Source organism: Staphylococcus sp. Marseille-Q1834, assembly GCF_916858875.1.
Taxonomy (GTDB): Bacteria; Bacillota; Bacilli; order Staphylococcales; family Staphylococcaceae; genus Staphylococcus; species Staphylococcus pragensis.
Genome location: NZ_CAKASN010000001.1, coordinates 57,672 through 115,342, shown reverse-complemented (window position 1 = coordinate 115,342; position 57,671 = coordinate 57,672). Strand labels below are relative to the sequence as shown.

General features: G+C 33.4%; 66 protein-coding genes and 1 tRNA gene (2 of these 67 cut by a window edge). 51 read left to right on the top strand and 16 right to left on the bottom strand.

The features are described 5' to 3' along the window. The 7 genes from LIX58_RS00700 to LIX58_RS00670 form a co-directional block, all read left to right on the top strand. Window positions 1-332 carry the 3' portion of a helix-turn-helix domain-containing protein gene (locus tag LIX58_RS00700; RefSeq protein ID WP_126565371.1) on the top strand. The gene continues 208 nt to the left of window position 1, outside the view, so 332 of the gene's 540 nt are visible here — the last part of the coding sequence; its start codon lies off the left edge, out of view; the stop codon is at window positions 330-332. Window positions 333-347: 15 nt separating this feature from the next. Continuing rightward, the gene (locus LIX58_RS00695; RefSeq protein WP_226385999.1) at window positions 348-1,442 is read left to right on the top strand and encodes an ABC transporter ATP-binding protein; all 1,095 of its coding nucleotides are present in this window, start codon (window positions 348-350) and stop codon (window positions 1,440-1,442) included. Further along, on the top strand, window positions 1,435-2,238 hold the full coding sequence (locus tag LIX58_RS00690) for an ABC transporter permease (protein ID WP_126565373.1): 804 nt from the start codon (window positions 1,435-1,437) through the stop codon (window positions 2,236-2,238). Before LIX58_RS00695 ends, LIX58_RS00690 begins: the two co-directional genes overlap by 8 nt. A gap of 5 nt (window positions 2,239-2,243) precedes the next feature. Then, window positions 2,244-3,056, top strand: coding sequence for an ABC transporter permease (locus LIX58_RS00685; RefSeq protein WP_154837904.1), 813 nt, complete (start codon window positions 2,244-2,246; stop codon window positions 3,054-3,056). Further along, a complete protein-coding gene (locus LIX58_RS00680; RefSeq protein ID WP_154837902.1) occupies window positions 3,053-4,126 on the top strand; it encodes an ABC transporter substrate-binding protein in 1,074 nt (357 codons plus the stop codon). The genes LIX58_RS00685 and LIX58_RS00680 overlap by 4 nt, the downstream gene beginning before the upstream one ends. Before the next feature lie 72 nt (window positions 4,127-4,198). Then, window positions 4,199-5,380 (top strand): lipoteichoic acid stability factor AuxB, encoded by a 1,182-nt coding sequence (gene auxB, locus LIX58_RS00675; RefSeq protein WP_154837900.1) that lies wholly within the window; start codon window positions 4,199-4,201, stop codon window positions 5,378-5,380. A gap of 124 nt (window positions 5,381-5,504) precedes the next feature. Beyond that, a complete protein-coding gene (locus LIX58_RS00670; protein ID WP_154837898.1) occupies window positions 5,505-5,990 on the top strand; it encodes a DUF4064 domain-containing protein in 486 nt (161 codons plus the stop codon). Between the two features lie 83 nt (window positions 5,991-6,073). Here LIX58_RS00670 and LIX58_RS00665 read toward each other — a convergent pair whose 3' ends face one another. Together LIX58_RS00665 and LIX58_RS00660 are read right to left on the bottom strand one after the other, a co-directional pair. After that, a complete protein-coding gene (locus tag LIX58_RS00665; RefSeq protein ID WP_154837896.1) occupies window positions 6,074-7,420 on the bottom strand; it encodes an Nramp family divalent metal transporter in 1,347 nt (448 codons plus the stop codon). Window positions 7,421-7,558: 138 nt separating this feature from the next. Continuing rightward, window positions 7,559-8,167 (bottom strand): YktB family protein, encoded by a 609-nt coding sequence (locus LIX58_RS00660; protein ID WP_226385998.1) that lies wholly within the window; start codon window positions 8,165-8,167, stop codon window positions 7,559-7,561. Between the two features lie 230 nt (window positions 8,168-8,397). On the opposite strand from LIX58_RS00660, the gene LIX58_RS00655 reads away from it, so the two are divergent. After that, on the top strand, window positions 8,398-9,213 hold the full coding sequence (locus tag LIX58_RS00655) for an inositol monophosphatase family protein (RefSeq protein ID WP_226385997.1): 816 nt from the start codon (window positions 8,398-8,400) through the stop codon (window positions 9,211-9,213). A 63-nt stretch (window positions 9,214-9,276) separates the two neighbouring features. Here LIX58_RS00655 and LIX58_RS00650 read toward each other — a convergent pair whose 3' ends face one another. Then, window positions 9,277-9,468 (bottom strand): DUF5325 family protein, encoded by a 192-nt coding sequence (locus LIX58_RS00650; protein WP_126565381.1) that lies wholly within the window; start codon window positions 9,466-9,468, stop codon window positions 9,277-9,279. A 98-nt stretch (window positions 9,469-9,566) separates the two neighbouring features. On the opposite strand from LIX58_RS00650, the gene typA reads away from it, so the two are divergent. After that, on the top strand, window positions 9,567-11,411 hold the full coding sequence (gene typA, locus LIX58_RS00645; protein ID WP_103365541.1) for a translational GTPase TypA: 1,845 nt from the start codon (window positions 9,567-9,569) through the stop codon (window positions 11,409-11,411). A gap of 83 nt (window positions 11,412-11,494) precedes the next feature. Here typA and LIX58_RS00640 read toward each other — a convergent pair whose 3' ends face one another. Then, window positions 11,495-11,686 (bottom strand): DUF2197 domain-containing protein, encoded by a 192-nt coding sequence (locus LIX58_RS00640; RefSeq protein WP_126565382.1) that lies wholly within the window; start codon window positions 11,684-11,686, stop codon window positions 11,495-11,497. A 1-nt stretch (window position 11,687) separates the two neighbouring features. Next, window positions 11,688-12,173, bottom strand: coding sequence for a hypothetical protein (locus tag LIX58_RS00635; protein WP_154837890.1), 486 nt, complete (start codon window positions 12,171-12,173; stop codon window positions 11,688-11,690). Between the two features lie 142 nt (window positions 12,174-12,315). Between LIX58_RS00635 and LIX58_RS00630 the strand changes: the two genes are divergently transcribed. From LIX58_RS00630 to LIX58_RS00620, 3 genes are all read left to right on the top strand, one after another. Next, entirely contained in the window at window positions 12,316-12,591 is a 276-nt protein-coding gene (locus LIX58_RS00630; protein WP_126565384.1) for a YlaN family protein, read from the top strand. Between the two features lie 284 nt (window positions 12,592-12,875). After that, on the top strand, window positions 12,876-14,108 hold the full coding sequence (ftsW, locus tag LIX58_RS00625) for a cell division peptidoglycan polymerase FtsW (protein WP_154837888.1): 1,233 nt from the start codon (window positions 12,876-12,878) through the stop codon (window positions 14,106-14,108). A gap of 303 nt (window positions 14,109-14,411) precedes the next feature. Further along, window positions 14,412-17,864, top strand: a complete 3,453-nt coding sequence (locus tag LIX58_RS00620; RefSeq protein WP_154837886.1) for a pyruvate carboxylase — start codon at window positions 14,412-14,414, stop codon at window positions 17,862-17,864. A gap of 320 nt (window positions 17,865-18,184) precedes the next feature. On the opposite strand, the gene LIX58_RS00615 is transcribed toward LIX58_RS00620, so the two are convergent. Further along, the gene (locus LIX58_RS00615) at window positions 18,185-19,102 is read right to left on the bottom strand and encodes a COX15/CtaA family protein (RefSeq protein ID WP_126565387.1); all 918 of its coding nucleotides are present in this window, start codon (window positions 19,100-19,102) and stop codon (window positions 18,185-18,187) included. A gap of 243 nt (window positions 19,103-19,345) precedes the next feature. Between LIX58_RS00615 and cyoE the strand changes: the two genes are divergently transcribed. The 4 genes from cyoE to LIX58_RS00595 all read left to right on the top strand — a co-directional run bounded on the left by cyoE (window position 19,346) and on the right by LIX58_RS00595 (window position 22,587). After that, window positions 19,346-20,257, top strand: coding sequence for a heme o synthase (cyoE, locus tag LIX58_RS00610; RefSeq protein WP_126565388.1), 912 nt, complete (start codon window positions 19,346-19,348; stop codon window positions 20,255-20,257). Window positions 20,258-20,286: 29 nt separating this feature from the next. Further along, window positions 20,287-20,748, top strand: a complete 462-nt coding sequence (locus LIX58_RS00605) for a DUF420 domain-containing protein (protein WP_126565389.1) — start codon at window positions 20,287-20,289, stop codon at window positions 20,746-20,748. 290 nt (window positions 20,749-21,038) lie between these two features. Next, window positions 21,039-22,106: a CAP-associated domain-containing protein gene (locus LIX58_RS00600; protein WP_154837885.1), complete on the top strand. Its 1,068-nt coding sequence runs from the start codon at window positions 21,039-21,041 to the stop codon at window positions 22,104-22,106. Between the two features lie 46 nt (window positions 22,107-22,152). Then, window positions 22,153-22,587, top strand: coding sequence for a YlbF family regulator (locus tag LIX58_RS00595; protein WP_226385996.1), 435 nt, complete (start codon window positions 22,153-22,155; stop codon window positions 22,585-22,587). Between the two features lie 67 nt (window positions 22,588-22,654). Here the strand turns inward: LIX58_RS00595 and LIX58_RS00590 are convergent, their stop codons facing one another. Continuing rightward, complete coding sequence (locus LIX58_RS00590; RefSeq protein WP_126565392.1) at window positions 22,655-23,587, bottom strand: glycerophosphodiester phosphodiesterase; 933 nt, start codon at window positions 23,585-23,587, stop codon at window positions 22,655-22,657. A gap of 178 nt (window positions 23,588-23,765) precedes the next feature. On the opposite strand from LIX58_RS00590, the gene LIX58_RS00585 reads away from it, so the two are divergent. Next, entirely contained in the window at window positions 23,766-24,017 is a 252-nt protein-coding gene (locus LIX58_RS00585) for a DUF2129 domain-containing protein (RefSeq protein WP_126565393.1), read from the top strand. A gap of 74 nt (window positions 24,018-24,091) precedes the next feature. Here the strand turns inward: LIX58_RS00585 and LIX58_RS00580 are convergent, their stop codons facing one another. Continuing rightward, the gene (locus LIX58_RS00580; RefSeq protein WP_126565394.1) at window positions 24,092-24,481 is read right to left on the bottom strand and encodes a hypothetical protein; all 390 of its coding nucleotides are present in this window, start codon (window positions 24,479-24,481) and stop codon (window positions 24,092-24,094) included. Between the two features lie 70 nt (window positions 24,482-24,551). Here LIX58_RS00580 and rsmD point away from each other — a divergent pair, with 70 nt between their 5' ends. Together rsmD and coaD are read left to right on the top strand one after the other, a co-directional pair. After that, entirely contained in the window at window positions 24,552-25,103 is a 552-nt protein-coding gene (rsmD, locus tag LIX58_RS00575) for a 16S rRNA (guanine(966)-N(2))-methyltransferase RsmD (RefSeq protein ID WP_126565395.1), read from the top strand. Next, window positions 25,096-25,581, top strand: a complete 486-nt coding sequence (gene coaD, locus LIX58_RS00570) for a pantetheine-phosphate adenylyltransferase (RefSeq protein WP_103329203.1) — start codon at window positions 25,096-25,098, stop codon at window positions 25,579-25,581. Before rsmD ends, coaD begins: the two co-directional genes overlap by 8 nt. Window positions 25,582-25,655: 74 nt before the next feature. Here the strand turns inward: coaD and LIX58_RS00565 are convergent, their stop codons facing one another. Then, on the bottom strand, window positions 25,656-26,792 hold the full coding sequence (locus LIX58_RS00565) for a nucleotidyltransferase (protein ID WP_154837877.1): 1,137 nt from the start codon (window positions 26,790-26,792) through the stop codon (window positions 25,656-25,658). A 126-nt stretch (window positions 26,793-26,918) separates the two neighbouring features. On the opposite strand from LIX58_RS00565, the gene LIX58_RS00560 reads away from it, so the two are divergent. The 5 genes from LIX58_RS00560 to pheT all read left to right on the top strand — a co-directional run bounded on the left by LIX58_RS00560 (window position 26,919) and on the right by pheT (window position 32,450). Then, entirely contained in the window at window positions 26,919-27,473 is a 555-nt protein-coding gene (locus tag LIX58_RS00560) for a YceD family protein (RefSeq protein ID WP_126565397.1), read from the top strand. Window positions 27,474-27,558: 85 nt separating this feature from the next. Then, complete coding sequence (gene rpmF, locus LIX58_RS00555; protein ID WP_002435373.1) at window positions 27,559-27,732, top strand: 50S ribosomal protein L32; 174 nt, start codon at window positions 27,559-27,561, stop codon at window positions 27,730-27,732. 135 nt (window positions 27,733-27,867) lie between these two features. Next, window positions 27,868-28,608, top strand: a complete 741-nt coding sequence (locus LIX58_RS00550; protein ID WP_154837875.1) for a TrmH family RNA methyltransferase — start codon at window positions 27,868-27,870, stop codon at window positions 28,606-28,608. A 381-nt stretch (window positions 28,609-28,989) separates the two neighbouring features. Continuing rightward, on the top strand, window positions 28,990-30,048 hold the full coding sequence (pheS, locus tag LIX58_RS00545; protein ID WP_154837873.1) for a phenylalanine--tRNA ligase subunit alpha: 1,059 nt from the start codon (window positions 28,990-28,992) through the stop codon (window positions 30,046-30,048). Next, window positions 30,048-32,450 (top strand): phenylalanine--tRNA ligase subunit beta, encoded by a 2,403-nt coding sequence (pheT, locus tag LIX58_RS00540; protein ID WP_226385995.1) that lies wholly within the window; start codon window positions 30,048-30,050, stop codon window positions 32,448-32,450. The genes pheS and pheT overlap by 1 nt, the downstream gene beginning before the upstream one ends. Before the next feature lie 457 nt (window positions 32,451-32,907). Here the strand turns inward: pheT and rnhC are convergent, their stop codons facing one another. Then, entirely contained in the window at window positions 32,908-33,843 is a 936-nt protein-coding gene (gene rnhC / locus LIX58_RS00535; protein WP_154837869.1) for a ribonuclease HIII, read from the bottom strand. Between the two features lie 235 nt (window positions 33,844-34,078). On the opposite strand from rnhC, the gene zapA reads away from it, so the two are divergent. The 13 genes from zapA to LIX58_RS00470 all read left to right on the top strand — a co-directional run bounded on the left by zapA (window position 34,079) and on the right by LIX58_RS00470 (window position 47,628). Beyond that, the gene (gene zapA / locus LIX58_RS00530) at window positions 34,079-34,345 is read left to right on the top strand and encodes a cell division protein ZapA (RefSeq protein ID WP_126565402.1); all 267 of its coding nucleotides are present in this window, start codon (window positions 34,079-34,081) and stop codon (window positions 34,343-34,345) included. Further along, window positions 34,346-34,867, top strand: a complete 522-nt coding sequence (locus LIX58_RS00525; RefSeq protein ID WP_154837867.1) for a CvpA family protein — start codon at window positions 34,346-34,348, stop codon at window positions 34,865-34,867. A 77-nt stretch (window positions 34,868-34,944) separates the two neighbouring features. Then, window positions 34,945-36,657, top strand: a complete 1,713-nt coding sequence (gene polX / locus LIX58_RS00520) for a DNA polymerase/3'-5' exonuclease PolX (RefSeq protein ID WP_154837865.1) — start codon at window positions 34,945-34,947, stop codon at window positions 36,655-36,657. 9 nt (window positions 36,658-36,666) lie between these two features. After that, entirely contained in the window at window positions 36,667-39,018 is a 2,352-nt protein-coding gene (locus tag LIX58_RS00515; protein ID WP_154837863.1) for an endonuclease MutS2, read from the top strand. A gap of 197 nt (window positions 39,019-39,215) precedes the next feature. Next, window positions 39,216-39,530, top strand: coding sequence for a thioredoxin (gene trxA / locus LIX58_RS00510; protein ID WP_011276093.1), 315 nt, complete (start codon window positions 39,216-39,218; stop codon window positions 39,528-39,530). A gap of 97 nt (window positions 39,531-39,627) precedes the next feature. Next, entirely contained in the window at window positions 39,628-41,412 is a 1,785-nt protein-coding gene (gene uvrC / locus LIX58_RS00505; protein ID WP_226385994.1) for an excinuclease ABC subunit UvrC, read from the top strand. Window positions 41,413-41,832: 420 nt separating this feature from the next. After that, a complete protein-coding gene (locus LIX58_RS00500) occupies window positions 41,833-42,447 on the top strand; it encodes a succinate dehydrogenase cytochrome b558 subunit (protein ID WP_126565407.1) in 615 nt (204 codons plus the stop codon). Window positions 42,448-42,565: 118 nt separating this feature from the next. Further along, complete coding sequence (gene sdhA, locus LIX58_RS00495; protein ID WP_103329947.1) at window positions 42,566-44,332, top strand: succinate dehydrogenase flavoprotein subunit; 1,767 nt, start codon at window positions 42,566-42,568, stop codon at window positions 44,330-44,332. Continuing rightward, on the top strand, window positions 44,332-45,183 hold the full coding sequence (gene sdhB, locus LIX58_RS00490; protein ID WP_126565409.1) for a succinate dehydrogenase iron-sulfur subunit: 852 nt from the start codon (window positions 44,332-44,334) through the stop codon (window positions 45,181-45,183). The genes sdhA and sdhB overlap by 1 nt, the downstream gene beginning before the upstream one ends. Before the next feature lie 238 nt (window positions 45,184-45,421). Beyond that, a complete protein-coding gene (racE, locus tag LIX58_RS00485; RefSeq protein ID WP_154837859.1) occupies window positions 45,422-46,219 on the top strand; it encodes a glutamate racemase in 798 nt (265 codons plus the stop codon). A gap of 20 nt (window positions 46,220-46,239) precedes the next feature. Next, entirely contained in the window at window positions 46,240-46,818 is a 579-nt protein-coding gene (locus LIX58_RS00480) for an XTP/dITP diphosphatase (RefSeq protein ID WP_154837857.1), read from the top strand. Window positions 46,819-46,820: 2 nt separating this feature from the next. Then, window positions 46,821-47,330 carry a YfcE family phosphodiesterase gene (locus tag LIX58_RS00475; RefSeq protein ID WP_154837855.1) on the top strand — a complete coding sequence of 170 codons (510 nt, stop codon included), beginning with the start codon at window positions 46,821-46,823 and terminating at the stop codon, window positions 47,328-47,330. A gap of 224 nt (window positions 47,331-47,554) precedes the next feature. Next, a tRNA-Arg gene (locus LIX58_RS00470) sits at window positions 47,555-47,628 on the top strand. A gap of 52 nt (window positions 47,629-47,680) precedes the next feature. Here the strand turns inward: LIX58_RS00470 and LIX58_RS00465 are convergent. The 4 genes from LIX58_RS00465 to LIX58_RS00450 form a co-directional block, all read right to left on the bottom strand. Then, complete coding sequence (locus LIX58_RS00465; RefSeq protein ID WP_226385993.1) at window positions 47,681-48,727, bottom strand: tyrosine-type recombinase/integrase; 1,047 nt, start codon at window positions 48,725-48,727, stop codon at window positions 47,681-47,683. Window positions 48,728-48,784: 57 nt separating this feature from the next. Further along, window positions 48,785-49,294, bottom strand: coding sequence for a hypothetical protein (locus LIX58_RS00460; RefSeq protein WP_053028438.1), 510 nt, complete (start codon window positions 49,292-49,294; stop codon window positions 48,785-48,787). Between the two features lie 81 nt (window positions 49,295-49,375). After that, the gene (locus tag LIX58_RS00455) at window positions 49,376-50,047 is read right to left on the bottom strand and encodes an ImmA/IrrE family metallo-endopeptidase (RefSeq protein WP_053028439.1); all 672 of its coding nucleotides are present in this window, start codon (window positions 50,045-50,047) and stop codon (window positions 49,376-49,378) included. Between the two features lie 13 nt (window positions 50,048-50,060). Beyond that, window positions 50,061-50,399 carry a helix-turn-helix domain-containing protein gene (locus LIX58_RS00450; protein ID WP_037570348.1) on the bottom strand — a complete coding sequence of 113 codons (339 nt, stop codon included), beginning with the start codon at window positions 50,397-50,399 and terminating at the stop codon, window positions 50,061-50,063. 251 nt (window positions 50,400-50,650) lie between these two features. Between LIX58_RS00450 and LIX58_RS00445 the strand changes: the two genes are divergently transcribed. From LIX58_RS00445 to LIX58_RS12550, 4 genes are all read left to right on the top strand, one after another. Further along, window positions 50,651-50,845, top strand: coding sequence for a helix-turn-helix domain-containing protein (locus LIX58_RS00445; RefSeq protein ID WP_053018059.1), 195 nt, complete (start codon window positions 50,651-50,653; stop codon window positions 50,843-50,845). Next, on the top strand, window positions 50,845-51,615 hold the full coding sequence (locus LIX58_RS00440; RefSeq protein WP_085058397.1) for a phage antirepressor: 771 nt from the start codon (window positions 50,845-50,847) through the stop codon (window positions 51,613-51,615). The genes LIX58_RS00445 and LIX58_RS00440 overlap by 1 nt, the downstream gene beginning before the upstream one ends. Before the next feature lie 378 nt (window positions 51,616-51,993). Further along, window positions 51,994-52,182 (top strand): helix-turn-helix transcriptional regulator, encoded by a 189-nt coding sequence (locus LIX58_RS00435; protein WP_226385992.1) that lies wholly within the window; start codon window positions 51,994-51,996, stop codon window positions 52,180-52,182. Window positions 52,183-52,197: 15 nt separating this feature from the next. Further along, window positions 52,198-52,323 (top strand): hypothetical protein, encoded by a 126-nt coding sequence (locus LIX58_RS12550; protein WP_264177234.1) that lies wholly within the window; start codon window positions 52,198-52,200, stop codon window positions 52,321-52,323. On the opposite strand, the gene LIX58_RS00430 is transcribed toward LIX58_RS12550, so the two are convergent. Beyond that, window positions 52,320-52,586, bottom strand: a complete 267-nt coding sequence (locus tag LIX58_RS00430; RefSeq protein ID WP_226385991.1) for a hypothetical protein — start codon at window positions 52,584-52,586, stop codon at window positions 52,320-52,322. The two genes, LIX58_RS12550 and LIX58_RS00430, sit on opposite strands and share 4 nt — an antisense overlap. Before the next feature lie 63 nt (window positions 52,587-52,649). Between LIX58_RS00430 and LIX58_RS00425 the strand changes: the two genes are divergently transcribed. The 9 genes from LIX58_RS00425 to LIX58_RS00385 all read left to right on the top strand — a co-directional run bounded on the left by LIX58_RS00425 (window position 52,650) and on the right by LIX58_RS00385 (window position 56,315). Continuing rightward, on the top strand, window positions 52,650-52,856 hold the full coding sequence (locus LIX58_RS00425) for a hypothetical protein (protein ID WP_103366886.1): 207 nt from the start codon (window positions 52,650-52,652) through the stop codon (window positions 52,854-52,856). A gap of 13 nt (window positions 52,857-52,869) precedes the next feature. Further along, window positions 52,870-53,103 (top strand): hypothetical protein, encoded by a 234-nt coding sequence (locus tag LIX58_RS00420; protein WP_103366885.1) that lies wholly within the window; start codon window positions 52,870-52,872, stop codon window positions 53,101-53,103. Window positions 53,104-53,114: 11 nt separating this feature from the next. Then, window positions 53,115-53,285, top strand: a complete 171-nt coding sequence (locus LIX58_RS00415; protein WP_160148977.1) for a hypothetical protein — start codon at window positions 53,115-53,117, stop codon at window positions 53,283-53,285. 87 nt (window positions 53,286-53,372) lie between these two features. Continuing rightward, a complete protein-coding gene (locus LIX58_RS00410) occupies window positions 53,373-53,606 on the top strand; it encodes a hypothetical protein (RefSeq protein ID WP_226385990.1) in 234 nt (77 codons plus the stop codon). Continuing rightward, window positions 53,590-54,075, top strand: a complete 486-nt coding sequence (locus LIX58_RS00405) for a siphovirus Gp157 family protein (RefSeq protein ID WP_226385989.1) — start codon at window positions 53,590-53,592, stop codon at window positions 54,073-54,075. The genes LIX58_RS00410 and LIX58_RS00405 overlap by 17 nt, the downstream gene beginning before the upstream one ends. Next, window positions 54,076-54,852, top strand: coding sequence for an AAA family ATPase (locus LIX58_RS00400; RefSeq protein ID WP_226385988.1), 777 nt, complete (start codon window positions 54,076-54,078; stop codon window positions 54,850-54,852). It begins immediately after the preceding gene. Window positions 54,853-54,878: 26 nt separating this feature from the next. Beyond that, window positions 54,879-55,403 carry a DUF669 domain-containing protein gene (locus LIX58_RS00395; RefSeq protein WP_226385987.1) on the top strand — a complete coding sequence of 175 codons (525 nt, stop codon included), beginning with the start codon at window positions 54,879-54,881 and terminating at the stop codon, window positions 55,401-55,403. An 11-nt stretch (window positions 55,404-55,414) separates the two neighbouring features. Then, window positions 55,415-56,104, top strand: a complete 690-nt coding sequence (locus LIX58_RS00390) for a putative HNHc nuclease (protein ID WP_226385986.1) — start codon at window positions 55,415-55,417, stop codon at window positions 56,102-56,104. After that, complete coding sequence (locus tag LIX58_RS00385; protein ID WP_226385985.1) at window positions 56,085-56,315, top strand: helix-turn-helix transcriptional regulator; 231 nt, start codon at window positions 56,085-56,087, stop codon at window positions 56,313-56,315. Before LIX58_RS00390 ends, LIX58_RS00385 begins: the two co-directional genes overlap by 20 nt. Before the next feature lie 188 nt (window positions 56,316-56,503). Here the strand turns inward: LIX58_RS00385 and LIX58_RS00380 are convergent, their stop codons facing one another. Next, window positions 56,504-56,920, bottom strand: a complete 417-nt coding sequence (locus LIX58_RS00380) for a hypothetical protein (RefSeq protein ID WP_226385984.1) — start codon at window positions 56,918-56,920, stop codon at window positions 56,504-56,506. Window positions 56,921-56,968: 48 nt separating this feature from the next. On the opposite strand from LIX58_RS00380, the gene LIX58_RS00375 reads away from it, so the two are divergent. Continuing rightward, window positions 56,969-57,671 carry the 5' portion of a helix-turn-helix domain-containing protein gene (locus tag LIX58_RS00375; protein WP_226385983.1) on the top strand. The gene runs 29 nt beyond the window's last position, so 703 of the gene's 732 nt are visible here — the first part of the coding sequence; its start codon is at window positions 56,969-56,971; its stop codon lies beyond the right edge, outside the window.

The following is a 57,671-nucleotide window of genomic DNA, read 5'->3' as shown; positions in this document are numbered from 1 at the left end:
TGCTTTACACGAAAAATGATAGAACGATTTACGATGAATATGATAGAGGCTACATATTGAATTGGTTAGTTACAAACTCTAATGAATTTGAGATGGAACCACTGATCTTATCTATTAAACCAGGCGCTTCTTATAAACACTTTGAACCTTCTGAATCAGACACATTTATTTACTGTCTTGAAGGATGTGTCACACTCACTTTAGGAAAAGAACGATATCAAGCAAAAGAAGAAGATGTATTATATTTTAGGGCTAATGAAATTCATCAATTACATAATGAAACGGCAAATGAAGTTAAAATTTTAATTGTTGCTACAGCATCATATTTATAGAGGGGGAATATTGAAGTGGAGCCATTGTTATCATTTAAAAATGTAACGAAAGGTTACGATGATGTAACGATTCTAGATAATATGGATTTAGAAATAGAGTCAGGTCACTTTTATACACTACTTGGTCCATCAGGATGTGGTAAAACTACGATTTTAAAGCTAATTGCAGGTTTTGAACAACCGGATGATGGCGATATTATTTATTTAAATAAATCAATTGGAAACTTGCCTGCGAATAAGCGTAAAGTGAATACAGTGTTCCAGGATTATGCTCTATTTCCTCATTTAAATGTTTTCGATAATATTGCTTTTGGTTTGAAACTAAAAAAGCAATCTAAAAAAGAGATTAATCAAAAAGTTAAAGATGCGTTAAAACTAGTAAAATTATCTGGTTATGAACAACGTAATATCAGTGAAATGAGTGGGGGACAAAAGCAGCGTGTTGCGATTGCCAGAGCAATTGTGAATGAGCCTGAAATACTTCTACTCGATGAGTCATTATCAGCGCTAGATTTAAAATTGCGTACAGAGATGCAGTATGAATTACGTGAATTACAAAAGCGTTTAGGCATTACTTTTATCTTCGTTACACATGATCAAGAAGAAGCGTTAGCGTTAAGCGATTATATCTTTGTTATGAAAGATGGCAAAATCCAACAATTTGGGACACCAACGGATATATATGATGAACCAGTTAACCGTTTTGTTGCTGACTTTATAGGTGAGTCTAATATTGTTGAAGGCACAATGGTAAGAGATTTTGTGGTAAATATTTATGGACAAGACTTTGAATGTGTAGATGCTGGGATTCCAGCTAATAAAAATGTTGAAGTCGTCATCCGTCCCGAAGATATTTCATTAATTGAATCCGATAAAGGCTTATTCAAAGCAACAGTAGATTCAATGCTATTCAGAGGCGTGCATTATGAAATTTGCTGTATAGATAGGAAAGGCTATGAATGGGTTATTCAATCGACGAAAAAAGCTGAAGTGGGTAGTGAAGTGGGCTTATTCTTCAATCCTGAAGCGATACATATTATGGTGCCAGGAGAAACAGAAGAAGAGTTCGACAAACGAATCGAAAGTTATGAGGATATAGATCATGCGTAATCTCAATAAGATACTGATAATTCCCTATCTTTTATGGATGGTGTTCTTTATCATTATCCCTGTGATTTTGCTTGTTTATTTCTCTTTTACTGATGTAAAAGGACACTTCAGCTTTACCAACTATGAGCAAGTATTTTCATTAAAATATTTGAAAATGATGTGGGATTCTATATTTTATGCAGCGCTTATTACTATAGTCACATTGATTATCAGTTACCCAGCAGCTTATTTTATACGTACATCTAAAAATCAAAATCTTTGGTTACTGATACTAATTATACCAACTTGGATTAATCTATTGCTTAAAACATATGCCTTCATCGGTATTCTTAGTCATGAAGGAATGATTAATAAATTTTTAAACTTTTTACATATTCCATCGGCATCTATGTTATTTACGCCAGGTGCGTTTCTATTAGTAGCAAGTTACATTTATATTCCTTTTATGATTTTGCCAATTTTTAATAGTATGAAAGCAATACCTAATAATTTATTGCAAGCATCAAGTGATTTAGGTGCTAATCCTTTCACTACTTTTAGAAAAGTAATTATGCCGTTAACTAAAGAAGGTGTAATGACAGGTATTCAAGTTACATTTATTCCAGCATTATCACTCTTCATGATTACAAGATTGATAGCTGGAAATAAAGTTATTAATATTGGTACCTCAATAGAAGAACAATTCTTAGTTATCCAAAACTATGGCATGGGTTCAACAATTGCAATTGTACTTATCGTTTTTATGGCGTTTATATTAATTATTACTAAATCTAAATCAACAGATGGAAGAGGGTGAATTAAGTGAAGTGGTATGGAAAAATTTATATTGGACTCCTATTAATCGTCTTATACGTTCCGATATTCTTTCTAATGTTTTATTCATTTAATTCAGCTGGAAATATGATTCATTTTGAACATTTCACTTTGGAGCATTATCAAACGCTATTCCAAGATGACCGTCTAATGTCTATTATTTTTAATACGATTGCTGTAGCATTATTAGCTGCTGCTATTTCTACAATTATAGGTACATTTGGTGCGATTGCATTATTTTATTTAAGGAATAAAAAGTTCAAAGTGACATTATTAACGTTAAATAATGTATTAATGGTATCTTCTGATGTAGTCATTGGTGCTTCATTCTTAATAATGTTTACCGCTTTGGGTCATTTGACTGGACTTGGTTTAGGATTTGGTACTGTTCTTGCTTCACATATTGCATTTTGTATACCTATTGTAGTTATTGTTGTTTTACCTCAATTATATGAAATGAACAATAACATATTAAATGCAGCGCGTGATTTAGGAGCAACAGAATCTCAAGTCTTAGGAAGAATACTTATTCCTAATTTAATGCCAGCCATCATTGGTGGTTTCTTTATGGCTTTAACGTATTCATTAGATGATTTTACAGTCAGCTTCTTCGTAACTGGTAACGGGTTCAGCGTGTTATCAGTAGAAGTATACGCGATGGCGCGTAAAGGTATTAGTATGGAAATTAATGCAATATCTACTATTTTATTTGGCGCTATTGTCCTTGGAGTAATAGGCTATTACGCAATTCAACGTGCTGTAAAACGAAGACAAGCCTTTAAGCGAGGTGTACAGCAGTGAAACAATTTTTACAATTAATATTGGGTGCGTTAGTGATTGGTTTAATATGTTTAGGTATCAGCCATTGGTTTAAGTCACAAGATAATACAAACACTGGTGAAGAGATTTATGTTTATAACTGGGGAGAGTATATCGATCCTGATTTAATTAAAAAGTTTGAAAAAGAAACAGGTATCCAAGTGGTGTACGAAACATTTGATTCTAATGAAGCAATGGAAGCTAAAATTAGAAATGGCGGTACGCACTATGACGTTGCTTTTCCAAGCGAATATACGGTACAAAAATTAAAACGTGAAAATTTATTATTGCCTTTAGATCACAAAAAGATACCAAATATAAAAAATCTTGATTCTGATTATATGAACATGGCATATGATCCACATAACCAATATTCATTACCGTATTTCTTTGGTACGGTAGGTATTTTATATAATAAAAAAGCTTATCCGAATGAAAAGTTTGACAGTTGGAACGATCTATATCAACCAAAATATAAGAATGATGTATTGTTAGTGGATGGTGCGCGTGAAATTATGGGCTTAGCTTTAAATAAGCTAGGCTATAGTTTGAATGATAAAAATCCTGCACATATTAAAGAGGCTGAAAAAGACTTAAAAAACCTCACACCACAAGTAAGAGGTGTTGTAGGTGATGAAGTTACAATGATGCTCCAACAAAATGAAGGAAATATTGCAGTCGTATGGAGCGGTGTAGCAGCACCACTTGTTGAAGACGGAGATAAATATAACTACGTCATTCCTAAAGAAGGTTCAAACTTATGGTTTGATAACATGGTTATTCCGAAGACTGCACAAAATAAAGAAGGCGCATATAAATTTATGAATTTCTTATTGGATGCCAAAAATAATAAACAAAATACAGAGTGGGTAGGTTATGCAACTCCTAACAAAGCGGCTCGACAATTATTACCTAAAGAAGTAAGAGACGATCATCGTTTCTATCCTACCCAAAAAGAACAACAACGTTTAGAAGTTTATAAAGATTTAGGTCAAAAAACGTTAGGTGAATATAACGAGAGTTTCTTAAACTTTAAAATGTCGTTAAAATAGACTATAAATAGTAGTTATTTTATAATTAATTAGATATAATAATTTGACAAGTTAATTAAGGAGTTGTAATAAATGTCAGGAGAACGATACACGCAAATAAAACGGCCTGTGAGTCGTCTAACTGAAAAACTTTTAGGTTGGTTTAGTTGGATTTTCTTATTGATATTGACGGTTATTACAATGTTTATTGCACTCGTATCTTTTAGTAATGATACATCCATTCAAAATCTTGAAAACTCAATGAATAATAATGAGCTGATTCAACAAATTTTAGCTAATAATAGTTTAAATACTACACAATTTGTGATTTGGCTTCAAAATGGCGTTTGGGCAATTATTGTATATTTCATAGTCTGTCTATTAATTTCATTTTTAGCATTGATTTCTATGAATATTAGAATACTTTCAGGTTTTCTATTTTTAATTGCATCAATTATTACATTGCCTTTAGTATTATTATTCATAACGTTAATTATCCCGATTTTCTTCTTTATCATTGCGATTATGATGTTTGTTAGGAAAAGTAAAATCGAAACTGTTCCAGCTTATGGTCATGGTCCACAGTATCAACCGCGTTATAGTCCAAGAGATGATTATGAGGACGATAGACGTTATTACGAAGATGAACGTTATGACTATGAAGCACCACAATATGAAGAAGAATATGTGGCGCCTCCTCGTAAAACTAAAAAATCTGAACGTCGCACGCGTCGTAAACAAGCATATTATGACGATAGAGGTTATGATGAGAGAGATGATTATTATGAAGAGGAAAGACCTCATTCATATAGAGATGAACAAGATATAGTGAATGATGCTGAGGAAGATAAATATAGTCAATATCCTAAGCGTGCAGTCACTGAAGAGTATAATTCATCAGAAGAAGAAAATACATCCGGCGTACTCTCTAGACAAGCAAAATACAAACAAAAATCGAGAAAACAACCTCAGTATAATCCAGAGGCTGACTCACATATTCATGATGAAGCACCAGAATCAGTTGAAGCGGTACCTAAGGTAGATAAAAAAGAAGAAAAAGCGCAACGTAAAAAAGAAAAAGCTGAAATTAAAGCTAAGAAAAAAGAAAAACGTAAAGCTTATAATCAACGTATGAAAGAAAAACGTAAAAATCAACCTAGCGCTGTTAATCAACGCCGTATGAATTATGAAGAACGTAAACAAATTTTAAACAAAGACGAACAATATTCTGAAGACAATACATCGATGAATAATCAACATAAAGAAGATGAATAATTTTAAAGGATTGAGATACTTCATTGGTGTCTCAATCTTTTTTATTTAAATATTTATCTTTAGTCGTAAGAGACAAAATTTTTTAGTAAGATTTAAGTAAATTAAATTATTAGGAGGAAATGAAGTGAACCGTAAAGTAGAAGTAATTCTTGCTTGGATAGCGAGTGGTTTAAGTGCTATTTATTTTCTAATGTCTTTGATATCCTTTTTTATTGTTAAAAATGGCAGTAATACTACTGAACAATATAACCAAATGATGCATCAGTTTAGCAATCAGAATGTTAAGGTAACACCTGAAATGGTTAATTTTGCTATGACTTTTTCGATAGCTACCTTATTATTTTCAACTATTTTAGGAATTGTAGGTACACTGATTATTAAAAATAGACCCATATTAGCGGGATGTTTACTTATAACTGCGGCATTAATAGGCATTGTTAATATGAGTTTAATAGCAAGTGTATTATGGTTTATCGTAGCTATTATGTTGTTTGTAAAAAGAAATAACAATCAAAATAGAAGGGAAAACAGAAATAACGCGCATAGGAGTGAATGGCGCCCAGACGAGGAATATCAATCTCGTAAAAAAGATGATCCCTATATTTATTAATTATTTTTAAAATAAAGCTACCTTTTAAAGTTTAGTTAATTTTTCCAACTTTAAAAGGTAGCTTTAATCATGTTTATTTGAAATTAAGCAAAAAACGCTTTAAATGTTTCAAAGATTAAATAAATATTCAATACGCTTAAAATTACGATTAAACTCCAAGAACAAATATTTATCCACGTTTTATTATAGAATGGTCCCATTAATTGCTTATTGCTCGTTGCTAGTTGAAGCGGGATTAATGAAAATGGCAATGCAATACTTAAAAATACTTGTGAGAAAACAAGTAATTGTTCCATTTTTCCTTCATTACCGCGGAAAATAATTAAACAAACGATAACGGGTATAACAGCTAAACCTCGCGTAATTAGACGACGTACCCAATTAGGAATAGAAAGTTTTAAAAAGCCTTCCATTACAATTTGCCCTGATAGTGTACCAGTAATGGTTGAATTTTGGCCAGAAGCCAGTAAAGCGACGGCAAATAATGTACTCATTACACTTCCTAATACTAGTCCTAAAATAGGTTGCGTTTGAAGTGCGTGATATAAATCATAAAAACCACCTAGTTTGTCTGCATTAACCCCATAAAAAAGAGCAGCACCTAACACTAATAATAAACAATTAACAATAAAAGCAATGCTTAATTGAATATTTGAATCGATGGTTGCATATTTAATCGCTTGTGCTTTATCTTCATTACTTTCACGGTTATATTTACGCGATTGAACAATTGATGAATGCAAATACAGATTATGAGGCATAATCGTCGCACCTATAATACCCAATGCAATATATAGAATACTATGATTCGTCACAATTTCTTGATGGGGAATAAAGCCATTAAGAATATCAGTTACTTGTGGTGAAGAGACAAAAACTTCAAATATGAAAATAACGAGTACAGTAAATATTAAGGTACCTACGATTGCTTCAATTTTACGGAAACCAAATTTCATAATGAATAGTAATAAGAAGACGTCTAGTACCGTAATCAATGCACCCACAATTAATGGAATATTAAATAACAAATCTAAGGCAATGGCACTACCAATGACTTCAGCTATATCAGTAGCGATGATAGCAAGTTCAGCTATAATCCAGAATGTAATAGCAATAGGTCTATTTAAATAATGGCGGGTCATTTGCGCTAAATCTTTCCCCGTAGCAATACCTAAACGAACGGTCATACTTTGTAATAGCATAGCCGATAAACTTGAAATAAGGATCACGAAGAGTAAGGTATAACCAAACTGAGCACCACCTTGCATAGATGTAATCCAATTTCCTGGATCCATATAACCAACGGCGACTAATAACCCAGGGCCTAAAAAGGCTAAAAATTTCTGACTGACACTTTTATCACCACTAAAATCAACAGTGTTGTTAATTTCATCTAGACTAAGTTGTGTTTGATTTTTATTGGTGGACATTAATAACACTTCCTGATTTCTTTTTGATTATATTAACCTAATTAAAAAGTTAGGTCAACCTAAAAAATAATGTTAATAAAAAACTTTAAACAATAGACGTATATCTATCGTTTAAAGTTACTAATTTAATGATACAGTTTAATAGAACTTCAAGAATTCATCAAAGGTTTCTTTAATAAATGATAAAAAGTCCTTATCAGTTTTAAGACGTTTATCTGTAGGCTCAAGCACACGTGCCACAAAGAATTCGCCTTTTTTCACATTTTTAACACGGTCGATTGCTTGGTGCAACTCGTCGTCACTTAAATCTTTAATAAGCGGTTTACCCTCTTTCATATGATCTAAATTTACGCGATAATCTTCTGGTAAATTTCTTAATTCATCAAAATGTTTATCAAACACTTTAATACGTTCAGCTTTATCTTTACCTTCATGCATCACACCGTACATTAAGAATAATTGATTTCTGAATAAACCAATTTGGAAATGAGGTAACATTTTATAACCACGTTTATTAGGTGCAAAGGCAACCCAAGTATCTTTAGGTGGATTCACACTTCTACGTGCATGTTTTGCTACGTGTGCATAAAATGTTTCTCCAGTTTGTGAGGTAAAGTATTCAGCGAAATAATCGCCTAATTGATGAAGTTGAGGTCTTACGTGTTTATCCAATGCTTCCATGCGTGCATCTAAACCATCTACGTCAAATACTTCAAAATCTTTAGGGCTAAAGGTATATTGCGTCATATTTAGTACTCCTTTTCAGAAAAATTAACTTAAAGTTATTGTAGCATAGATTGAACTGATTACATTATGAGCCGTCTTAAGAAGCGAAAGCGTTTAAAGTGATTAAAATAAGGTATACAATGTTGTAAAGCTAAATAATAGGTAATGATTCAATGATACGATATAAAGAGGCATTACTTAGTTCATTTGCATGAAATTCTGTATAATAGAAAGCAACAGGAGATGATGAAATGTCATTATACGATTTTGCTAAAGGCTTAGTATTAGAAGCTGGAAATAAAGTAAGAACGATGATGAAAGAAGAATTAAATATTGAAACTAAATCCAATCCCAATGATTTAGTGACAAATGTAGATAAAGCAACAGAAAATTATATCTACGAAGCAATATCTAACAATTATCCAGAACATCATGTCATTGGCGAAGAGGGGCATGGACATGATTTAGAGAATATTGATGGTGTTGTATGGGTCGTGGATCCTATTGATGGCACATTAAACTTTGTGCATCAACAAGAGAACTTTGCGATTTCCGTTGGTATTTACCGCAATGGAGAACCTTATGCTGGGTTCGTTTATGATGTAATGAAAGATGTGCTATATCATGCGAAGGTAGGTGAAGGTGCCTATGAAAATAAACATTCACTACCTTCAATAGAAGATACACAATTAAAACAAAGTTTAATAGGTATTAATCCTAATTGGGTTACAAAACCTAAGATGGGGCCTATCTTCTCAGAAATTGTCAATGAATGTAGAAGTTGTAGAGCCTATGGTAGTGCAGCATTAGAAATTGTAAGTGTGGCGAAAGGACAATTAGCTGCTTATATCACCCCTAGATTACAGCCATGGGATTTTGCAGGTGGATTAATTATATTAAATGAAGTAGGGGGCGTCGGTAGTAACTTATTAGGTGAAACATTATCTATTGCCAGCCCGAATTCAATTGTAATTGGAAATCAAGCAGTGCACAAAGAAATTCTTGAAGATTTTCTTAACCCACATAAAGACGTATTGACTGAATTACATCAACGCTTTAGAAAATAAAAAAGTCTCAACTATTCATCTATAACTTGTAATGTTATGAGTGAATAGTTGAGACTGTATATATTATAACCAATTATTTTCACGATATTTTTTCTTAAGCGCGAAACCTGCACCAAATGTTGCAATGAAAAGTATAAATGTTAAAATCATCATTGGAACGCTAGCTGCACCTGCGCTAAAACTAAATAGCACTAAGAACAATACTGCTAGAATAGATAGTACCCAAAATATACCTTTAGACTTTGGTTTTTCCATCCCATACCCCACCTTTTACTTATCTTTTCTTAATTATATGATATAATAAAACAGTTGTAATTAAAAGTGGGAGTTTACTCAAGAAAGGATATAATAAAATGACTAATAGAAGAGAAGATGTACGTAATATTGCAATTATTGCTCACGTCGACCATGGTAAAACAACATTAGTTGATGAATTATTAAAACAATCTGGTATTTTCAGAGAGAATGAACATGTCGATGAAAGAGCAATGGACTCTAACGATTTAGAAAGAGAACGTGGTATTACAATTCTTGCGAAAAATACTGCAGTTAATTATAAAGGAACAAGAATTAACATCTTAGATACACCAGGACACGCTGACTTTGGTGGCGAAGTAGAGCGTATTATGAAAATGGTAGATGGTGTAGTACTTGTAGTAGATGCTTACGAAGGTACAATGCCTCAAACACGTTTTGTACTTAAAAAAGCACTTGAACAAAACTTAAAACCTGTAGTAGTTGTAAATAAAATTGATAAACCAGCTGCTAGACCCGAAGCGGTAGTAGATGAAGTATTAGACTTATTCATCGAATTAGAAGCAAACGATGAACAACTAGACTTCCCAGTTGTTTACGCTTCAGCTGTCAATGGTACTGCAAGTCTTGATGCTGAGAAACAAGATGAAAACATGCAATCATTATACGAAACAATTCTTGAATACGTACCAGCACCGATTGATAACCATGAGGAACCATTACAATTCCAAGTAGCATTATTAGATTATAATGACTATGTAGGCCGTATTGGTATTGGTCGTGTGTTCAGAGGTAAAATGCGTGTAGGAGATAACGTATCATTAATTAAATTAGATGGCACAGTTAAAAACTTCCGTGTTACTAAAATCTTTGGTTTCTTCGGTTTAAAACGTGAAGAAATTGAAGAAGCACAAGCAGGGGACTTAATCGCTGTATCAGGAATGGAAGATATTAACGTAGGTGAAACGGTTACACCACCTACACATCAAGAAGCATTACCAGTGTTACGTATTGATGAACCAACACTTGAAATGACATTCAAAGTAAATAACTCTCCATTTGCTGGTCGTGAAGGTGACTACGTAACGGCACGTCAAATTCAAGAACGTTTAGATCAACAACTTGAAACAGACGTATCATTAAAAGTAACACCAACTGATTCTCCAGATACATGGATTGTAGCAGGTCGTGGTGAATTACACTTATCAATTCTTATCGAGAATATGAGACGTGAAGGTTTCGAACTTCAAGTATCTAAACCACAAGTTATTTTACGTGAAATTGATGGTGTCTTAAGTGAACCATTTGAACGTGTACAATGTGAAGTGCCTTCTGAAAATGCTGGCGCAGTTATCGAATCATTAGGTGCACGTAAAGGTGAAATGTTAGACATGATCACAACTGACAATGGTTTAACACGCTTAATCTTCTTAGTACCAGCTCGTGGTATGATTGGTTACACTACTGAATTTATGTCTATGACACGTGGTTATGGTATTATCAACCATACATTTGAAGAATTTAGACCACGCGTTAAAGCGCAAATTGGTGGACGTCGTAACGGTGCATTAATCTCAATGGACCAAGGTCAAGCAACAGCTTACGCGATTATTAACTTAGAAGACCGTGGCGTAAACTTCATGGAACCAGGTACTGAAGTTTATGAAGGTATGATTGTTGGTGAACATAATCGTGAGAATGACTTAACAGTTAACATCACTAAAGCAAAACATCAAACTAACGTACGTTCAGCTACAAAAGACCAAACACAAACAATGAACCGTCCAAGAATCTTAACGCTTGAAGAAGCATTAGAATATATTAACGACGATGAATTAGTGGAAGTAACACCACAAAGCATCCGTTTAAGAAAGAAAATCTTAAACAAATCAGCACGTGAAAAAGAAGCAAAACGTGTTAAACAAATGATGCAAGACGAATAATCATCTTGATTAAATACAACGAGGGTATGAAATCTTTAAATTGCCAAGATTTCATACCCTCGTTCTTTAATATATTAATCTATTTAATATTCATCTTCTTGCGACAGTACCAAATACTCAGCGTTGTTAAGTCGTTGTTTAGGTCTGTCTAAGCGACTCTTACAATCATCGCACATAAATGTTCGAATCGGATTATTGCGCAAGCGTTTGGCTTCAACGGTATTCTCATCAATTAATACCTTCGTATCACAAATGATACATTGAACTTCACGCAAATTAAATCACCTCAATATGAGTAACATACTTAAACTCATATGAATAACATTGATCATCAGGATTGTATACAAAGCTATCTACTGAGTTGTCGTCATATAATCTTTTGCCATCTTTAGCAAATTGGAAGAAGAGATAAGGTAATAATTCCATTGGTACTTCAATTGAATCTTTATTATTATATAATTTAATCTTTGTTGCATTTTCAGATGGTTCTGCATTTTTGAAAAACGGTGTCATATTAATTGCAAATGAATCTTCTAATACTGAACGTTTACGATATTTAATTTCTGAATTTAATGTTGGCGGATTTGTTTGTCCTTCTAAAATCGCTCTATTCCATTCGCGATTATCTTCAAATTTAACAGGTTTATTTCCATCGAATACGCCATTTTCTATGTCTTCTATCTTTACTTTTCTATCATCAAAAATCCAAGTTGTGCTATCTAAAGTGATAGGGAACTTGACTGCGCCTTTGATTTGAATCATATTTTGCCCACTCCCTAATTTCGTTCTATAAACATTATTTTATCACATTTAAAATTTCCTATTCACTGAATTAACTTGCTTTTTAATATCGAGTGAGATAAACTTTTTACATGAAGATATTTAATGATAGGGGGAGTATGTGGTGCCGAAGCAATCGAATATGAAGAACGTGGCTTACGAACAATTAAATCAAGATGCAGATAGAATCTTACATTTAATTAAAGTTCAAATGGATAATTTAACATTGCCATCTTGCCCGTTATATGAAGAAGTTCTCGACACACAAATGTTTGGTCTACAAAAAGAAGTGGACTTTGCTGTTAAACTTGGCTTAGTTGATAAAGAAGACGGTAAAAACTTAATGCTTCGTTTAGAAAAAGAATTATCTAAGTTACATGAAGCATTCACAAACGTGTAAGTTGACTCTTGATTAAATATATTAGTATGATGATGCTATTTAAATTGATATAATTGCAAGCTTACGTATGTGTTTACATATGATATAGCGTATGATTGTGGCTGAAATATTATGATAATAATATTTTCAGTCATTTTGCATTTTAGATAGTTATATACTTTGTTTTAGTTAATGTTTGTGAAACAGTAAGTGTAAAGTATATAATAGTTGAGACAGTTTTTGTTATGAAATTAATTTCAATGAACATAGATATTTTAAAATTTTAGAATTGGATGATCATTTTTATGAATAACTTAAAAAATTTTTTTCGATACATAGGTAGAATGGCTAAGTTTATCGATTATCCATTATTAATTACATATGTGGTTTTATGTTTAATTGGTCTTGTGATGGTGTACAGCGCAAGTATGGTGGCTGCTACAAAAGGAACATTAACAGGCGGTATTGAAGTGTCTGGAACATATTTTTACAATAGACAACTTATTTATGTAATTATGAGTTTTATAGTCGTTTTCTTTATAGCGTTTATGCTTAATATTAAAGTATTCCAACAAATTAAAGTACAAATGTGGATTATGTCTATCATATTTGCTCTCTTATTCCTTACTTTAATCATTGGTAAAAATATTAACGGATCAAAAAGTTGGATTAACTTAGGCTTTATGAACCTACAAGCTTCTGAATTATTAAAAATCGCTTTAATACTATATATCTCTTATGTTATTAGTAGAAAATTGCCTCAAGTTAGAGAAAAGGTTGGTCTGATAAAACAACCTATTATTTTAATCATCGTATGTGTTGGTATGGTATTATTCCAACGCGATATTGGACAAACTATGCTTATCTTAATCATTGTATTTGCTATGTTTATCTTCGCTGGTATAGGCGTTCAAAAGTTTTTAAAACCGTTTTTATTAGTGGTTGTTAGTTTTATAGTGGTGGCGGGATTAGCACTTGTAACTGGTTTAATGCCTCATTATTTAAAAGCACGTTTTAGTGTATTATTAAATCCGTTTGATTCAGAATCAGGTACGGGTTATCATCTGTCAAACTCACTAATGGCTATCGGTAATGGCGGCCTCTTTGGCCGTGGCTTAGGAAATAGTATTATGAAACTTGGGTATCTACCAGAAGCGCATACGGACTTTATATTTGCAGTAATTTGTGAAGAACTTGGTTTACTAGGTGGTTTATTAGTAATTGGTTTATTATTCTTTATCGTTTACCGTGCGTTTGTTTTAGCAGCGAAGACACCTTCTTATTTCTATAAACTTATTTGTGTAGGTGTAGCAAGTTACATAGGAAGTCAAACCTTCGTAAACTTAGGTGGTATTTCAGCTACTATTCCTTTAACAGGTGTGCCTCTACCATTTATTAGTTTTGGTGGATCATCGATGTTAAGTTTAAGTATAGCAATGGGTCTACTACTACTTGTAGCTAAACAAATTAAAATGGATGAAAATCGGGCTATGAAAACTAAAAAACAAAAGGTCGATATTCCGAGACAATATAATTAAATTAAATGAACTTTAACCTTTATAAGATTGATGACCTTATTCGATCTTGTAAAGGTTTTTTACATTTATGTGAATATTTATGAAAGTAGCCTTATCTAAGTAGAAGTTATATTTAGAAAATGATAACATAAAGTTATTAATTACAATAATATTTAGTTATTCATTTGTAATTATGATAAGTAAAACGCACTAGTTTAGTAAAATCTTAATTTGAAAAAATAAATAGCTTTCTAAATTATTTTAGTATAAAATCTTATTATCTAATTAGTTAGAATTTTCAAACTATAAAGGGGTGTTCATTCTTTGAAACATATAAAAAAGTTATTAGTAGCCAATCGTGGTGAAATTGCAATTAGAATTTTCAGAGCAGCAACAGAATTAGATATTCAAACAGTAGCCATTTATTCTAATGAAGATAAGAATTCATTACATAGATATAAAGCCGATGAATCTTACTTAGTGGGGAAAGATTTAGGACCGGCAGAAAGTTACTTAAATATTGAACGTATTATTGAAGTAGCTAAACATGCTGGTGTAGATGCGATTCATCCGGGTTATGGTTTCCTTAGTGAGAATGAGCACTTTGCGCATCGTTGTAAAGAGGAAGGCATAATATTCATTGGACCTCATCTTGAACATTTAGATATGTTTGGAGATAAAGTTAAGGCGAGAACGACTGCTATTAAAGCAGATTTACCAGTTATTCCAGGTACAGATGGTCCAATCGAAAACTTCGAAGCTGCGAAAAGCTTTGCTCATGAAGCTGGTTTCCCACTTATGATTAAAGCAACTAGTGGTGGTGGCGGTAAAGGAATGCGTATCGTTCGTGAGGAAAGTGAGTTAGAAGATGCCTTTAACCGTGCTAAATCTGAAGCAGCTAAATCATTCAGTAATAGTGAAGTTTATATTGAAAGATACATTGATAATCCTAAACATATTGAAGTTCAAATTATCGGTGATGAATATGGTAACATTGTACATTTATATGAACGAGATTGTTCAGTGCAACGTCGTCACCAGAAAGTTGTAGAGGTAGCACCATCAGTAGGCCTTTCTAATGCATTAAGAGAACGTATATGTGAAGCAGCCTTAAAATTAATGAACAATATTAAATATGTCAATGCAGGTACTGTAGAATTCCTTGTTTCTGGAGATGAGTTCTTCTTTATCGAAGTAAATCCTCGTGTCCAAGTAGAACACACTATCACTGAAATGATTACTGGTATTGATATTGTGAAGACTCAAATATTAGTTGCCGATGGTGCAAATTTATTTGATGAACGCATTGCAATGCCTAAACAAGAAGAGATACAAACATTAGGCTATGCCATTCAATGTCGAATTACAACTGAAGATCCAACTAATGATTTCATGCCTGATTCTGGCACAATTATTGCTTATCGCTCAAGTGGTGGCTTCGGTGTACGTTTAGATGCAGGTGACGGTTTCCAAGGTGCTGAAATTTCACCTTATTATGATTCATTATTAGTGAAATTATCTACGCATGCTGTGACTTTTAAACAAGCAGAAGAAAAAATGGAACGTTCTTTAAGAGAAATGCGTATTCGTGGAGTTAAAACGAATATTCCATTCTTGGTTAATGTAATGCGAAATGAAAAATTCCGTAGTGGCGATTATACAACTAAATTCATTGAGGAAACACCGGAACTATTTAAAATTGCACCAACATTAGACCGTGGTACAAAAACATTAGAGTATATTGGAAATGTTACGATTAATGGTTTCCCAAATGTAGAAAAACGTGAGAAACCAGATTATGAAGCTGCGTCTATTCCTCGTATTTCTCATAATAAAATTGCCCAATTGAATGGAACAAAGCAATTACTTGATGATAAAGGGCCTAAAGCAGTAGCAGATTGGGTACGCGCACAAGAGGATGTTTTAATCACAGATACGACTTTCCGTGATGCTCATCAATCTTTATTGGCTACGCGAGTTCGTACGAAAGATATGATGAATATTGCTTCTAAAACAGCTGAAGTTTTTAAAGATAGCTTTTCATTAGAAATGTGGGGCGGTGCAACATTTGATGTTGCCTATAACTTCTTAAAAGAAAACCCATGGGAACGTTTAGAAAGATTAAGAGCTGCTATTCCAAATGTGTTGTTCCAAATGTTATTACGTGCTTCAAATGCAGTAGGTTATAAAAACTATGCTGATAATGTCATCGAAAAGTTTGTAGCTGAAAGTGCAAAAGCAGGCGTAGATGTCTTTAGAATTTTCGACTCATTAAACTGGGTTGACCAGATGAAAGTTGCAAATGAAGCGGTACAAAAAGCTGGTAAAATTTCAGAGGGTGCGATTTGTTATACTGGTGATATTTTAAATCCAGAGCGTTCAAACGTATTTACATTAGAATACTATGTTAATTTAGCTAGAGAACTTGAGCGCGAAGGGTTCCACATTTTGGCAATAAAAGATATGGCCGGCTTATTAAAACCTAAAGCAGCTTATGAACTAATTGGAGAATTAAAAGCTGCAGTTGACTTACCAATTCATTTGCATACGCATGATACAAGCGGTAATGGTTTATTAATTTATAAAGAAGCTATCGATGCGGGCGTAGACATTATCGATACAGCGATTGCTTCAATGAGTGGTTTAACAAGTCAGCCAAGTGCAAACTCTTTATATTATGCATTAAATGGCTTTAGTCGAAATATGCGTACGGATATTAAAGGACTTGAAGAGCTTAGCCATTACTGGGGGAATGTTCGTCCATACTATAGCGACTTTGAAAGTGATATTAAATCGCCTAATACAGAAATTTATCAACACGAAATGCCAGGTGGTCAGTATTCTAACTTAGGTCAACAAGCTAAAAGTTTAGGATTAGGAAATCGCTTCAATGAAGTTAAAGACATGTACCGTCGCGTTAACTTCTTATTTGGAGATATAGTCAAAGTAACGCCATCATCTAAAGTAGTGGGCGACATGGCACTTTATATGGTACAAAATGATTTGGATGAACAAGCAGTTATCGAGCAAGGTTATAAATTAGATTTCCCTGAATCTGTTGTTTCATACTTTAAAGGTGATATTGGTCAACCGGTTAATGGATTTAATAAAAAATTACAAGATGTTATTTTAAAAGGGCAACAGCCATTAACTGAACGTCCTGGGGAATACTTAGAACCAGTAGACTTTGAAGCGATTAGACAAGAGCTTAATGAAAAAGAATATGGTGAAGTTACTGAACAAGATATCATTAGTTACGTATTGTATCCAAAGGTATTTGATCAATACATTCAAACGAAACAACAATACGGTAATTTGTCACTCTTGGATACTCCAACATTCTTCTTTGGTATGCGTAACGGTGAAACAGTAGAAATTGAAATTGATACAGGTAAACGATTAATTATTAAATTAGAAACGATTAGTGAACCTGATGAAAAAGGTAACCGTACATTGTATTATGTGATGAATGGTCAAGCACGTCGCATTAATATTAAAGATGAAAATATTAAAACCAATGCGAATGTGAAACCTAAAGCAGATAAAGCAAATCCAAATCATATTGGGGCTCAAATGCCTGGTTCTGTAACGGAAGTAAAAGTGGCTGTTGGCGATGAAGTGAAAATGAATCAACCACTGCTTATTACAGAAGCAATGAAGATGGAAACTACAATTCAAGCACCATTCAATGGTGTTATCAAGAAAGTTACAGTAGTTAATGGTGATGCAATTGCTACAGGTGACTTATTAATAGAAATTGAAAAAACAGAGGGATAGAAATTTAAGTAATTCCGTCATCCAACCCCAGCTTGCTTTGTTGGTGGAATTTCTTAATGAAATTCTCTGTCCTGGAGCCCCGAACTTTAGACTTTCCTTATGAATAATCTCTATGTTTGGGAGACTCGCTCCCCGGCAAGACTAACTAGAATTGTAAAAAGCTTAGTACAAACGTAGCTTTGATGTGCCCCCCTATAAATTTAGGATTCTTAGTCTAACTTTATGGGGGGCAGCACAATTCAGTTAGCAGCTGCCTAGATGTAAAGAAGCCTTGGACATTTAATATAATGTCCAAGGCTTCTTTTATTGTTATTGTTATTTTATTTTATTCGACGATCGCTTCTAATTGATCGAAGCATAAGTAAAATAAAGTAAGCGATTAAACCAAATAGAATAGTAATACATAATGCATGGATTAATGCGATAATTAAGTTAACATGCGTTATAACGGAGAGTGCACCAGTTACAACTTGGATAATGATTAAAATAAATGCAGCTGTATAACCGTATCTAATTGTACGATTCTCTGAGTAATTCTTTACGGCATGAATGAAAGTAATCATAATCCAAAAGAAAGTGATAAATGCCATACCACGATGAGCGAATTGTACCCAGTCTTGTTCAGTATGCGGGATAATATCATCAAAAGGTAATGGCCATGCACCATATGCTAAACTTGCTTTCGCATGTCTAACTAATGCGCCTGTATAAATAGTGAGATAAACAATCACTGTCATTATCCATGAAAGTGTTCTTAATGGCTTTTTAATGAATAACTCATCGGCTTCATATTTCTTATCTACTTCGAAAATAATGAGCATTAAGACGAATACAGAAGAGAAACTTATAAGTGAGATGCCGAAGTGAAGCGCTAAAACATAAGAGTTTTGTTGCCAGATTACTGCAGCTGCACCAATTAATGCTTGAACTAATAAAAAGGCAACACTTATCACTGCTAATGGTTTAACTTCTTTGATATACCCGATTCTTTTCCAAGCCGTTATGGCAAGCCATAGAACTATAATTAATGAAATGCCGGATACAGCACGATGGCTTAATTCAATAATAGTAGCGATTGGCAAGTTCTGAGGTAGTAAGGCACCATGACATAGTGGCCATGAGGAACCACAACCATCTTCAGACCCCGTCTTAGTTACCAGTGCACCACCAAGTTGTACCATTGCCATTATAATTGTGGCTAATACTGATAACCATTTAAGGTTTCGTTTATTAAACAATGTTAAACACCCCATCATTAATTCAGGAATTTCAATGCTAATCATTATACGATAACATAGCCTGATTTAATGTCTATATTTTTAGATTCATAATATCAATTCAATTATACAACATTACATAGTAACAAAAAATTACTCACATATAATGTCGTTAAAGTGTCACAATTTAATTTCATATAAACTAGTCATTTATTAATAATTACTATATCATAGTACTATATGGAAAAATTAAGGAGGGGGACCATGAGTAAAGAACAAACTTTATCACAACACTCTGACCGTGTGAGTTTTAAAGAATTACAGCAAATTATTAAAATGGGTTTAGTTCAAGGTAATTTAATTCCTGCATTTGCTGGTGCTTGGTTGGCGGTTGTGATGACAAATCATTCCTTCCTATCGTCAATACCTCAAATTCTTTTAATGTTGATTGGTTCGACATTAATTATGGGTGGCGCTTGTGCATTAAATAATTACTATGACCAAGATATCGATAGTATTATGCCAAGCAAGCAAAATAGACCGACAGTAAATGATAGAATTTCAGATAAACACTTATTATTATTAAGTTTCGGTATGATGTTAGTAGGAGAGGCTTGCTTATTCTTATTAAATGTACCATCAGGTGTATTAGGCCTTATCGGCATTGTAGGTTATGTGTCTTATTATTCTATATGGTCTAAAAGACATACAACTTGGAATACAGTAGTGGGAAGTTTCCCTGGGGCAGTACCACCATTAATTGGCTGGGTTGCTATTGATGGAAATATTAGTTTAGCTGCAATTGCATTATTCTTGGTTGTTTTTTGTTGGCAACCAATTCATTTCTATGCATTAGCAATTAAACGTAGTGATGAGTACTCATTAGCTAATATTCCAATGTTACCATCAGTTAAAGGTTTCAAACGTACGAGAGTAAGCATGTTTATTTGGTTAGTTTTATTACTTCCATTACCATTCTTATTATCAAGTTTAGGCACTACTTTTGTCGTGTTAGCGACGTTATTAAATCTTGGTTGGATTTATGTAGGCCTAACAACATTCAAGAAAAATACTGATCAAACTAAATGGGCAACAAAAATGTTTATTTATTCACTAAATTATTTAGTAGTCTTTTTTGTTTTAGTTGTGGTCGTTTCGTTAATTAAAATGATTTAAAATTATTAAAGTAACTAAGGATGAAACTTATGAATTTACCAATTCTACCAACGATTAGTACAAGTTGTATTGTTATTAGTGCTATTCTCGTGGCAATCGGCTGGTGGCAAATCTGGCATCGTCATATTGATAAGCACAAAAAAACAATGTTATGGGCAGCAGGCTTTGCATTAACGTTCTTTATTATTTACGCAACGCGAACAATATTCTTAGGGAATACCGATTTTGGTGGTCCTGATTCTGTAAGAACGTATTATAAAATTTTCTTAATATTCCACATTAACCTTGCTACAATTGGAGGGGTATTAGGATTAATACAAATTATCACTGCATTTAAGGATAAATTTAATTGGCACAGAAAAGCAGGACCTGTAGCGTCAGTTATTTGGTTCTTTACAGCCATCACTGGTGTGGTTGTGTACTTATTACTTTATGTCTTTTATCCAGGTGGGGAAACAACTTCATTAATTAAAGCAACACTTGGTTTATAAGTAAATAAGCGCATAGATAAAATTTAAGATGTACCCTTCAAAGTAGACATTGAAAAATGAAAGCTTTGAAGGGTTTTTTATATAATAATGGCACTGTTTTAAAATTATATTGTTAAGTAGTTAAAATGATGAAAATTTTTAAAAATTATTAATCTAATCGCGTTTAATGTGTTTGTAAAATAGGTATAAACTACTTTGAGTATTTTAAGTTTTCTGTGTGATATAGATATCTTGATTGTTAAATTAGATATTTTGTACAATAGATATAATTCAAAATAGGTGGGTGAAAGATGGCAAAATTAATTATTAAAGTTTTAGGCGTGATATTTTTAGTAGTTTTTTTAATATATTTATTTTACTCACCACGGTTAAAATTTGATGTATTAGAAAATCCTAATAAATCTACAAACACGACTCGTACAGAAAAAACGCCTCATTCACAAACGGAAACTGAAAATCCAGCACCTAAAGAAGGAGTAGGAACTTGGATTGGCCAAGATATTCATTACCTTACAAATAAATTTGGTCAAGCTAATCGTGTTTATCCTTATAAAGATAATTTTACAAACTATATCTTTAAAAGAGATCAACAATATTACATAGTTTCAACGAAAAACGATAAAATCAAATCGGTTTATGCTACTGGTCAAAAAGCTAAAATTGATTCTTTAAAAATCAACGAAAGTGCCTCTCACATTTTCGAAAATACAAGTATCAATCCCGATCCCTCATTTAAAGTCAATGGTAAAGAGTATAAATTTGAATTGTCGGATGAAGATATTAAAACGCAAGCTTTAATTAAGTATGGTAAGATTTACGCACAAATCTATGTAGATCAACAATCAAATCGTATTATGGGCGTACGTTATTTGGATAAAGAAGCCTTAGCTTTCTTAAAACCGTATCAATTAGCTAGTGAACAAGATGACACTGAAACTAATGATGTTGGTGGTGAATTAAACGAGGAAGATGCAGGTAAATTACCGTATGAACAAAATCCAAATCAACTCATGACATTATATGAAATTACAAATGAAATGCGTAAATTAAAAGATATTAAACCTTTAGCCGTTAATGCAGATATCGCGCATATTGCCGCTATGAATTTATATGAAGCGACAAGTAAAGAAGATGTCGAATTCACAGAAGAAGCATTGAAAAGTCAACTTGATAACGAGGGTATTGATTTTAAATCAACGAGTCAAAACGTAGGTTACGACTTTGATGACGTGCCAACGCTTATTCACAGTTGGATGAATTCAGATATGCATCGTTCAAGGATATTAAATAAGAAGTATAATGAAATGGGTGGAGAAGTAATGAAAAATTATTATTCACTTATCTTTGTTGAGAAATAGTATGGCGTTTTTATAGATAATCTATAGAAAGGAGGCTCATTTACTAATGTACACTGAAGAAACAATGTCGATTTTAGATGATATAGATGTGTTATCAGATATGATTGTACAATCTGAACTATATTATGATTATAGAGAAGCTCAAGAGAGATTAAATCATGATGATGAGGCACATTTAATGTATCAAGCGTTTTTAAAATCTAAAATGAAATATGATGAAGTGATGCGATTTGGAAAGTATCATCCAGATTATCAAAATGTCATGATGGATACGCGTCGCCGTAAACGTGCTTACGAAATGTTACCTGTGGTCATGGATTACAAATCTAAAGAAGTTGCCTTACAAAATTTAATTGATGAAGTAGTAAGTAAAATTGCTTTTTCTGTTTCTGAAAATGTGAAAATTGAAGCTGGTAATCCTTTCTTTAAAACGGATCACAACGGATGTGCTACAGGAGGCACATGCAATTGTAGTTTATAATATATAAAAGTGAGACATGGCAGATGTATTATGACATCTACTATGTCTCACTTTTTTTGATTCTAAATTATTTAGTTGTATTCATTAAAGTAGATTTAAATTGTTTACCTAGGTCCGGGCGATCTGTAACGAGTGTGTGTGCGCCTTTAGCATATAAATCGCTCATTAAATCCGTACTATTTACACCGTAATAACCTGGAACGATATTCAGTAAATTAAGCCATTGAATAAAACGTTGTGAAGTTAAAGGGATACCTTTGAATTTTAATGGCATTTGGAAAGTATCAGCGACAGGTTGGTAAGTGTGACCTAAACCTGTATTAAATTTTACAAAACCTTCAGCTACTTCTTGTTGGCTCGCTCCAATTGCAACGTCATTCTTACTGATTGCTCTAAAACGATCATTTTGCGCTTTATGGAAGCTTGTTACAAGTACACGATGTTGGGCATTATTTTTAACAATAATTTCATACATTTTATTTGGCGCAACAGAGCCTTCGTAACTATTAGGCGCGTCTTTTAAATCTACATTAATATACTTTTCAGGATACATATTTAATAATTCATCGAATGTTAAAATTTTTGCATGTTCATGTCCACGATATGGATGCGCACCATTAATATCTGTAAAGTGATAACCGGCATCTAAACGTTTTAATTCTGCTAAAGTATGCTCACTGACTTTGCCAGAGCCGTTTGTAGTACGGTCTACTGTAGCGTCATGGAAGACTATTAATTCTTCATCTTTAGTAAGTCGGACATCTGTTTCAAAGCCGTCTAAACCATGAGCGACTGCATTATCAAAAGCTAATTGTGTTTGTTCTGGACGCACAGCCATACCGCCTCTATGTGCAAAGATATACGGTGCTTGTCCATCAAAGAACTTTGGAATTTGCTTATTCGTTGTCACTTCTTTACTTTTATTAATAAAAAATAGACTGCCTAATAAACCAGCACTTGCTAAACTTAAATTTAAAGCCCATCTCTTCTTACTTATCATAAGTCGTTCCTCCTATAGGTTATTGCACTTAGCGTACCAAAAAATATTCTTATTCAAAAGTAAAGTGATGTTTTTAAGCCATGTTGTTCAATACCTTGGAATGAACTGTTTTTAAATATTTTATAAAATATTTAGTCGTGGTATAGTTAATATGCATAAAAAATGGAGTGAGTATGATATGGAATTAGTTTCGAGAGTGAGTTTAATTGTTTATCTAAAGCATATTAAACACGAACGTCAAATTCGGAAATATGGTCATATTGTTTATACAAATAAGCAACGCAAGTATGTTGTATTATATGTCAATGAACAAGATGCAGATAGAGTTGTTCATAAATTAATGAAATTAAAATATGTGCTCAACATTGATGGGTCACCTTATAAATATTTGAAAAAAACATATGAAAAAGAGAAACATGAAATGTTATAAAGCGTAAAACGGAAAGTGAATGTCCCGTTGTAATTGAGATATCATTGCATTTAGTCTTTTTAGCTTCTGCATAGTTATTGCATCGGTGGTATCCAATTTTGTAATCTAAGCACGCTAATTAAGTATTTAAAGTATAAATCGTGGGAGTGGAAAGCTTCTGGCGGTTGTACGTCAATACCTAACACAGGTACATTATATTTGTTTGCATGTGCATTAATAAGTTGAAATTTTTTATTATGGTCTGGGTAAGGATACTTCAAAGCATTGAGCATGATGTACATAGCTTGGAAATGCTGACCAGTAGTTGGTTGCATAATGATAGCGACAGAAGATAATTGCTTAGATGTTTGAGGTGAGTGGAAATAGACAATTTTGTCGATTCGAGTATGATTATATTCAATTAATGTTAAAAATTCGAATAAATCGGTTAGACCTTCGCCTAAGACGATAAATGATTGTTTCATAGCGTGATCATTCTCCTTTTTCAAAACAAATTATATTAAATAACTTAAGGAAATGGAAGTGTAAGTCAGAATGAGAGTTATTGCAGGTAAGCATAAAAGTAAACCGTTGGAAAGTTTAGAAGGACGAAACACACGTCCGACAATGGATAAGGTCAAAGAGGGAATCTTTAACAGTTTACACGATGTTCATGGCCTAGGACTGGATTTGTTTGCTGGAAGCGGTGCTTTAGGTATCGAAGGCTTGTCTCGTGGCATGGATAAAGTGATCTTTGTAGATCAAAACTTTAAAGCAGTTAAAGTGATTCAAGCCAATTTGAAACAACTTAATTTAACGGAGCAATCAGAAGTATATAAGAATAATGCAGACCGTGCATTAAAAGCGTTAAACAAACGTGAGATCCAATTTGATTATATCTTCTTAGATCCTCCTTACAATAAAGGATTAATTGATAAAGCGTTAGAACAAATTGCAGAGTTTAATTTATTAAAAGAAAGTGGTATCATCGTTTGTGAGTTTAGCAACCAAGAAGATATCGACACCAAAGGTTTCCAAGTGATTAAGCAATATCACTATGGGTTAACAGATACTTTGTTACTAGAAAAAGGAGAGCAAAATGGCTAAAACAAAAGCGGTCATCCCGGGTAGTTTCGATCCAATTACAAATGGTCACTTAGATATCATTGAAAGAAGTGCAGAACGATTTGATGAATTACATGTCTGTGTGTTAAAAAATAGCAGTAAAGCTGGTACATTTAGCGTTGAAGAACGCATGGCGTTAATTCGTGAATCTGTAAAACATTTATCTAATGTAGAAGTACATAACTTCAATGGATTATTAGTAGATTTCTGTGATCAAATTGGAGCTCAGACAATTATTCGTGGTTTAAGAGCTGTTAGCGACTTTGAGTATGAGTTGCGTTTAACTTCAATGAATAAAAAATTAAATAATAAGGTAGAAACAATGTACATGATGACGAGTACAAATTATTCATTTATTAGCTCGAGTGTTGTGAAAGAAGTAGCACAATATAAAGCTGATATTTCAGATTTTGTACCGCCAAATGTGGAAAAAGCCTTGAAAGAAAAATTTAATAAGTAAAATCTTAAAGTTTAATTTATAAAAGAGCGAAACGCCGAAATTTCATTAAGTAAAGTAATTTCGAGGTCTCGCTCTTATTTTTGTCTAATCACAGGTGTGTTAAAATCGTGGGCAGTTTGTCCAGACAGTAAATTATATATTTGTGTTGCCTTAATTTCATTTTTAAATAAATGAGCAGTTTTTTTGTTTACATTAGTAACGAATTGTCTTTCTGGAAATTGAGATTTTAAATATTTTAAATATTGTTGGCCAGTTTGGTTCATTCCTAATATTCGTACACTATTAATGTCGCTATTATAATCGTCTTTAGTTACATTAAGTAATATTTGCATGAGTACACGTTGTAAATGCGTATAAGTAAACCGTTTCGTTTTAATTAAAGACATAAACGTTTCAAAGTTGCTTGCTTCTTGTATGTGTGCTTTTAAGCGGTGTTCTAACCCTTCTGACATAGTATAAATCGTTGATAATTCTTCGGCAGAACGACTCAATAAATTATATTTAATCATTTGAAATGTATCTTCTTTTAATAAGTGAGGTTGACCATACAAATTTTTTATTTCTGAAGGTACGACAGTTTTCCAGTTATTGTTTTCATTTAATATGGATTGTCGAATTGATGAGCCACTCGCAAATATTTCATGCTTAATAGCTTTATCATGATGGGCTGAAGATACGCGCTGAATCGCTATTCCTTGAATAGTAGGGGCAAATTGAGAGATAGCTTTTAAATATGCCACACCCAATATATTATTCGGCGTCTGTAATATATCTTGATCTTCAATTAACTCATGAATAATTTTAGCGTAACTATGGCCTTCTTTTATTAATTTTTGAAAATGTGGCGACTGTTCTAATTCAGAAATATTTGTTGCTACATTTTCAAGACGGGTAATATCAGCAATTTCACTACCAAAAGCAATAGCGTCTATATTTAAATAATCAGCAACTTTAATACCTAATTGAGCGAAATAATCACTCGAAGAAAGGGTGGCAATAGTAGGTAACTCTACAACAAGATCTACACCTGAAAGAGCCATTTGAGTGCGGACAAATTTATTATAAAATGCAGGTTCGCCTCGCATGACAAAATTGCCACTCATAATAGCAATGTTCACATCAGCGTTGGACTGTAGCTTAGCTTGTTGGGCATGATAAAAATGTCCATTATGAAATGGATTATATTCAGTAATGAGTCCAACGCTTTTCATTTGCATTTCATCCTTTCAGTATTCATTATTAGTATTGTAACAGATGATAGGTTGTTAAGAAAAAATCTTGACAACTTATACTAGTAAAGTTAAAATAAATTTTGTGTTTGTTAGAGGTGAAGCCATATGAAATGGTCAATAACGCAATTAAGAAAATATCAAGGTAAGCCATTTGAGTTTAATCAAACGGCTAATTTTGAACATTTAATAGAACCCTTAGGTTTGATTGATTTATCAGAAATCAATGTTGAAGGTGAATTATCCGTTAAATCAAATGAAGTTATCGCAGATTTGCATGTAACAGGAACATACACTATGCCTTGTGCACGTACGTTAGTACCAGTTGAAGTTCCGTTAGATGTGCGTACATCTGAGATATTTGATTTAGAAGGTTATGATAATTATACCGATGAAGAGGTAGAAGAAGATGAACATTATCATCTTGCTACTGACGGTATGATTAATATCCGAAACATTGTTGAAGAATTGGTTATCATTGAGAAACCAATGCGTGCATTTTCTGAGAATAGTGATCAAATGCTTACAGAAGGTAACGGTTGGGAAGTTATTGACGAAGATCAAATGATCGAACTTGAAAAAGAAAAAGACAATGACGAATCCCAGACTAGACAAGTTGATCCTAGGCTTCAAAAATTACAACAATTATATGATAAAGAGTAATAGCGGGTTGTTTCAAATTATTGTATAATAATTTAATGACCTAAACACTTAAGATTACGTGTTTTAATATTAAGGAGGATATATCATGGCAGTACCAAAAAGAAGAACGTCTAAAACTAGAAAAAACAAACGTCGTACGCACTTCAAAATTTCAGTACCTGGTATGACTGAATGCCCAAGTTGTGGCGAATACAAATTATCTCACCGCGTATGTAAAAACTGTGGTTCTTACAACGGTGAAGAAGTCGTTTCTAAATAATCGACTAATAATATGATTGAATGAGTCTGTGACATTTTTAAATGTGACAGGCTCATTTTTATTTAAATAAGAGAAATGATGACTTACAATATAGATAATACTTAATAAATTACTCTTGAAAATGGAGATTAAAATATGGAACAAATTACGTCTGCGCAAAATAGTAAAATTAAAAATGCAAATAAGTTAAAAAAGAAACGTGAGCGCGATAAAACAGGCCAAGCATTAATCGAAGGTATCCATTTAATTGAAGAAGCTTATCAAAGTGGTATCACGATTAAACAATTATTTGTCATTGAGCCAGATAGAACGAATAGTGCACTTTTAGATTATGCAGAAGAAACATATGAAATTAATATGAAAGTGGCTGAATCTTTATCTGGTACAATTACGCCTCAAGGCTTCTTTGCAATTATTGAGAAGCCAGAATATGATATCGCTCAAGCTAAACAAGTGTTGCTTATCGACCGTATTCAAGATCCAGGCAACTTAGGCACGCTAATTCGTACGGCTGACGCTGCAGGTATTGATTTGATCGTTATGGAGAAAGGTACAGCGGATCCATACCAAGATAAAGTATTACGTTCTAGTCAAGGCAGCGTCTTCCACATTCCAGTTATTAGTGAAGATTTAAGAACATTTATTAATCAATTTGATGGCCCAGTTTATGGTACAGCCCTTGAAAATGCAGTCCCATTTAAAGAAGTGTCCTCTCAAGAAAGCTTTGCCTTGCTTTTAGGTAACGAGGGTGAAGGGGTTAATAAAGAATTATTAGATCAAACATCGCAAAATCTAATTATCCCAATTTATGGTAAGGCAGAAAGTTTGAATGTGGCTATTGCAGGTAGTATTTTTCTTTACCATTTGAAAGGTTGACCATAAGATTTAAAATCGGCTATACTTAGATGTAAACAATTTTTAAAATCACTAATTTAACATATAAAATTGAATGATTAACCGATAAAAAGACTTTAATTAACAAAGAGAATTGCTCAGGGAGAGTAAGCGTGACTGCAACTTACTCCAATTCTCGTTAATTACTTTCATCTTTTTGGTTACTTAAAGAGATTTAAGTCGGAGTGCGTCTTCGTTACTAACGTAAAACAAGTGTATGTCACATAAAGTATAGAGCATAGTTATACTTTATAACACATAAATTTGGGTGGTACCACGGAAAGACTTTCGTCCCAGTATATAGGGAGGAAAGTCTTTTTTTGTATTAAATTTAAATAATAGAAAGCGTGAGGTGTCTGTAATATGACTCAAAACGATTCAATGGCAGAATTAAAGCAACAAGCCCTTGTTGATATTAATGAAGCTCAAAATGAAAGAGAATTACAAGATGTTAAAGTTAAATATTTAGGTAAAAAAGGTTCAGTAAGTGGCTTAATGAAAAACATGAAAGACTTACCTAATGAAGAAAAACCAGCTTACGGACAAAAAGTGAATGAATTACGTCAAACAATTCAAAAAGAATTAGACGAAAAACAAGAATTATTAAAAACTGAAAAATTAAATCAACAATTAGCTGAAGAAACAATCGATGTAACATTACCAAGTCGTCAAATCAGCATTGGTTCAAAACATCCTTTAACAAGAACTGTTGAAGAAATTGAAGATTTATTCTTAGGTTTAGGTTACGAAATTGTGGATGGTTACGAAGTAGAGCAAGACTACTATAACTTTGAAGCATTGAACTTACCTAAATCTCATCCAGCGCGTGATATGCAAGATAGTTTCTATATCACTGATGAAATCTTGATGCGTACACATACATCTCCAGTACAAGCTCGTACGATGGAGAAACGTAATGGCCAAGGTCCAGTTAAAATTATTTGTCCTGGTAAAGTATATCGTCGTGATTCAGATGATGCGACACATAGTCACCAATTTACACAAATTGAAGGCTTAGTCGTTGATAAAAATATTAAAATGAGCGACTTAAAAGGTACGTTAGAACTAGTAGCGAAAAAATTATTCGGTGCGGATCGTGAAATTCGCCTACGTCCAAGTTATTTCCCATTCACTGAACCATCAGTAGAAGTAGACGTATCTTGTTTCAAATGTAAAGGTAAAGGATGTAACGTCTGCAAACACACAGGTTGGATTGAAATCTTAGGTGCTGGTATGGTACATCCAAACGTACTTGAAATGGCCGGATTCGATTCAAATGAATATTCAGGTTTCGCATTTGGTATGGGCCCTGACCGTATTGCAATGTTGAAATATGGTATTGAAGATATTCGTCATTTCTATACAAATGATGTTCGTTTCCTTGATCAATTTAAAGCTGTGGAAGATAGAGGTGAAGTATAATGTTGATTTCTAATGAATGGTTAAAAGATTACGTAGACGCTGGTGTTTCAGTTGAAGACTTAGCAGAACGTATTACACGCACAGGTATTGAAGTAGATGACATTATTGATTACACGAAAGATATCAAGAATTTAGTAGTAGGTTATGTTCAATCTAAAGAGAAACATCCTGATGCTGATAAATTAAATATTTGCCAAGTAGACATTGGCGAAGAGGAAGCAGTTCAAATCGTTTGTGGTGCACCTAATGTAGATGCTGGTCAACACGTTATTGTCGCGAAAGTTGGGGGTCGTTTACCAGGTGGTATCAAGATTAAACGCGCTAAATTACGTGGTGAACGTTCAGAAGGGATGATTTGTTCATTACAAGAAATTGGTATTTCAAGTAATGTCGTACCTAAAGCTTATGAGAACGGTATTTTTGTCTTTCCAACTGAAGTTGAACCAGGAACAGATGCTTTAACAGCACTTTATTTAAACGATCAAGTGATGGAATTTGATTTAACGCCAAACCGTGCAGATGCATTAAGTATGGTGGGTACTGCTTATGAAGTAGCAGCATTGTATCAAACTGAAATGACTAAACCAGAAACGCAAAGTAATGAAACTTCAGAATCTGCATCAAATGAATTATCAGTGACTATTGATAATCCTGAAAAGGTTCCATACTACAGTGCACGCGTTGTTAAGAATGTTACAATTGCGCCATCTCCAATTTGGATGCAAGCTCGTTTAATTAAAGCAGGTATTCGTCCAATTAATAATGTTGTTGATATTTCAAATTATGTATTATTAGAATACGGTCAACCATTACACATGTTCGACCAAGACCATATTGGTTCTAAGGAAATTGTTGTTCGTCAAGCTAAAGATAAAGAGACAATGACGACATTAGATAATACTGAGCGTACGTTAGTGAATACTGATATCGTGATTTCAAATGGTCAAGAACCAATCGCATTAGCTGGCGTAATGGGCGGAGACTTTTCAGAAGTAACTGAACAAACTACAAATGTAGTAGTAGAAGGTGCGATATTCGATTCAGTATCAATTCGTCACACATCACGTCGATTAAATTTACGTAGTGAGTCTTCTAGCCGTTTTGAAAAGGGTATCGCAACAGAATTCGTCGATGAAGCAGTAGACAGAGCATGTTATTTATTACAAACATACGCATCTGGCGAAGTGTTACAAGATAAAGTAGCTTCAGGAGACTTAGGTTCATTTGTGACACCAATCGATATTACAGCTGAAAAAGTAAACAAAACAATTGGCTTTGATTTATCAAGTGACGAAATTAAAGCTATCTTTGAACAATTAGGATTCGAAACAAAACAAAATGGTGACACTTTAACAGTTAACGTGCCATCACGTCGTAAAGATATTACGATTAAAGAAGATTTAATTGAAGAAGTAGCACGTATTTATGGTTACGATGAAATTCCTTCATCATTACCAGTCTTTGGCGAAGTGACTAGTGGGGAATTAACTGATCGTCAACATAAAACACGTACAGTGAAAGAAACGCTTGAAGGTGCTGGATTAAATCAAGCCATTACGTATTCGTTAGTATCTAAAGACCATGCGAAAGATTTCGCATTAGAAGAACGTCCAACGATTAGTTTATTAATGCCAATGAGTGAGGCACATTCTACATTACGTCAAAGCTTATTACCTCATTTAATTGAAGCGGCTGCTTACAATGTTGCACGTAAAAATAAAGACGTTAGATTATATGAAGTAGGTCGTGTATTCTTTGGCAATGGCGAAGGCGAACTTCCTGATGAAGTAGAATACTTAAGTGGTATTTTAACTGGCGAATATGTAGTGAATACTTGGCAAGGTAAGAAAGAAGAAATTGACTTCTTTATCGCTAAAGGTGTAGTAGATCGCGTAGCTGAAAAACTTAACTTAGAATTTAGTTATAAAGCTGGAGAAATTAATGGTTTACACCCAGGACGTACAGCGATTATTTCATTAGAAGGTAAAGAAATCGGCTTTATTGGTGAGTTACATCCTCAAGTTGCAGCTGATAATGATTTAAAACGTACGTATGTATTTGAATTAAATTATGATGCAATTATGCAAGTAGCGGTAGGTTACATTAATTATGAACCTATTCCTAGATTCCCTGGTGTAACACGTGATATTGCACTTGAAGTAAATAGTGATGTGCCTTCATCAGAATTGAAACAAATTATTCATGACAATGGTGAAGATATTCTACAAAGTACATTAGTATTTGACGTTTACGAAGGTGAACGTTTAGAAGAAGGTAAAAAATCAGTTGCTATTCGATTAAATTATTTAGATACAGAAGATACATTAACTGATGAACGTGTATCAAAAGTTCATGATAAGATTTTAGAAGCATTACAAGCACAAGGTGCTACAATTAGATAATCAATTTGAAGATTATAATATAAAGACTGTCGACAAAGTTTTCAATTTTGCCGACAGTTTTTTATTCTAATACTTTATTAGGGGATAATATGATAAAGAAATTCTTAGATGGATAGTCACTCATTCTGTTGTGATGCGTGCCTAGGGGGCTGGGTCGAGCCTTGGTCTCGACACTCATCCTGCTCCCTCAAGCGTCACACAACATCATTCGTAGTTTATCCTTAGAATTTCTTACATAAGTGCATAGCACTTATGTTCACTAACAATCAACATAGGAGTCGCCACAACTACACTACGTAATCTATCTTAGAACTACTTACGTAAGTGTGTGAACACTTAAGTTCATCAATAACGCATCCCCCAGGCGTCACTCAACTTCGTTTCATAATCCATTTTAGAACTACTTTTAATAACACAGAAAAAGCCACTTCGTAATTGAATGAAGTAGCTTTGTAACTTAATTATATTTTTTATTGACTAAGTTTTGTGCTTTTTCTCGGTTTTTGAAATGTTTTTTAGAAATACTATCCAATTTAGCAACGCCGTGTTGTTCAATGATACGAGCGGCTGCTAAATCGACTTTATTGCTAGCACCTTTTGGAATGTCACAGCGCAATGTTTTAGCGATATGATCCATATGTTTCACAAATGCATATCTTGAAATAATGCTTGCTGCAGCGATAGCTAAGGACTTTGATTCGCCTTTCGTTTCGAATTGAGTTTTTTCTGGAAATGGCAGTGCACTTAAGGCATAACGCTGATATACGCCACGTTCTGCAAATTGGTCAATCACAATATACTCTAATTCATCTGTAGAAATTTTTTGAGTCACATTTTTAATCGCTTCATTATGTAATACAGCTTTCATTTTAACTTGAGACCAACCTAGAGCTTGTCTTTCGTTATATTTCACATTATCAAGTGTTAATAAGGAATGGGGTAGGAAGGTAATAAGTTGTTCTGCTAATTCTACAATTTTAGGATCTGTTAATTTTTTCGAATCATCTACGCCTAACGTTTTTAAAATTTGTATATGCTCTTTTGAAACGTAAGCGGCACATACAGTAAGTGGTCCAAAGTAATCGCCACTACCCGCTTCATCACTGCCAATGCAGTTATATTCATTATATGAAATAGTAGGCACTGAAGTTTGCTTAGCTCTAGATGCATTTATATTTGAGTCAGCGTTATGGCTAGGTAATAATTGTTGCGCTACCGTTTCTGCTTGTTTACCTTGAAACATGACTTTTCCAGAGTTATATATATTAATCGTTGTTTGATTATACTTTGTGCGTGCTTTCATACCATTAGGTAATTGAGAGGTTTCAAATGATACTTGTTGCATCAATTGTTGAATCTCTTGTTCTGTTAATTTATGAACGACGTTAGCCATTACGATGCTTGACCTCACTTTTCAAAAAATACTGTTAAAACTTTCATAATGATAACATATATATTAGCTATAGTAAGAGATAACATTAAAAGTATAGAAGCTAGCCACTTACAAATAGGGGTGTGCTCATGTATAATATATTGTGATTATTTACTAATTTAAGAGAGTTTGCAATTTCTATATAACGATCCATGATAAGATTTAGAATAATTTAAATACGTCAGGAGTTGAGTTTATGGGAGAGTTTAAAAATCGCATTAATGTTTCAATTAATGATCAGAATTATACGATCATCGGTGAAGACAGTCCGGAACATATCCGTTACGTGGCTCATTTAGTTGATGAAAAGTTAAAAGAAATGGGACGAAAATCATCTGGACTTGATACAACAAGAAAATCTATATTAACGGCAGTAAATATTATGCATGAAAAAGTTCAATTAGAAGAGGAAAATCGTAAGCTCCGTCAAGAAATTCAACAATTAAAACATCGAGAAGATTAGATGCTAATTGATGTTATTGTTGTACTGATTATTATTTATTATATTGTGATGGGATTTAGAAGGGGCATTTGGCTCAGTAGTTTGCATTTATTAGCATCGATAGTCTCATTAATGATTGCGCATCATTTTTATCGTTTTATTGCTAAACAACTTATTGTGTTTGTGCCTTTTCCCAAAACAATCGCTTACGATACGTCATACGCATTTCACTTTAACGAATTACAACAACGTTTTGATACCATTTTCGCTTTTATTTTAATTACGTTTATTAGCAAGTTGCTTTTATATCTTATTATTGTAACTTTTGATAATATAGTGACGTATCAAAATATTGCATTAATAAGTAGAATATTGGGCTGTGCAATTAGTCTAGTATTGGTTATCATTTTACTTCAACTGGTACTATACATAGTAGCATTATATCCAGTTGACTGGTTACAACAGAGTTTATCGCATTCAATAATAGGAAGTGGCATTTTATTTCATACGCCATGGTTATCATCCTATATTTTAAATTTATAATTAAACAAAACTGATATGAGGTCAGGACAATAAGACTATGTTAGATGTCCTGGTCTTCTTTTTATGGAGTGAGTGTAGTGACTAAAAAAGATGTAATTCAATTATTAGAAAAAATAGCCACATATATGGAGTTAAATGGAGAAAACACATTTAAAGTTTCTGCATATAGAAAAGCAGCACAAAGTTTAGAAATCGATGAGCGTGCTTTAGATGAAATTGAAGATGTGACAGAATTAAAAGGTATTGGTAAAGGTGTAGGGGAAGTTATCAATGAATATCGTACTACAGGAGAATCATCTACCTTACATGAACTTCAACAAATTGTGCCTGAAGGATTAATTCCACTAATGAAAATCCAAGGTTTAGGTAGTAAAAAAATAGCGAGATTATATAAAGAGCTTAACATTACTAATAAAGAGAGCCTACAAGCAGCATGTGAAAATGGTAAAGTGAGCGAATTAAGTGGTTTTGCTAAAAAGACAGAGCAAAATATTTTAGAAGCAGTGAAAGCATTAGGTGCTAAAAAAGATCGTTATCCAATTGGCTTAATGCGCAAATTAAATCAAACGATTAGTGAATATTTAGAGACGCTAGAAGGCGTTGATAAATATTCTGTAGCTGGCAGCTTCCGTCGTTACAAAGAAATGAGCAAAGATTTAGACTATATTATTAGCACAGACCATCCTGATAAAGTGCAACAACAATTATTGGCCATACCCAATAAAGTGAAAGAAGTGGCTGTAGGTCAGACAAAAGTTTCTCTTGAGTTAACTTATGATGATGAAACAGTGGGTGTAGACTTTAGATTGATCGAACCAGCGGCATACTATCATACGTTACAACACTTCACTGGTTCTAAAGACCATAATATTCGTATTAGACAACTTGCTAAAGCGCAAAACGAAAAAGTCAGTGAATATGGTATTGAACAACAAGATGGTACGCTTTTACAATTTCAAAGTGAAGCGGAAATTTACCAACATTTTGGTAGTGAATGGATCAATCCGGCAATGCGCGAAGATGGTAGTGAATTCGATAAAGATTTAAGCAATATTATTACGTTAGACGATATTAATGGCGATATCCATATGCATACGACATTTAGTGACGGTGCTTTTTCAATTCGAGAAATGATAGAAGCGAATATTAAAAAGGGTTACCAATTTATGGTGATTACCGACCATTCAAAAAGTTTAAGAGTAGCGAATGGTTTACAAGTTGAAAGATTATTGCGTCAAAATGAAGAAATTAAGAAATTGAATGAAGAATATAAAGAAATCGATGTCTATTCGGGAACTGAAATGGATATTTTACCTGATGGTTCATTAGATTATGATGATGACGTTTTAGCGCAATTAGATTATGTGATTGCGGCAATTCATCAAAGTTTTAATCAGTCTGAAGAAGAAATTATGAAGCGCCTAGAAAATGCATGTCGAAACCCTTATGTAAGACATATTGCACATCCTACAGGCCGAATTATAGGAAGACGTAAAGGTTATGAGCCAAACATTGAGCAATTGATGAAACTGGCAGAAGAAACCAATACGATTATGGAAATTAATGCTAACCCAGCTCGTTTAGATTTAAATGCAGATACAGTAAGAAAATATCCAAACGTTAGATTAACCATTAATACGGACGCACATCATACGGATCACTTAGACTTCATGAAATATGGTGTCGCAACTGCACAAAAAGGTTTCGTTCATAAGGATAGAGTCATTAATACGATGTCTAGGGAAGCATTCAAAGATTTAGTAGAGAATAATATAAAATTGAAGAAATAGAGGGATTGTATGAGACAAAAAACATTAGACGTCTTAGAATTTGATAAAATTAAATCATTTGTGGCTTCTGAAACAGTCAGTGATTTAGGACGTGAAAAAGTGTCTAAGATGTCTCCAGCCACAGATTTTGAAACAGTAGAGTTTCAAATGAATGAAACGGATGAAATCTCACAAATTTATAACAAACATCGTATGCCTAGTTTAAGTGGCTTAGCCAAAGTATCACCACTGATTCATCGTGCTACGATTGGTGGGGTACTGAATGTTACTGAATTAAATTTGATTAAACGATTAATTCAAGTTCAGAATCAATTTAAGACATTTTATAATCAATTACTGGAAGAAGATGAAGAAGTCGTTAAATATCCTATCTTGAATGATAAGATGAGCCAACTTCCAGTACTTTCAGACCTTTTCCAAGAAATTAATGAGAAATGTGATACGTACGATTTATACGATAATGCAAGTTATGAGTTACAAGGTATTCGAAGCAAGATTTCAAGCACTAACCAACGCATTAGACAAAATCTTGATCGTATTGTAAAGAGTCAGGCAAATCAGAAGAAATTATCAGATGCGATTATTACTGTACGTAATGATCGAAATGTTATCCCAGTTAAAGCAGAATATCGCCAAGACTTTAAAGGGATTGTGCATGACCAATCTGCTTCTGGACAAACACTATACATTGAACCCTCTTCAATAGTAGAGATGAATAATCAAATTAGTCGTTTACGCAATGATGAAGCGGTAGAACGTGAACGCATCTTAACAGAATTGACAGGATTAGTTGCTGCCGAGGCGGATGGCTGTCTAGTAGCAGAATCGGTGATGGGACACATTGATTTCTTAACGGCAAAAGCACGTTATGCGCGTTCAATTAAAGGGACTAAGCCAACATTTTATAAAGAAAGAACGGTTTATTTACCCAATGCATACCATCCTTTATTAGATAGAGAGACTGTGGTAGCGAATACAATTGAATTTATAGATGATATTGAAACAGTGATTATTACTGGTCCTAACACAGGTGGTAAAACAGTCACACTTAAAACGTTAGGTCTTATTATTGTGATGGCCCAATCTGGTTTATTGATTCCTACATTAGACGGTAGTCAATTAAGTGTCTTCGAGAACGTCTATTGTGATATCGGGGATGAGCAATCTATCGAGCAATCATTATCTACCTTCTCTTCTCACATGAAAAATATTGTTGAAATTTTGAAAGAGACAGATAAAAATAGCTTAGTCTTATTCGATGAATTAGGTGCAGGTACGGACCCTAGTGAAGGGGCAGCACTTGCTATGAGTATTCTAGATCACGTGCGTGAAATTGGCTCTTTAGTCATGGCAACAACGCATTATCCAGAGCTTAAAGCTTACAGCTATAATCGCGAAGGTGTAATGAATGCCAGCGTTGAATTTGACGTGAATACATTGAGCCCTACGTATAAATTATTGATGGGCGTTCCAGGCCGTTCGAATGCATTCGATATTTCTAGAAAATTAGGCCTCAAACTGAGTATCATTAATAAAGCTAAAACAATGATTGGTACAGATGAACAAGAAATTAATTCAATGATTGAATCACTTGAAAAGAATTCAAAACGTGTAGATGAACAACGTATTGAATTAGACCGATTATTAAGAGAAGCTAAAACAACGCATGATGATCTTGAACAGCAGTATCAACAATACAAAAATTATGAACAAAAATTAATGGATGAGGCTAAAGAAAAAGCCAATCAACGTGTGAAATCAGCAACCAAAGAAGCAGATGAAATCTTAAAAGAATTACGCGAATTGCGAGATAAAAAAGGCGCTGATGTTAAAGAACATGAATTAATAGATAAAAAGAAACAATTAGACGATCAATATGAAGCGAAATCTATTAAACAAAATGTTCAAAAACAAAAATATGACGAAATTCACGCTGGAGATGAAGTGAAAGTTTTATCTTATGGTCAAAAAGGTGAAGTATTAGAACTTGTGGGTGATGATGAAGCCGTTGTACAAATGGGCATCATTAAAATGAAATTACCTATTGAAGATTTAGAAAAAACGAAGAAGAAAAAAGAAAAGCCAGTTAAAATGGTTACACGTCAAAATCGTCAAACGATTAAAACAGAACTAGATTTAAGAGGCTATCGATATGAAGAAGCGGTAGGCGAGTTAGACCAATACATCGACCAAGCGGTATTAAGTAACTATGAACAAGTCTATATTATTCATGGTAAAGGTACAGGCGCTTTACAAAAAGCTGTACAAAACCACTTGAAGAAACATAAAAGCGTTAAATCATTCCGAGGTGGTATGCCAAGTGAAGGTGGCTTTGGTGTGACGGTAGCTGAACTTAAATAATTAATAAATTTTTGTAAGCAAGGATGTTGATTTTTTATTTATTTGACGTACAATAAAGCGAGTGAAATAATAAATCAGTGATTTATGAATAGATTTTTAAAAATAAGAAATGGATTAATTGAGCAAGAGCAATGCAGATGCGATTAAAGTCTGTTATAATTTGCTCATCATTCAAAATTTAAGGAGGATTGGCAATTATGGCAATCGTAAAAGTAACGGATTCAAACTTTGATGAAAACATTCAATCAGGCGTTAAACTAGTAGATTTCTGGGCTACTTGGTGTGGACCTTGTAAAATGATTGCACCTGTATTAGAAGAATTAGCAGGTGATTATGACGGTAAAGCTGACATCTTAAAATTAGATGTAGATGAAAATCCTTCAACTGCTGCTAAATTTGAAGTAATGAGTATCCCAACTTTAATCGTATTTAAAGATGGCGAACCAGTCGATAAAGTAGTTGGTTTCCAACCTAAAGAAAACTTAGCTGAAGTTTTAGACAAACATCTATAAGAATGACAATAAAGTAATCAAGACTGGGGCATTACATTAAATGTAATCGCTCCGTCTTTTTTATATGCGCTTTAAAATAGCGGGAAGGAGGACATTAATGGCAGACTACCAAGATAAGATTAGAGATAAGTTGAGTGTAGTTCCATTTGAACCAGGTTGTTATCTAATGAAAGATCGTAACGACCAAGTGATTTATGTAGGTAAAGCGAAACGCCTAAGAAATCGATTACGCTCATATTTTACTGGCGCACATGATGCTAAAACAACGCGCTTAGTTGCTGAAATCAGAAATTTTGAATTTATAGTAACATCCAGTGAAACTGAATCGCTTTTATTAGAATTAAATTTAATTAAACAATATCAACCGCGTTACAATATTTTATTGAAAGATGATAAAAGCTATCCATTTATAAAAATTACTAAAGAAAAGCATCCAAGATTAATAGTGACAAGAACTGTTAAGAAAGGTTCAGGTAAATACTTTGGACCTTATCCAAATGCGTATTCTGCTCAAGAAACGAAAAAGTTATTAGACCGTATTTATCCATTTAGAAAATGTGACAACATGCCAGATAAATTATGTTTGTATTATCATATTGGGCAATGCATGGGACCATGTGTGTATGATGTAGATCAACAAAAATATGCTCAAATGACACGTGAAATTAGTGATTTTCTAAATGGCGAAGATAAAACAATTTTAAAAAATTTAGAAACTCGTATGATGGAAGCGAGTGAGAAATTAGATTTCGAACGTGCGAAAGAATATAGAGATTTAATTCAACATATTCATAATTTAACTAAAAAACAAAAAATTATGTCTTCTGATAATACCATTCGTGATGTCTTCGGCTATAGCGTGTCTAAAGGTTGGATGTGTATTCAAGTATTCTTTATCCGTCAAGGTAATATGATTCAACGTGATGCTACGATGATTCCCATACAACAAACTGAGGAAGAAGAATTTTATACATTTATAGGTCAATTCTATAGCTTGAATCAACACATTTTACCTAAAGAAGTTCATGTTCCTAAAAATCTTGATAAAGACATTATCCGTTCAGTTGTTGATACTAAAATTGTCCAACCGGCAAGAGGTACTAAAAAAGAAATGGTTGATTTAGCAAGCCATAATGCAGAAGTAGCCCTTGATAATAAATTCAAATTAATTGCTAAAGATGAATCACGCACGGTTAAAGCAATTGAAGAGTTAGGCGAACGTATGGGTATTCAAACACCGATTCGTATTGAAGCTTTCGATAACTCAAATATTCAAGGGGTAGATCCTGTTTCAGCAATGGTTACATTTGTGGATGGTAAACCGGATAAAAAAGGCTATCGTAAATATAAAATTATGACCGTACAAGGGCCCGATGATTATAAATCAATGCGCGAAGTTGTGCGCCGTCGTTATACACGTGTATTGAATGAAGGCCTTCCTTTACCAGATCTTATTATCGTTGATGGTGGTAAGGGACATGTGTCTGGCGTTATTGATGTTTTAGAGAATGAATTAGGCTTAGACATTCCAGTCGCTGGTTTAAGAAAAAATGATAAACACCAAACATCTGAATTACTTTACGGTGCGAATGCTGAAGTTGTACCAATGAAGAAAAATAGCCAAGCATTTTACTTACTCCATCGTATTCAGGATGAAGTCCATCGATTTGCGATTACATTCCATCGTCAAACACGCCAAAAAACGGGTCTACAATCCGTACTTGATACAGTAGACGGTATTGGAAGTAAACGAAAAACTAAACTCTTACGTACATTTGGCTCTATTAAAAAAATGAAGGAAGCAAGTGTGAGTGATCTACAAGCTGCAGGACTGCCTGAAAAAGTAGCTAAAAATTTACAACAAGCGCTAAAAAACGACTGATTTCAAAAAAAGGGGTATGAGAATTATTCTCATACCCCAAAAACATATAAAAAATGTTACAATAAAGTTAACAAAAAGCTTATTTTTTTAAGAAAGTATGGAAGCGTTTTCTAATTGAGAATTGTTATCATCATAGGGTTTTTGAAAATAGTAAGATTTTACTTGCATATCTCATAAATCTACAATGAATGAAATGTATTTACTTTTTTAAGTCCTACTTGTTTACATAAATGATAAAAATGAAGACTCATTTTTAGATATATAATTTTCAGATTTATTCAAATTTTAATTTTGAGAATTCCTTATTTTTGCAAGTACTAAATAAAGTAGTAAATACTTTTGCTAATAATTCTTAACGAGAGAGATGGGCTTTCTTAAGGATGGGCAATTTAAATAATTGGTTTACAGGGGGGACTCCTTTTGGCAAAGTCTAAAAACGAATTTTACCTAAGACGAATTCACTCGTTGCTAGGTATCATTCCAATCGGTGCATTCTTAATTGTTCACTTAATGGTGAACCATCAAGCAACACAAGGTGCTGAAGCTTTTAATAAAGCTGCTAACTTTATGGAATCTTTACCATTCCTATTAGCGATTGAATTTTTATTTATTTACTTACCAATTTTATACCATGGTCTTTATGGTATTCATATTGCATTTACTGCAAAAGAAAATATCGGTCATTATTCTTTATTTAGAAACTGGATGTTTGCTTTACAAAGAGTTTCAGGTATTGTGACATTCGTCTTTGTATTTATGCATTTATGGCAAACAACTTTACAAAAGTATTTCTTCGGTAAGGAAATTAATTATGATTTAATGCACCGCGTATTGGAAAATCCATTTGTATTAATTATTTACATCATTTGTATTATTTGTGTTATTTTCCATTTCTCAAATGGATTATGGTCATTCTTAGTAACATGGGGCTTTTTACAATCTAAAAAATCTCAACGTGTTTTCACTTGGGTTTCTTTAATTGTATTCTTAATTCTTTCATACATCGGTGTAACAGCACTTTTAGCATTCGTATAGAACATGAATAAAAACGAAATTAAACCTTTAGATAATGAGTAATAATTAACAGTTACTTATATATCAAGGTTATACGTGACGTTAAGTTGTAGATATCTTTTAGGGGAGTGACAATTCTATGGCAGAGAAAAAAATTATTGTTGTCGGTGGAGGCCTTGCTGGTCTGATGTCAACAATTAAAGCTGCAGAACAAGGTGCGCATGTTGATTTATTCTCAATTGTACCTGTTAAACGTTCGCACTCTGTATGTGCCCAAGGTGGTATTAATGGTGCGGTAAATACTAAAGGTGAAGGTGACTCACCTTGGATTCACTTTGATGATACAGTTTATGGTGGGGACTTCTTAGCTAACCAACCACCTGTTAAAGCAATGGCTGAAGCTGCACCATCTATTATTCACTTATTAGACCGTATGGGCGTAATGTTTAGTAGAACTAAAGAAGGTCTTTTAGACTTCCGTCGTTTCGGTGGAACGTTATATCACCGTACAGCATTCGCAGGTGCGACTACTGGACAGCAATTACTTTATGCACTTGATGAACAAGTACGTTCATTTGAAGTGGATGGTTTAGTTACTAAATATGAAGGCTGGGAGTTCTTAGGTATTGTTAAAGACGACGAGAACGCAGCTAGAGGTATTGTTGCCCAAAACATGACAACATCTGAAATTAAATCATTTGGTTCAGACGCTGTTATTATGGCAACAGGTGGCCCTGGTATTATCTTCGGTAAGACAACAAACTCAATGATTAATACAGGATCTGCTGCCTCAATCGTTTACCAACAAGGTGCTAAATATGCAAATGGTGAATTCATTCAAATTCATCCAACAGCTATCCCAGGTGATGATAAACTTCGATTAATGAGTGAATCAGCACGTGGTGAAGGTGGACGTATTTGGACATACAAAGATGGTAAGCCATGGTACTTCTTAGAAGAGAAATATCCTGATTACGGTAACTTAGTACCACGTGACATTGCGACACGTGAAATCTTTGACGTTTGTATTAACCAAAAATTAGGTATTAATGGCGAAAACATGGTGTACCTTGACTTATCTCATAAAGATCCACACGAATTAGATGTAAAACTTGGTGGTATCATTGAAATTTATGAGAAATTTACAGGTGATGATCCACGTAAAGTACCTATGAAGATCTTCCCAGCGGTTCACTACTCAATGGGTGGATTATATGTAGATTATGACCAAATGACTAATATCAAAGGTTTATTTGCAGCAGGGGAATGTGATTTCTCTCAACACGGTGGTAACCGTTTAGGTGCTAACTCATTATTATCAGCCATTTATGGCGGTACAGTTGCTGGTCCTAATGCAATTAAATATGTTGAAAATGTAGAAACTTCATACACAGACTTAGATGAAAGTATTTATCAAAAACGTGTAGATGAAGAACAAGAACGCTTTGATAACTTATTAAACATGCGTGGTACTGAAAATGCTTATAAACTTCATCGTGAACTTGGTGAAATTATGACAGCAAACGTAACAGTAGTACGTGAAAACGATAAATTACTTGAAACAGATAAGAAAATTGTTGAACTGATGAAACGTTATCAAGACATTGACATGGAAGATACGCAAACTTGGAGTAACCAAGCAGTATTCTTCACACGTCAATTATGGAATATGTTAGTTTTAGCACGAGTAATTACTATTGGGGCTTACAATCGTAATGAATCACGTGGAGCTCATTATAAACCAGAATTCCCTGAACGTAATGATGATGAATGGTTAAAAACAACTTTAGCTGAGTATCAAGGTAAAACAGAAGCACCTAAATTTACTTATGAACCAGTTGATGTAAGTTTAATTCCACCACGTAAACGTGATTACACTAGTAAGTCTAAAGGAGGTAAAAAATAATGGCTGACACTCAATCAGTAAAAGAAACTCCAGAAGAACGTCGTAATGAAGAAGCGCGCAATCGTGAAGAAGGTCAACAAAAAGAAACAAATCAAAAAACTGTTAAATTAATTATTAAACGTCAAGATAATCAAGACTCTAAACCATATGAAGAAGAGTTTGAAATTCCTTATAAAGAGAATTTAAACGTTATCGCATGTTTAATGGAAATTAGACGTAATCCTGTAAATAGTAAAGGTGAAAAGACGACGCCTGTAACTTGGGATATGAACTGTTTAGAAGAAGTATGTGGTGCTTGTTCAATGGTTATTAATGGTCGTGCGAGACAATCATGTTCAGCAATCGTTGATCAATTAGAACAACCGATTCGCTTAGAACCAATGAGCACATTCCCAGTTATTCGTGACTTACAAGTAGATCGTACAAGAATGTTTGACAACTTAAAACGTATGAAAGCGTGGATTCCTATCGATGGTACGTATGACTTAGGTCCTGGTCCACGTATGCCAGAGAAAAAGCGTCAAACAGCTTATGAATTATCTAAATGTATGACTTGTGGTGTATGTTTAGAAGTATGTCCTAACGTAACACGTAACAACAAATTCGTAGGTGCACAAGCGATTTCTCAAGTACGTTTATTCGACTTACACCCAACAGGTGCAATGACTAAAGATGAACGTTTAGATGCATTAATGGGTACAGGTGGTTTACAAGAATGTGGTAACTCTCAAAACTGTGTGAATGCTTGTCCAAAAGGTATTCCTTTGACAACTTCAATCGCAGCATTAAACAGAGAAACAACATTCCATATGTTTAAATCATTCTTTGGTTCAGACCACAAAGTAGATTAATTAAGATAAATCTGGACAAAAAGGTTTAGAATTTGAACAGAAATAATAATTTTTCTTATAATATAATTTATTAAATGTCTCAACCTGACATTTAGCACTCACAATTAGAAGTAGATAGTGATTTTGTAATAAATCGCTATCTACTTTTTTATTTTCAAAATGGATAAAACGGATTAGTCAAACTCAATAGATGACTGTGGTAAAATGAGAGTATTATGTATTATAAGGATGAATGTAAATGAATAAACCAATTGGTGTAATAGATTCTGGCGTAGGAGGGTTGACCGTTGCGAAGGAAATCATGCGACAACTTCCTAATGAAACGATTTATTATTTAGGGGATATAGCAAGATGTCCATATGGCCCACGCCCTGGTGAGGAAGTTAAAGAATTTACAACACAGCTTGCAAATAAATTGATGGAATTTAATATTAAAATGTTAGTAATTGCTTGTAATACAGCAACTGCGGTAGCACTTGAGCATTTACAACAAATATTACCTATCCCTGTGATTGGAGTAATAGAACCTGGTGCGCGTACTGCAATTATGACCACGAAAAATCAGAACGTTTTAATCTTAGGTACTGAAGGAACAATTAAGTCTGAAGCTTATCGCCATCATATTAAGCGTATCAATCCAAATGTAAATGTTTATGGCGTAGCATGTCCTGGATTTGTTCCTTTAGTAGAGCAAATGCGCTACGATGATCCTACAATCACAAGTATCGTTATTCATCAAACCTTAAAGCAGTGGCGTAATTCAGATGCTGACACGGTCATTCTTGGTTGCACTCACTATCCTTTATTGTATAAACCAATTAATGATTACTTTGGTGGAGAAAAAAAGGTAATCTCTTCGGGTCTTGAAACAGCACGCGAAGTCAGTGCATTACTTACATTTAGTAATGAACATGCGAGCTATTCGCCAAATCCACCGCACCGTTTCTTTGCTACAGGTGATACTGTACATATCAAAAATATTATTGCACAATGGTTAAAACTAGACGTTGAAGTTGAACGTATTCAAGTTATTTAAAAGAATGGAGTGACATAACTTTGGCAGATATAGTAATTGCGTCAAATAACCAAGGTAAAATTAATGATTTTAAAGCAATCTTTCCTAATGATAATGTGATAGGTATTTCTGAAGTCATCAAAGATTTCGATGTAGAAGAAACAGGTACTACTTTTGAAGAGAACGCGCGTTTAAAATCAGAGGCAGCAGCTAAAGCTTTGAATAAACGTGTGATTGCAGATGACAGTGGTTTAGAAGTATTCGCACTAAATGGAGAGCCAGGTGTTTATTCTGCACGATATGCGGGCTTGGATAAAAATGATGAAGCAAATATTGATAAATTGTTACACAATTTAGAAGGTAAAGAAGACAGAGAAGCACAATTTGTTTGCGTCATTAGTATGAGCGCTCCTGGAGAACCTACTCAAACATTCAAAGGCACTGTAGGTGGAGAAATTACAACTGAGAGACAAGGAGAGAATGGATTCGGTTATGATCCAATATTTTTTGTTCCTGAAAAGGGCAAAACAATGGCTCAACTCACAACTGAAGAAAAAAGCGAGATTAGCCATCGAGGCAACGCTATTCAGAAATTAAATGCTTATTTGGAGCGTGATTAATGATGTCTAAATGGTTAATTGTAAGTGATAATCATACAGAAGCGGGTATTTTACACCAATTGTATGAGCAACATAAAGATGCAGATGCCTTTATCCATCTTGGTGACTCTGAATTTGAATATAATGATACAGAATTAAGTTTGTTTCGACGTGTCAAAGGGAATTGTGATTTCTATCCAGAGTTTCCTAACGAAGAAATTGTTGAAGTAAATGATGTTAAAGCTTTTTATACTCATGGCCATCTTTATTCAGTAAATCAAACACGTATGCGATTAGCTGAAAAAGCTCAGACCCTAGGATGCAAATTAGCATTTTATGGGCATACTCATGTAGCGAAATATGAGAAATTGGGTAACGTTCATGTTATCAATCCAGGTAGCATTTCACAATCACGTAGTAATATTGAAGAAACATTTGCAGAATTGTTAATAGACGATAATAATCATCATGCTACACTACGTTTTAGAAATAGAGATAACCAAGTTATCGACACAACTGAATTTCAAATTTAGTTCCTAACACTTAGGCATGCTTTAGTGTTTTACATTAAAGCATGCCTAAGTGTCATTTTATAAATACATTACTTAACCATTGCCCTATAAATAATTTTAAATACAATGTAAAAGTGATAGTAATAATTATACTTAATTAGTGAAAAATATAAACTTTTTTTATATCAAAGCTATTGCTAAATGACTTTTCTTTAGCTATAATAATTCTTGTGTTAAAAAATCATGTCCTGGTAGCTCAGCTGGATAGAGCAATGGCCTTCTAAGCCATCGGTCGGGGGTTCGAATCCCTCCCAGGACGCTATAACCCGTTGATATATCAACGTTTACAGCGAGCAAGTGTCAAATAAGTGTCAAGAAAATATTTCTCTGACCTTTTGGCCTTGCTCTTTTTTATGTTCATCAAGAAGATGTGTATAAACATCTAATGTGATAGCTATACTTGCGTGACCTAATCTTTTACTAATGTACTCAATCGGAATGCCTTTACTAATTAAGTAACTTGCATGTGTATGTCTTAACGAATAAGGTGTGACATCTTCATTGATGTTATATTTCTTTTTAGCTTTGTTAAACACTTTAGAAATCGCTGTATGAGATAAGCCGAATAACTTATTATCAATTCTATGTGGATGTGTCTCTATCGCTTTGTATATATGCTTTAAATCATTTTTAGAAACTTCTACAAATCTATCAGCGTTTTCTGTTTTAGTTCCTGGCAAGTGAATTAGTCCTTTAGTTATTAGTAAGTCATCATAGGTCATTCTGTTTACTTCTGAAAATCTAGCACCTGTAATTAAAAGTATATACAACATAATCGTACTTTTATCTGTTCTTAACTTAAAATGTTCTCTTAATTCTTCATACTGTCTAATAGTTAAAAATTTTACATCTTCTTTTTTAGCTAGTTTTGTTCCTTTAGCTTTAATGTTATATGTTGGATCTTTTTTGATATAACCATCATACACTGCATCTTTAATACAACTAGATAAATAAAGATTAACTTTTCTAACTGTTTCTGAAGTTCTACCATTTGCGTAATCAGATATAAATTTTTGATACTCACTTCGAGTGATATCTTTAATTTTAATATCTTCGCTGAAATGTTTTAAAAACAAATCAAGTGAGTGTTCATACCAATATTGTTGTTTTGATGATAATTCATATTTTCCGTTTAACTTGAGCCATTCTTTATAATAGTCCTTAAACAATCTATTGCTATCTACTTGTTTACCATCTTCTAAATCTCTAATCAATTGTTGCGCTGCATTCGTTGCTTCAGCTTTTGTTTTAAATCCAGATTTACGCTTTTTACCAGATTTAAAACTAGGATGTTTTACATCATACTGCCAGCTTGTTGAGTTCTTATTTTTTCGTTTTGTTACTGTAAAAGATGCCATTTCACTCATTCCTCCTCAAAAAAAGTAAAAAATAATAAGGGTAGACGGGCTACCCAATTATTTATTCGCTATTTGTTTTAACAACTCAATAATTTCATCGTTTTGTTCTTGTATTTTGTTATTTTGTTTAATAATTTCGTCATTTTGTGCTATTTGTACATAAGTGTTTGTTTTCATATCTTTATAATGAACAAATTTAGCTTGTTCTTTTTGGCTAAGGTGAGTTCCGAGACCAATTAAATTGTAAATATCATCTAAAGTATTAGCTTTATTTTGGAAATAAAAAGCATTTGAAGTAGTTTCTGTTGGCTTCTTAATTCCTTGTTTTTCAATACTTTTTTCACGGTAAGCTTCATTTTTTTCTTGAACGCTAGTAAAATCATTATCCATTCCGATTGCTTTATTTACTTCTTTGCTCAAATCAGGATCGTTGTTTCTTTGTAAATTTGCTAGTTTTATCTGTTCTTCAGAACTTAGTAAATCTATTGCTTTTTTACCTTCTTTCGACAACCCACTTTTTATGACACCGATAGCGTAATTGTTTTTAAATCCTATATTTTTAGCCATGTAAATCCCCCTTATTCTATATCTTTATATTCAAACACTCGTAATGGTTCAAATTGAATAACGTATTTACCATATCGAGTATTAGTATCCGTATTCTGTTCTCATTATACGGTTATATTCCTCCATTTGTTCTCCTAGCATTTCGTCTAAAAATGACATATACGTTTCCATGTGTCTATGTTCAAACATAGAAATATAATTTTCTAAACCACTATCCATGTGTTCATCAAAAATATCTAAAGCTACTTTTGCAGCTTGATAACTAATTTTGAACAGATCAGCCGCATCACCAACGTTCAATACATTTCGATATTTGTATCTTATATTAAGTGGAAATAAGAGGCATGAAGCAAAAGAATTAGCTTCATATTCTTCTAAATTAGTTCGTTGTGTATCTTGAAGAATAGGTGTTTTCTTGTAGCTCATACCGTCATGTTCCATAATGTAGTGTCCATATTCATGAGCTAATGTAAAACGTAATCTTCTATTATAAACATTTTCATTATAGATAATGGCAAACTTATTTCCTTTTTTAATATGAAAAGCCTCATCAGAACCCCCGTAAGTTTGTAGCTCATTTAAAGAATAACCTGTAATGTTACAAAACTCTTTAAATGTAAACAATTCCACATTACTATCATTTTCTATTATTTCTTTAATAGGTAAAGGGAATTCATCTATATAATTAGTTTCAATTAATGCACTTACAGCTCGTGCTGCTTTTAAAAATGAGTTTTGATATACAAAATGCAAAATAAAATCCCCTTTATTTGTCTTTAGTGTATTCGTCCCAATTGTCGAAGAAAGTTTCAAACATCTTTAATGCTTTTTCTCTATCTTCTTTTGTCATATTCTTAACTCCACGATGCATGATGCGAATTTCTTCATCTTCTTGTTCGCCAGAATATTCATCTTTTTCTCTACCTAATAAGTAGTCAACAGATACGTCGAAGTAGTCGGCTACAAGTTGAACTTTATTAATCCCAGGAACTTGTCTTCTCCACTTAGTTATTTGTCCGTTAGATAATCCGATTCTTCTTTCTAATTCTGCAACCGTAATCCCTTGTTGTTGACATAAAAATCTGATTTTTTGAACTATATCCATTGTTTTTCTCCTTATTAAACCAAAATAAATTATCCAAAAAGATATTTTTAGTTTGACAATTATCCAAAAAGATAATATACTATGGTTACGCTAATTGTTAAGCCAATAAAAACACAAAGCTTATAACGTTGGGGAACGTTGATATAACAGCACTTTGTTATGTCTTATTTAGCTATGCTTATATATTAGCACATTGGATAATTTAATTCAATATTTATCCAATAATATTATCCAAAAGGAAGTGGAAAATCATGGCAACAACAGAATTCGGCATGAAAGTAAGAATGGAATTACTTAAACGTAACATCACGAATAAGCAGCTAGCAGATATGTTAGGTATCTCAAGTGCTTACTTATCAGACATCTTGCGTGGACGTAGAGATGCATTTGAACAAAAGAAACGTATTGCAAAAATCTTAGAAATCAAAGAAGAGGTGAAGAATTAATGAATGAATTACAAGTCTTTCAGAATTCACAGTTTGGAAATTTGGAAATCTTAACTTTTGAAGGTAAGGAATGGTTTCCAGCAATTCAAGTAGCAGAAATTTTAGGATATGCAAACCCCCGTGATGCAATTAGTCGTCACACTAAAAATAAGGGGGTCGTAAATCACGACGTCCTTTCCAATGGTGGAGTACAGCGTAAGAAATTCATTGATGAAGGTAATTTATATAGATTAATCACACGCTCTAAATTGCCACAAGCAGATGAATTTGAAGAATGGGTGTTTGAAGATGTTCTACCTTCAATTCGCAAACATGGACTGTATGCAACAGATAACGTAATCGAAAACACATTAAATAATCCAGATTATATTATCAATATTCTAACTGAGTATAAGAAAGAGAAAGAACATAATTTAACGCTCGAACAACAAATCAAAGACAACAAACCTAAAGTACTATTCGCAGATTCAGTTGCTGGTAGTGATAATTCAATACTCGTAGGAGAATTAGCGAAATTACTTAAACAAAACGGTGTTGATGTTGGACAAAACAGATTATTCAAATGGTTAAGAAATAACGGTTACTTAATTAAAAAGAGTGGCGAAAGTTATAACTTACCAACTCAAAAAAGTATGGATTTAGAAATATTAGATATAAAAAAACGCGTAATTAATAATCCGGACGGGTCTAGCAAAATTACACGTACACCAAAAGTAACAGGCAAAGGTCAACAATACTTTATTAATAAATTTTTAGCAGGAGAACTTTAATACCCACAATCGAACAAACAACTTAAAAAAGCACATACTTTGTCGTGGAAAGCATGTGCTACGGAAATTTTGTTTGATTCTAGTCGCCACGACTAACAGCTCAAGTTTTGCTGGTATCGTCCCCAGCCCTGTAATGAGCTTAGGTGTTCAATCAAAGTCTAGCGTCCCGTAAGTTACTACCTTACAGTGCGCATGCCTTTTTAACGCCTCAGTTGGCGATGGAGCACAACAAACGATGCCCTAAATTTAGATTTACTTATCTATAGAACCACAGGGTGATTTAAAACCTCGCATAAGCAAGGCCATCACCTCCCAGTTTATGTGGGGTTGAGATAAGTATATAACGAAATTCCGATATAGACAATAAGGAGTGTCATCATGCTGAATTTGAAAGATTTAAGAGAGAAAAAGGGATTAAGTCGTTATCAACTGGCTAAGTTAACTGGATTGCAGAATTCTACAATCCGATCAGCTGAATTAGAAAATAACAATCCGGGATTTCTAACAGTGAAAAAAATCTGTGATGCATTAAAAGTTGATATTAAAGAAGTGCAAGAAAAGCCTTAAAGGAGGTGAAACGAAATGAATAAACTTAAAGCAATCAAAATAGCACTCCTAATCGTCATCTTGGCGGAGGAGATTAGAAGTGCTATCAGAGAAACTAAAAAATTTAAAAATAAAGAATTAGAAAAATTAGGAATATTTTAAAATTCTTCGTTTATTTTTTGAATCGTTTCTTTGTGTAGGAATCCATATGGAAATTCATCAAATTTCACAACTAGATACTCATCATTACTATCTAAAATAGCATTTATGTTGTCAGATAGTTCATCAATAGATTTATCAGTTTTGACTAACCAACATGATTCTAAAACTTTTATAGCAATTGGAAGACGTTCTAAAAAATGGATTATCAAATCATATCTTTGACCTTCTTTATTAAGGTCATAAGAAACAACGTACTTATTCATATATTACACCTCCAATCTAACGCAGTAGCGATAACCAAATTATACACGAAAGGAGTGATTTTAATGGAATACATCGGTTTTGCAGACGTTAAAGAGTTCGTAAAAATCAGTGGTTTATCCAAAGACGATTTTGAAAAGAAAGTAGCATCTAATCAACAGTTCAAAAAGTTTATATACAAATTTGAAGATAGTCGTAAACGCTATATCAAAGTTAAGCCAGCATTAGAGTTTATCGAAAATAATTTGATGGTTAACGAAGCTAGTTTATGAGGAGGTGGATCTAATGAATAACAAACAATTACTTATCGCACATCTAACACAAACTAACCCATACAAAGCACCTGAATTAATAGAGAATGCAGCAACAGACTTATTTGGTCAATATCCAATCGAAATTGACGATTACTTTCACGAAGGTCACAACAAGACGTTATTACAGTGCTTGAGGGATACACCAACGTCACAGAGAGCCTTAAAAATGCGTATCGAAATGTTGCATTCGGTCAAACTTTATTAGGAGGTGGTTAAATGTCGTACGCAGAAGTGAGTTTCATCATAGCATTGCTGGTAGCAGTTCTAGTCACAATCATATTAATGACTATTAACGTATTTGTAACTGACGCACTAGCATATGCGCTGTTCATCGGTGTAGGTGTATTTATCTATTTCGATAAAGAGTTCGACAAAATAAAAGACTGATACGTTCTGCAAAACGACCAGTCAACACTAAGTATTTGTGAAATTTTACTAACTTAAAAATAAAACATTATGTGGAGGTAGTCAAGAATGCAAGAGCCATATATCAAAGTAGGAGAGAAAGAGTTTATCGAATTTTTAGTAGCTAAAGACAGAGTAAAAAAAATGGAAGCTATGCTCGAGTACTCAAACAACCAACTAGATAATGCACTGGAGTACATCGACGACTTAGTAATGTTAAATAATGGCCAATCATCACGCTTAGCAGAATTAGAAGCAGAGCGTAGAAAACTGGAGGCGATGATAAATGTTGAACACATATAACTTAACTCAAGCCTACTTAGAAGTTTTGAACAAATTAGATGAAGGTTATTCATTCGAAGATTTAAAAGATACTTTGGATAGCATCGAAGAAGAATTGAATATAAAAGTTGATAACACAATCGGCTTAAAGCGTTCGGTAGATGCTGATGTTGAAACAATAGATAAGGAAATTAAACGTCTACAAACAATTAAAAAACAAAAAGCAAACTTATCAGACCGTTTAAAAGGTTACTTACTCGATATGTTAGAACAACGTCAATTGGATAAGTACCGTACGTCTACTAACTACATTTACAAACGTAGTAACGGACCAAGTAAAGAGGTCACAGATGAAAAATTAATACCTAAAGAATATTGGGTATCACAAGCACCAAAACTTAACTCTAAAATGCTTACTGATGATTTGAAAAATGGCAAAGAAATACCGGGTGCGAAGTTGAAACACACAGTTAGTTTGGTGGTGAAATAGATGGCTGAACAAAAAAACGAAACAGACATTTTCGGACAACTCGGAATTCAAAACTTATCACAACAGAACAAAGAAAAGTATTACAAGTTTGTTGTGTATGGACGACCTGGCACCGGCAAAACGACTTCGCTTACTAGAGAAAACAATGCACTAGTATTAGATATTAACGAAGATGGAACGACTGTTGTAGAAAAAGGTTTAGGTGTTTCAATAACGAGTTTTAATCATCTAGGAAAAATAATTCAAGAATTGCCAAACATTCTAACTCAAGCGAGAGAAAACGGACAACCAATTGACATAGTGATTATTGAAACGGTCCAGAAATTACGTGATATAACACTTGATCAAGTAATGAAAGGTAAAACACGTAAGCCTCAATTTACAGATTGGGGAGAAGTTGCAACAAGAATTATAAGTATGTATCGATTTATAAGCAAGTTGCAACAAGAATACAAGTTCCACTTCGCTATAACTGGACATGAAGGTAACAGCTCAGATAAACGAGAAGACGGAACTTTATTTAATCCATCAGTAACTATTAAAGCTCAAGATTCAATCAGAGATGCAGTAATCAGTCAATCAGATGTATTAGCTAGAACTTATACAGAAACAGACGTTAAAGACGGTGAAAAGCAAACAAGATGGATATTCAGTGTAGAACCATCAACAGATTATGAAACGAAAGTAAGACATTCACCATCAGTGACATTAAACAATAAGAAATTTGAAAACGCGTCATTATCAATGCTAGTAGACGCAATAAGAAACGGAAACTAAAAAAACTTAAAGGACGGTAATCAATTATGAATTTCAATTTAAACTTACAAAATGCTCAAAAATTAGGTAACTATATGCAACCTGGTCAATATAGCGTGAAAGTAAAAAACTTTGAAAGTAAAAACTCTAAAAACGGTCACCCTCAATTTGTCATTACGTTCACTCATAAAGAAGAAGGTGACTTCACTCACTATGCTAATGCAGATATGGAAAACGAATTTGCTAGAAATTGGATGTACACATTCTTAGATGACTTAGGTGTAGAAAGCAATAATGGAATGTTCAATTTTACTGAAAGAGATGTTATCGGTAAACCTATTAACATCGAGTTAGAACGTAAATACAACGACTATACAGATAAATGGAATACTTCATTAAAACGCGTATGGAAATTTGATGGCACACCAGTATTTGAGAAGTATGAAATTAAAGAAAATCAAAAAAATAATAACGAGCAGCAATCAAATAAATCTAGTTTGAATAGCCCTAACAACCCTTTTAATAACGCTAACGGTCCAGTTGATATATCTGATGATGATTTACCTTTCTAGGTCGTGATTAGATGTCACAAATAGTTAAGTATCAAAAGAATAATAAAGGCACTTATACAGTAATTGTTACTGATGTAGAGATACCTGAACAAGCTATTGATTTACTCAACTTAGAACAACCTATTGATGTTGATTGTACAGTGATAGACCCAAACGCTATCACTGGCAAACAACGTCGTAAGATATTTGCACTTGTAAATGATATAGAAGCACATACTGGTCAACCTAGAGATTACATGCGTCAAATGTTTCAAGATTATGTACGTTTCATCTATGGCTATGAAGAACGCATATCATTATCAGATTGCAACAGGAAAGTTGCTAGTCAAATTATCGAAGTGATTATTGAATGGGTGTTTTTAAATGACATACCACTTCAATATAAAACAAGCAATTTATTGAAAGAAAATAAAGCCTTTTTATACTGGGCGACAATTACAAGACACTGTGTTATCTGTGGCAAATCACATTCAGATTTAGCGCATTTAGAAACCGTAGGACGTGGCATGAACCGTAATAAAATCAATCACTACGATAAACACGTACTAGCGTTATGCAGAGAACATCACACAGAGCAACACAAAATAGGAATTAACACTTTTAACGATAGATACCATTTAAGTGATAGCTGGATCAAAGTAGATGACAGACTAAACAAAATGCTGAAAGGAGAGGAAATAAATGCGATCAATAATGATTAGACCAGAGGATAGAATGAAATTTGCTCAGCGTATAAATGAAATAAGATTAGATGCTAATATGCTTCAATCTGAATTTGGTGAGCGTTTAGGTGTAGGACGATTAGCTGTGTGTCGTTGGGAGAACAGAGCACAGTTGCCACCAATGAAAACAATTAGAAAAATGCCAGAGGAATTCAACACTACGCCAGAGTGGATATTGTACGGGGAGTGAAGAAATGCAACTGAATAAAATGATAGATGAGTTTGAAGTATTGGAATTTTTACTACAATTACACAATATGGAAATAACTGATTCAAACCAAGAAACTATCAGCCAAGACATAGTAAAAAAAATACTTGAATATCCTTTAGCTGATAGTTGGATAGATTATCTTTTACTTAATGAAGCTGAAGCTAATGTTAAGTTAAGAAGTTTGATAGCGTATCATCGCCGAAATCTACAACAGGTAATTGACGAAAAGTATCAAGAAGAGCTTGAAAGAATTCGACCTTCTTTTGATAAGAACTTCGACCCTGATCCAGAGAAAAGATATTCACAAAATTAAACAGTTTACGTGTGAAAGCATCGTAAGCGTAATAGTCACCGTTGATTTTAATCATTTTTAATTCTGATTCCAAAGCTTTATGTAAGTGTTGTAAGCACTCTAAATGTACTTGATTAAAACCATTTTTAGTGAGTGTATATGCAATATTCATTGCAGACTTAGCAATTAAGAATAAATCAGTTTCCCAAAAGAAAAGATGAGTTTTATCTAACTGCAACTGCTGTTTTTCAGCCATAGTTAATAATCTTTTGGTGTTACCCCAGTTGTCCATTTAAACCACCTCCTATACCAAGAAATTATATCAGAAAGGAGTAAATAAATGACTGAACAACCTAGTTACTATTCAATCATCACGGCTAACGTAAGATATGATAATCGCTTAACTGATAGTGAAAAGTTACTCTTTGCTGAAATCACGTCACTTAGTAATAAATACGGTTACTGCACAGCTAGTAATAATTACTTTGCAAAACTATACGAAGTTACTAAAAGAACAATATCAGCAAGAGTGAACAACCTTAAAGAACACGGTTACTTAAAAATCGAATTTGATTATAAAGGTAATGAAGTTAAACAACGAAGAATGTACCCCATGACGCAAAATTCCATACCTATAGAAGAAAATTTCCACAGGGGTATAGAAAATAATTTCCTACCCCCTATGGAAGAAAATTTCCAAGAGAATAATACAAGTATTAATAATACAAGATTAAATACTACAAGTATAAATACTAGCGCAACTGACGTTACGCGTGAGCAATTTGAGGAGTGGTGGCAACTTTATGATAAAAAGCTAGACAAGAAAAAGGCTTTTAGTTTATTCAAGTCAGCACTTAAAAAACACGACTTTGAAACTATCATGAATGGCACTAGAGAATACCTCAAAACCATTACTAACAAACAATATCAAAAGTATCCTAAAACATTCTTATCGCAAGAAAGTTATTTAAACGACTTTAGCGAAGAATTACCAGAAGAAACTAGCAACCAATACACAGACGCATTTAATCGTGCTGCGCAAT

Bases quoted from the DNA above. Each gene is read 5' to 3' on its own strand.
- LIX58_RS00690 (WP_126565373.1), top strand. From the start codon at position 1,435: ATGCGTAATCTCAATAAGATACTGATAATTCCCTATCTTTTATGGATG.
- auxB (WP_154837900.1), top strand. From the start codon at position 4,199: ATGTCAGGAGAACGATACACGCAAATAAAACGGCCTGTGAGTCGTCTA.
- LIX58_RS00665 (WP_154837896.1), bottom strand. From the start codon at position 7,420: ATGTCCACCAATAAAAATCAAACACAACTTAGTCTAGATGAAATTAAC.
- LIX58_RS00660 (WP_226385998.1), bottom strand. From the start codon at position 8,167: ATGACGCAATATACCTTTAGCCCTAAAGATTTTGAAGTATTTGACGTA.
- LIX58_RS00655 (WP_226385997.1), top strand. From the start codon at position 8,398: ATGTCATTATACGATTTTGCTAAAGGCTTAGTATTAGAAGCTGGAAAT.
- LIX58_RS00650 (WP_126565381.1), bottom strand. From the start codon at position 9,468: ATGGAAAAACCAAAGTCTAAAGGTATATTTTGGGTACTATCTATTCTA.
- typA (WP_103365541.1), top strand. From the start codon at position 9,567: ATGACTAATAGAAGAGAAGATGTACGTAATATTGCAATTATTGCTCAC.
- LIX58_RS00635 (WP_154837890.1), bottom strand. From the start codon at position 12,173: ATGATTCAAATCAAAGGCGCAGTCAAGTTCCCTATCACTTTAGATAGC.
- ftsW (WP_154837888.1), top strand. From the start codon at position 12,876: ATGAATAACTTAAAAAATTTTTTTCGATACATAGGTAGAATGGCTAAG.
- cyoE (WP_126565388.1), top strand. From the start codon at position 19,346: ATGAGTAAAGAACAAACTTTATCACAACACTCTGACCGTGTGAGTTTT.
- LIX58_RS00605 (WP_126565389.1), top strand. From the start codon at position 20,287: ATGAATTTACCAATTCTACCAACGATTAGTACAAGTTGTATTGTTATT.
- LIX58_RS00600 (WP_154837885.1), top strand. From the start codon at position 21,039: ATGGCAAAATTAATTATTAAAGTTTTAGGCGTGATATTTTTAGTAGTT.
- LIX58_RS00595 (WP_226385996.1), top strand. From the start codon at position 22,153: ATGTACACTGAAGAAACAATGTCGATTTTAGATGATATAGATGTGTTA.
- LIX58_RS00590 (WP_126565392.1), bottom strand. From the start codon at position 23,587: ATGATAAGTAAGAAGAGATGGGCTTTAAATTTAAGTTTAGCAAGTGCT.
- LIX58_RS00585 (WP_126565393.1), top strand. From the start codon at position 23,766: ATGGAATTAGTTTCGAGAGTGAGTTTAATTGTTTATCTAAAGCATATT.
- LIX58_RS00580 (WP_126565394.1), bottom strand. From the start codon at position 24,481: ATGAAACAATCATTTATCGTCTTAGGCGAAGGTCTAACCGATTTATTC.
- rsmD (WP_126565395.1), top strand. From the start codon at position 24,552: ATGAGAGTTATTGCAGGTAAGCATAAAAGTAAACCGTTGGAAAGTTTA.
- coaD (WP_103329203.1), top strand. From the start codon at position 25,096: ATGGCTAAAACAAAAGCGGTCATCCCGGGTAGTTTCGATCCAATTACA.
- LIX58_RS00565 (WP_154837877.1), bottom strand. From the start codon at position 26,792: ATGAAAAGCGTTGGACTCATTACTGAATATAATCCATTTCATAATGGA.
- LIX58_RS00560 (WP_126565397.1), top strand. From the start codon at position 26,919: ATGAAATGGTCAATAACGCAATTAAGAAAATATCAAGGTAAGCCATTT.
- rpmF (WP_002435373.1), top strand. From the start codon at position 27,559: ATGGCAGTACCAAAAAGAAGAACGTCTAAAACTAGAAAAAACAAACGT.
- LIX58_RS00550 (WP_154837875.1), top strand. From the start codon at position 27,868: ATGGAACAAATTACGTCTGCGCAAAATAGTAAAATTAAAAATGCAAAT.
- pheS (WP_154837873.1), top strand. From the start codon at position 28,990: ATGACTCAAAACGATTCAATGGCAGAATTAAAGCAACAAGCCCTTGTT.
- pheT (WP_226385995.1), top strand. From the start codon at position 30,048: ATGTTGATTTCTAATGAATGGTTAAAAGATTACGTAGACGCTGGTGTT.
- rnhC (WP_154837869.1), bottom strand. From the start codon at position 33,843: ATGGCTAACGTCGTTCATAAATTAACAGAACAAGAGATTCAACAATTG.
- zapA (WP_126565402.1), top strand. From the start codon at position 34,079: ATGGGAGAGTTTAAAAATCGCATTAATGTTTCAATTAATGATCAGAAT.
- LIX58_RS00525 (WP_154837867.1), top strand. From the start codon at position 34,346: ATGCTAATTGATGTTATTGTTGTACTGATTATTATTTATTATATTGTG.
- LIX58_RS00515 (WP_154837863.1), top strand. From the start codon at position 36,667: ATGAGACAAAAAACATTAGACGTCTTAGAATTTGATAAAATTAAATCA.
- trxA (WP_011276093.1), top strand. From the start codon at position 39,216: ATGGCAATCGTAAAAGTAACGGATTCAAACTTTGATGAAAACATTCAA.
- uvrC (WP_226385994.1), top strand. From the start codon at position 39,628: ATGGCAGACTACCAAGATAAGATTAGAGATAAGTTGAGTGTAGTTCCA.
- sdhA (WP_103329947.1), top strand. From the start codon at position 42,566: ATGGCAGAGAAAAAAATTATTGTTGTCGGTGGAGGCCTTGCTGGTCTG.
- sdhB (WP_126565409.1), top strand. From the start codon at position 44,332: ATGGCTGACACTCAATCAGTAAAAGAAACTCCAGAAGAACGTCGTAAT.
- racE (WP_154837859.1), top strand. From the start codon at position 45,422: ATGAATAAACCAATTGGTGTAATAGATTCTGGCGTAGGAGGGTTGACC.
- LIX58_RS00475 (WP_154837855.1), top strand. From the start codon at position 46,821: ATGTCTAAATGGTTAATTGTAAGTGATAATCATACAGAAGCGGGTATT.
- LIX58_RS00465 (WP_226385993.1), bottom strand. From the start codon at position 48,727: ATGGCATCTTTTACAGTAACAAAACGAAAAAATAAGAACTCAACAAGC.
- LIX58_RS00460 (WP_053028438.1), bottom strand. From the start codon at position 49,294: ATGGCTAAAAATATAGGATTTAAAAACAATTACGCTATCGGTGTCATA.
- LIX58_RS00450 (WP_037570348.1), bottom strand. From the start codon at position 50,399: ATGGATATAGTTCAAAAAATCAGATTTTTATGTCAACAACAAGGGATT.
- LIX58_RS00445 (WP_053018059.1), top strand. From the start codon at position 50,651: ATGGCAACAACAGAATTCGGCATGAAAGTAAGAATGGAATTACTTAAA.
- LIX58_RS00440 (WP_085058397.1), top strand. From the start codon at position 50,845: ATGAATGAATTACAAGTCTTTCAGAATTCACAGTTTGGAAATTTGGAA.
- LIX58_RS00435 (WP_226385992.1), top strand. From the start codon at position 51,994: ATGCTGAATTTGAAAGATTTAAGAGAGAAAAAGGGATTAAGTCGTTAT.
- LIX58_RS12550 (WP_264177234.1), top strand. From the start codon at position 52,198: ATGAATAAACTTAAAGCAATCAAAATAGCACTCCTAATCGTCATCTTG.
- LIX58_RS00430 (WP_226385991.1), bottom strand. From the start codon at position 52,586: ATGAATAAGTACGTTGTTTCTTATGACCTTAATAAAGAAGGTCAAAGA.
- LIX58_RS00425 (WP_103366886.1), top strand. From the start codon at position 52,650: ATGGAATACATCGGTTTTGCAGACGTTAAAGAGTTCGTAAAAATCAGT.
- LIX58_RS00420 (WP_103366885.1), top strand. From the start codon at position 52,870: ATGAATAACAAACAATTACTTATCGCACATCTAACACAAACTAACCCA.
- LIX58_RS00415 (WP_160148977.1), top strand. From the start codon at position 53,115: ATGTCGTACGCAGAAGTGAGTTTCATCATAGCATTGCTGGTAGCAGTT.
- LIX58_RS00410 (WP_226385990.1), top strand. From the start codon at position 53,373: ATGCAAGAGCCATATATCAAAGTAGGAGAGAAAGAGTTTATCGAATTT.
- LIX58_RS00405 (WP_226385989.1), top strand. From the start codon at position 53,590: ATGTTGAACACATATAACTTAACTCAAGCCTACTTAGAAGTTTTGAAC.
- LIX58_RS00400 (WP_226385988.1), top strand. From the start codon at position 54,076: ATGGCTGAACAAAAAAACGAAACAGACATTTTCGGACAACTCGGAATT.
- LIX58_RS00395 (WP_226385987.1), top strand. From the start codon at position 54,879: ATGAATTTCAATTTAAACTTACAAAATGCTCAAAAATTAGGTAACTAT.
- LIX58_RS00390 (WP_226385986.1), top strand. From the start codon at position 55,415: ATGTCACAAATAGTTAAGTATCAAAAGAATAATAAAGGCACTTATACA.
- LIX58_RS00385 (WP_226385985.1), top strand. From the start codon at position 56,085: ATGCGATCAATAATGATTAGACCAGAGGATAGAATGAAATTTGCTCAG.
- LIX58_RS00380 (WP_226385984.1), bottom strand. From the start codon at position 56,920: ATGGACAACTGGGGTAACACCAAAAGATTATTAACTATGGCTGAAAAA.